Source organism: Acinetobacter sp. CY73, assembly GCF_059515865.1.
Map to the genome: position 1 here is coordinate 1 of NZ_JCAKMZ010000003.1, position 57671 is coordinate 57671.

The 57671-nt window shown below is 39.7% G+C and carries 54 protein-coding genes and 1 pseudogene; 17 read left to right on the top strand and 38 right to left on the bottom strand.

Translation table 11 applies throughout. The annotated features are described in order from the left end of the window. Together AC5YD2_RS02585 and AC5YD2_RS02590 are read right to left on the bottom strand one after the other, a co-directional pair. On the bottom strand, positions 1–1057 hold a 1057-nt coding region (locus tag AC5YD2_RS02585; RefSeq protein WP_496124815.1), incomplete at its 3' end, for an ISNCY family transposase. Between the two features lie 456 nt (positions 1058–1513). Next, on the bottom strand, positions 1514–1900 hold the full coding sequence (locus AC5YD2_RS02590; RefSeq protein ID WP_496124816.1) for a hypothetical protein: 387 nt from the start codon (positions 1898–1900) through the stop codon (positions 1514–1516). A 373-nt stretch (positions 1901–2273) separates the two neighbouring features. Between AC5YD2_RS02590 and AC5YD2_RS02595 the strand changes: the two are divergent. After that, positions 2274–2444, top strand: a pseudogene (locus AC5YD2_RS02595) (transposase); the annotation flags it as partial. Between the two features lie 214 nt (positions 2445–2658). Here the strand turns inward: AC5YD2_RS02595 and gspE are convergent. Further along, on the bottom strand, positions 2659–4146 hold the full coding sequence (gene gspE, locus AC5YD2_RS02600) for a type II secretion system ATPase GspE (RefSeq protein WP_496124817.1): 1488 nt from the start codon (positions 4144–4146) through the stop codon (positions 2659–2661). Between the two features lie 100 nt (positions 4147–4246). On the opposite strand from gspE, the gene AC5YD2_RS02605 reads away from it, so the two are divergent. Together AC5YD2_RS02605 and AC5YD2_RS02610 are read left to right on the top strand one after the other, a co-directional pair. Next, positions 4247–5065, top strand: coding sequence for a DUF432 domain-containing protein (locus AC5YD2_RS02605; protein ID WP_496124818.1), 819 nt, complete (start codon positions 4247–4249; stop codon positions 5063–5065). 9 nt (positions 5066–5074) lie between these two features. Continuing rightward, the gene (locus AC5YD2_RS02610; RefSeq protein ID WP_496124819.1) at positions 5075–5995 is read left to right on the top strand and encodes a mechanosensitive ion channel family protein; all 921 of its coding nucleotides are present in this window, start codon (positions 5075–5077) and stop codon (positions 5993–5995) included. A 141-nt stretch (positions 5996–6136) separates the two neighbouring features. On the opposite strand, the gene AC5YD2_RS02615 is transcribed toward AC5YD2_RS02610, so the two are convergent. Continuing rightward, the gene (locus tag AC5YD2_RS02615; RefSeq protein WP_496124945.1) at positions 6137–8908 is read right to left on the bottom strand and encodes a DUF2339 domain-containing protein; all 2772 of its coding nucleotides are present in this window, start codon (positions 8906–8908) and stop codon (positions 6137–6139) included. A 161-nt stretch (positions 8909–9069) separates the two neighbouring features. On the opposite strand from AC5YD2_RS02615, the gene polA reads away from it, so the two are divergent. After that, complete coding sequence (gene polA, locus AC5YD2_RS02620) at positions 9070–11835, top strand: DNA polymerase I (RefSeq protein WP_496124820.1); 2766 nt, start codon at positions 9070–9072, stop codon at positions 11833–11835. A 123-nt stretch (positions 11836–11958) separates the two neighbouring features. Here polA and AC5YD2_RS02625 read toward each other — a convergent pair whose 3' ends face one another. The 5 genes from AC5YD2_RS02625 to ppx form a co-directional block, all read right to left on the bottom strand. Next, positions 11959–12507, bottom strand: coding sequence for a YggT family protein (locus AC5YD2_RS02625; protein ID WP_496124821.1), 549 nt, complete (start codon positions 12505–12507; stop codon positions 11959–11961). Between the two features lie 25 nt (positions 12508–12532). Next, positions 12533–13363, bottom strand: coding sequence for a pyrroline-5-carboxylate reductase (proC, locus tag AC5YD2_RS02630; RefSeq protein ID WP_496124822.1), 831 nt, complete (start codon positions 13361–13363; stop codon positions 12533–12535). A gap of 25 nt (positions 13364–13388) precedes the next feature. Continuing rightward, complete coding sequence (gene tilS / locus AC5YD2_RS02635) at positions 13389–14741, bottom strand: tRNA lysidine(34) synthetase TilS (RefSeq protein ID WP_496124823.1); 1353 nt, start codon at positions 14739–14741, stop codon at positions 13389–13391. Beyond that, on the bottom strand, positions 14678–15502 hold the full coding sequence (locus AC5YD2_RS02640) for an acetyl-CoA carboxylase carboxyltransferase subunit alpha (RefSeq protein WP_496124824.1): 825 nt from the start codon (positions 15500–15502) through the stop codon (positions 14678–14680). Before AC5YD2_RS02640 ends, tilS begins: the two co-directional genes overlap by 64 nt. A 66-nt stretch (positions 15503–15568) precedes the next feature. After that, positions 15569–17092: an exopolyphosphatase gene (gene ppx, locus AC5YD2_RS02645; protein WP_496124825.1), complete on the bottom strand. Its 1524-nt coding sequence runs from the start codon at positions 17090–17092 to the stop codon at positions 15569–15571. Positions 17093–17360: 268 nt separating this feature from the next. On the opposite strand from ppx, the gene trxA reads away from it, so the two are divergent. The 3 genes from trxA (at position 17361) to AC5YD2_RS02660 (ending at position 19975) form a co-directional block, all read left to right on the top strand. Beyond that, the gene (gene trxA / locus AC5YD2_RS02650) at positions 17361–17687 is read left to right on the top strand and encodes a thioredoxin (RefSeq protein WP_496124826.1); all 327 of its coding nucleotides are present in this window, start codon (positions 17361–17363) and stop codon (positions 17685–17687) included. Positions 17688–18008: 321 nt separating this feature from the next. Next, entirely contained in the window at positions 18009–19277 is a 1269-nt protein-coding gene (gene rho, locus AC5YD2_RS02655; RefSeq protein WP_496124827.1) for a transcription termination factor Rho, read from the top strand. A gap of 413 nt (positions 19278–19690) precedes the next feature. Next, positions 19691–19975 carry a hypothetical protein gene (locus AC5YD2_RS02660; protein ID WP_496124828.1) on the top strand — a complete coding sequence of 95 codons (285 nt, stop codon included), beginning with the start codon at positions 19691–19693 and terminating at the stop codon, positions 19973–19975. A gap of 201 nt (positions 19976–20176) precedes the next feature. Here AC5YD2_RS02660 and AC5YD2_RS02665 read toward each other — a convergent pair whose 3' ends face one another. The 3 genes from AC5YD2_RS02665 to pheS all read right to left on the bottom strand — a co-directional run bounded on the left by AC5YD2_RS02665 (position 20177) and on the right by pheS (position 23953). Further along, positions 20177–20473, bottom strand: a complete 297-nt coding sequence (locus AC5YD2_RS02665) for an integration host factor subunit alpha (RefSeq protein ID WP_496124829.1) — start codon at positions 20471–20473, stop codon at positions 20177–20179. Beyond that, positions 20470–22851: a phenylalanine--tRNA ligase subunit beta gene (gene pheT / locus AC5YD2_RS02670; RefSeq protein ID WP_496124830.1), complete on the bottom strand. Its 2382-nt coding sequence runs from the start codon at positions 22849–22851 to the stop codon at positions 20470–20472. Before pheT ends, AC5YD2_RS02665 begins: the two co-directional genes overlap by 4 nt. 121 nt (positions 22852–22972) lie before the next feature. Beyond that, positions 22973–23953, bottom strand: coding sequence for a phenylalanine--tRNA ligase subunit alpha (gene pheS / locus AC5YD2_RS02675; protein WP_496124831.1), 981 nt, complete (start codon positions 23951–23953; stop codon positions 22973–22975). Positions 23954–24135: 182 nt separating this feature from the next. On the opposite strand from pheS, the gene AC5YD2_RS02680 reads away from it, so the two are divergent. Continuing rightward, positions 24136–25194, top strand: a complete 1059-nt coding sequence (locus tag AC5YD2_RS02680; protein WP_496124832.1) for a hypothetical protein — start codon at positions 24136–24138, stop codon at positions 25192–25194. A 19-nt stretch (positions 25195–25213) separates the two neighbouring features. Here AC5YD2_RS02680 and ybiA read toward each other — a convergent pair whose 3' ends face one another. From ybiA to AC5YD2_RS02705, 5 genes are all read right to left on the bottom strand, one after another. After that, entirely contained in the window at positions 25214–25762 is a 549-nt protein-coding gene (gene ybiA, locus AC5YD2_RS02685) for a riboflavin biosynthesis intermediates N-glycosidase (protein WP_496124946.1), read from the bottom strand. Between the two features lie 83 nt (positions 25763–25845). Then, positions 25846–26076, bottom strand: a complete 231-nt coding sequence (locus AC5YD2_RS02690) for a GNAT family N-acetyltransferase (RefSeq protein ID WP_496124947.1) — start codon at positions 26074–26076, stop codon at positions 25846–25848. Positions 26077–26096: 20 nt separating this feature from the next. Next, positions 26097–26270: a hypothetical protein gene (locus AC5YD2_RS02695; protein WP_496124833.1), complete on the bottom strand. Its 174-nt coding sequence runs from the start codon at positions 26268–26270 to the stop codon at positions 26097–26099. Beyond that, positions 26267–26803 carry an AAA family ATPase gene (locus AC5YD2_RS02700; protein WP_496124834.1) on the bottom strand — a complete coding sequence of 179 codons (537 nt, stop codon included), beginning with the start codon at positions 26801–26803 and terminating at the stop codon, positions 26267–26269. Before AC5YD2_RS02700 ends, AC5YD2_RS02695 begins: the two co-directional genes overlap by 4 nt. A gap of 49 nt (positions 26804–26852) precedes the next feature. Beyond that, a complete protein-coding gene (locus AC5YD2_RS02705; protein WP_496124835.1) occupies positions 26853–27227 on the bottom strand; it encodes a hypothetical protein in 375 nt (124 codons plus the stop codon). A 49-nt stretch (positions 27228–27276) separates the two neighbouring features. On the opposite strand from AC5YD2_RS02705, the gene AC5YD2_RS02710 reads away from it, so the two are divergent. Beyond that, positions 27277–28467, top strand: coding sequence for a hypothetical protein (locus AC5YD2_RS02710; RefSeq protein WP_496124836.1), 1191 nt, complete (start codon positions 27277–27279; stop codon positions 28465–28467). Positions 28468–28516: 49 nt separating this feature from the next. Here the strand turns inward: AC5YD2_RS02710 and rplT are convergent, their stop codons facing one another. Together rplT and rpmI are read right to left on the bottom strand one after the other, a co-directional pair. Next, the gene (rplT, locus tag AC5YD2_RS02715) at positions 28517–28876 is read right to left on the bottom strand and encodes a 50S ribosomal protein L20 (protein WP_151837196.1); all 360 of its coding nucleotides are present in this window, start codon (positions 28874–28876) and stop codon (positions 28517–28519) included. Positions 28877–28888: 12 nt separating this feature from the next. Then, positions 28889–29083 carry a 50S ribosomal protein L35 gene (rpmI, locus tag AC5YD2_RS02720; RefSeq protein WP_004278281.1) on the bottom strand — a complete coding sequence of 65 codons (195 nt, stop codon included), beginning with the start codon at positions 29081–29083 and terminating at the stop codon, positions 28889–28891. A gap of 308 nt (positions 29084–29391) precedes the next feature. Here rpmI and AC5YD2_RS02725 point away from each other — a divergent pair, with 308 nt between their 5' ends. Continuing rightward, the gene (locus tag AC5YD2_RS02725) at positions 29392–30123 is read left to right on the top strand and encodes a TonB family protein (RefSeq protein WP_496124837.1); all 732 of its coding nucleotides are present in this window, start codon (positions 29392–29394) and stop codon (positions 30121–30123) included. Positions 30124–30162: 39 nt separating this feature from the next. Here AC5YD2_RS02725 and AC5YD2_RS02730 read toward each other — a convergent pair whose 3' ends face one another. The 3 genes from AC5YD2_RS02730 to AC5YD2_RS02740 form a co-directional block, all read right to left on the bottom strand. After that, a complete protein-coding gene (locus tag AC5YD2_RS02730) occupies positions 30163–30591 on the bottom strand; it encodes a YqaA family protein (RefSeq protein WP_496124838.1) in 429 nt (142 codons plus the stop codon). After that, on the bottom strand, positions 30591–30875 hold the full coding sequence (locus AC5YD2_RS02735; protein ID WP_496124839.1) for a hypothetical protein: 285 nt from the start codon (positions 30873–30875) through the stop codon (positions 30591–30593). The genes AC5YD2_RS02730 and AC5YD2_RS02735 overlap by 1 nt, the downstream gene beginning before the upstream one ends. An 80-nt stretch (positions 30876–30955) precedes the next feature. Then, complete coding sequence (locus AC5YD2_RS02740; protein ID WP_496124840.1) at positions 30956–31579, bottom strand: glutathione S-transferase family protein; 624 nt, start codon at positions 31577–31579, stop codon at positions 30956–30958. A 319-nt stretch (positions 31580–31898) separates the two neighbouring features. Here AC5YD2_RS02740 and AC5YD2_RS02745 point away from each other — a divergent pair, with 319 nt between their 5' ends. Beyond that, the gene (locus AC5YD2_RS02745; protein WP_496124841.1) at positions 31899–32369 is read left to right on the top strand and encodes an Hsp20 family protein; all 471 of its coding nucleotides are present in this window, start codon (positions 31899–31901) and stop codon (positions 32367–32369) included. An 85-nt stretch (positions 32370–32454) separates the two neighbouring features. On the opposite strand, the gene infC is transcribed toward AC5YD2_RS02745, so the two are convergent. Then, on the bottom strand, positions 32455–33006 hold the full coding sequence (infC, locus tag AC5YD2_RS02750; protein WP_496124948.1) for a translation initiation factor IF-3: 552 nt from the start codon (positions 33004–33006) through the stop codon (positions 32455–32457). A gap of 5 nt (positions 33007–33011) precedes the next feature. Next, positions 33012–34934 carry a threonine--tRNA ligase gene (gene thrS, locus AC5YD2_RS02755; RefSeq protein WP_496124842.1) on the bottom strand — a complete coding sequence of 641 codons (1923 nt, stop codon included), beginning with the start codon at positions 34932–34934 and terminating at the stop codon, positions 33012–33014. Positions 34935–35174: 240 nt separating this feature from the next. Here thrS and AC5YD2_RS02760 point away from each other — a divergent pair, with 240 nt between their 5' ends. The 3 genes from AC5YD2_RS02760 to AC5YD2_RS02770 all read left to right on the top strand — a co-directional run bounded on the left by AC5YD2_RS02760 (position 35175) and on the right by AC5YD2_RS02770 (position 40039). Then, positions 35175–36242 (top strand): hypothetical protein, encoded by a 1068-nt coding sequence (locus AC5YD2_RS02760; RefSeq protein WP_496124843.1) that lies wholly within the window; start codon positions 35175–35177, stop codon positions 36240–36242. A gap of 301 nt (positions 36243–36543) precedes the next feature. After that, a complete protein-coding gene (locus tag AC5YD2_RS02765) occupies positions 36544–38163 on the top strand; it encodes a glutamate synthase-related protein (RefSeq protein ID WP_496124844.1) in 1620 nt (539 codons plus the stop codon). Between the two features lie 229 nt (positions 38164–38392). Next, positions 38393–40039 carry an acyl-CoA synthetase gene (locus tag AC5YD2_RS02770; protein WP_496124845.1) on the top strand — a complete coding sequence of 549 codons (1647 nt, stop codon included), beginning with the start codon at positions 38393–38395 and terminating at the stop codon, positions 40037–40039. 91 nt (positions 40040–40130) lie between these two features. On the opposite strand, the gene AC5YD2_RS02775 is transcribed toward AC5YD2_RS02770, so the two are convergent. The 10 genes from AC5YD2_RS02775 to mazG form a co-directional block, all read right to left on the bottom strand. Next, positions 40131–40673 (bottom strand): cysteine peptidase family C39 domain-containing protein, encoded by a 543-nt coding sequence (locus tag AC5YD2_RS02775; RefSeq protein ID WP_496124846.1) that lies wholly within the window; start codon positions 40671–40673, stop codon positions 40131–40133. A 215-nt stretch (positions 40674–40888) separates the two neighbouring features. Then, complete coding sequence (gene yjgA, locus AC5YD2_RS02780; RefSeq protein WP_496124847.1) at positions 40889–41425, bottom strand: ribosome biogenesis factor YjgA; 537 nt, start codon at positions 41423–41425, stop codon at positions 40889–40891. Between the two features lie 2 nt (positions 41426–41427). Next, entirely contained in the window at positions 41428–41697 is a 270-nt protein-coding gene (locus tag AC5YD2_RS02785) for an HPr family phosphocarrier protein (RefSeq protein WP_496124848.1), read from the bottom strand. Then, positions 41694–42545 carry an RNase adapter RapZ gene (gene rapZ, locus AC5YD2_RS02790; RefSeq protein ID WP_496124849.1) on the bottom strand — a complete coding sequence of 284 codons (852 nt, stop codon included), beginning with the start codon at positions 42543–42545 and terminating at the stop codon, positions 41694–41696. The genes AC5YD2_RS02785 and rapZ overlap by 4 nt, the downstream gene beginning before the upstream one ends. Positions 42546–42566: 21 nt before the next feature. Further along, entirely contained in the window at positions 42567–43415 is an 849-nt protein-coding gene (panC, locus tag AC5YD2_RS02795; protein WP_496124850.1) for a pantoate--beta-alanine ligase, read from the bottom strand. 33 nt (positions 43416–43448) lie between these two features. Next, positions 43449–44258, bottom strand: coding sequence for a 3-methyl-2-oxobutanoate hydroxymethyltransferase (gene panB, locus AC5YD2_RS02800; RefSeq protein WP_496124851.1), 810 nt, complete (start codon positions 44256–44258; stop codon positions 43449–43451). A 33-nt stretch (positions 44259–44291) separates the two neighbouring features. Then, complete coding sequence (folK, locus tag AC5YD2_RS02805) at positions 44292–44786, bottom strand: 2-amino-4-hydroxy-6-hydroxymethyldihydropteridine diphosphokinase (RefSeq protein WP_496124852.1); 495 nt, start codon at positions 44784–44786, stop codon at positions 44292–44294. After that, positions 44783–46261, bottom strand: a complete 1479-nt coding sequence (pcnB, locus tag AC5YD2_RS02810; protein ID WP_496124853.1) for a polynucleotide adenylyltransferase PcnB — start codon at positions 46259–46261, stop codon at positions 44783–44785. The genes folK and pcnB overlap by 4 nt, the downstream gene beginning before the upstream one ends. Before the next feature lie 153 nt (positions 46262–46414). Beyond that, positions 46415–46834, bottom strand: coding sequence for a ComEA family DNA-binding protein (locus tag AC5YD2_RS02815; RefSeq protein WP_496124854.1), 420 nt, complete (start codon positions 46832–46834; stop codon positions 46415–46417). Further along, entirely contained in the window at positions 46815–47639 is an 825-nt protein-coding gene (mazG, locus tag AC5YD2_RS02820) for a nucleoside triphosphate pyrophosphohydrolase (RefSeq protein WP_496124855.1), read from the bottom strand. Before mazG ends, AC5YD2_RS02815 begins: the two co-directional genes overlap by 20 nt. 120 nt (positions 47640–47759) lie before the next feature. Between mazG and AC5YD2_RS02825 the strand changes: the two genes are divergently transcribed. Both AC5YD2_RS02825 and AC5YD2_RS02830 read left to right on the top strand, forming a co-directional pair. Next, complete coding sequence (locus AC5YD2_RS02825; protein WP_496124856.1) at positions 47760–48536, top strand: SDR family oxidoreductase; 777 nt, start codon at positions 47760–47762, stop codon at positions 48534–48536. A gap of 78 nt (positions 48537–48614) precedes the next feature. Beyond that, entirely contained in the window at positions 48615–49055 is a 441-nt protein-coding gene (locus AC5YD2_RS02830; protein WP_496124857.1) for a hypothetical protein, read from the top strand. A 101-nt stretch (positions 49056–49156) separates the two neighbouring features. Here the strand turns inward: AC5YD2_RS02830 and AC5YD2_RS02835 are convergent, their stop codons facing one another. From AC5YD2_RS02835 to cysM, 4 genes are read right to left on the bottom strand one after another with little or no spacing between them, the layout of a single operon-like run. Further along, positions 49157–51463: a RelA/SpoT family protein gene (locus AC5YD2_RS02835; protein ID WP_496124858.1), complete on the bottom strand. Its 2307-nt coding sequence runs from the start codon at positions 51461–51463 to the stop codon at positions 49157–49159. Positions 51464–51508: 45 nt separating this feature from the next. Beyond that, positions 51509–52885: a 23S rRNA (uracil(1939)-C(5))-methyltransferase RlmD gene (rlmD, locus tag AC5YD2_RS02840; RefSeq protein WP_496124859.1), complete on the bottom strand. Its 1377-nt coding sequence runs from the start codon at positions 52883–52885 to the stop codon at positions 51509–51511. Positions 52886–52893: 8 nt separating this feature from the next. Next, positions 52894–53724 carry a 3'-5' exonuclease gene (locus AC5YD2_RS02845; RefSeq protein ID WP_496124860.1) on the bottom strand — a complete coding sequence of 277 codons (831 nt, stop codon included), beginning with the start codon at positions 53722–53724 and terminating at the stop codon, positions 52894–52896. Between the two features lie 27 nt (positions 53725–53751). Next, positions 53752–54672: a cysteine synthase CysM gene (gene cysM / locus AC5YD2_RS02850; RefSeq protein WP_496124861.1), complete on the bottom strand. Its 921-nt coding sequence runs from the start codon at positions 54670–54672 to the stop codon at positions 53752–53754. A 152-nt stretch (positions 54673–54824) separates the two neighbouring features. Between cysM and AC5YD2_RS02855 the strand changes: the two genes are divergently transcribed. After that, positions 54825–57623, top strand: coding sequence for a GacS-like sensor histidine kinase (locus AC5YD2_RS02855; RefSeq protein WP_496124862.1), 2799 nt, complete (start codon positions 54825–54827; stop codon positions 57621–57623). Positions 57624–57671: the final 48 nt, after the last annotated feature.

Here is a 57671-nt window from a genome sequence, read left to right on the forward strand (position 1 = left end):
TATATTGCCCAACTAATTTCTGGTTTAATTCAGTCGGTTCAAGCATATAAATACATTTGTCATAGGTCAGGGTTAGATTCTTGGTGACCTTACGCGGTTCCTGCCAGGTAAAAATATCATCCAGTTCAAGATCAGATTCGGTTAAGGGCCGATGTAAATTCTTTGAGTTTCTCGCACATTTGGCGAACCTCTGATTGAAATGCTCAATAAAGCAGGGTAGCCATGCATTGGCTTCAGCAATCGAACCGATGCCTTCTAGGCGCATCTCCTTGATCAAACGGTCCTGAAGGGTTCTATTCGCTCGTTCTACGCGGCCTTTGGCCTGTGGTGAGTTGGCGAAGATAATATCAATGTTTAACTCGTTCAGAATCCGCCCAAATTGCGTGATCTTGCTGTCTTGGCTCGATTTCTGATTGACTCGGAATACCGAGTGTTTATCGCTATAAAAGGCCAAGGGCTTCCCATATTGCTCAATGTAGGCTCGGGTTGAAAGCATGTAATCAAAGGTCGTTTCCGCTTCACAAAAGCGCAGATGCAACAGCTTTCCAGTGGCATCATCGATATAAACCAGCAAGCAGCATTTGGCGGCTCGGCCTTCAAACCAGTCATGATATGAGCCATCAATCTGAATCAGCTCACCCAAGCAATCCCGGTTATAGCGTGGCTGATATGGGCGTTTTAGACGTTTGGATCGCGGAATCCAGAGCTCATTTGCAGTCATCCAGCGCCGAAGCGTTTCTACAGGGATATTCAGGTCAAACATGCTGCTGAGCTTCTCATGCGCCAAGGTGGGTCCAAATCCGAGCAGATGTTCAGAAATAATGGAAAGGCACTTTGATTTTAATAACTCATCATGGCGATGATGACCCGGGTGACCACGACTGGCATGCGCCAGACCTGAAACACCGTCTTGATGGAGCTTCTGCAATAACCGGGTAATTTGACGAGTGGAAAGATTCAGGATTTCAGCAGCACGGACTTGGGTAATACGATGATCTCGAACCTCTTGCAGAACTGCAAGACGTTGAATTTCTTTATCAGACATAGTGATCAGCATCTATATTTTATATCCAGTCCATGATGATAAAAACCATCATAAACTAGACATTTTTATTGGTGAGAATATAGACAATTTAAATGGGTTCTAACACGAGAATTTCGCGTAACGCCCATTATGTTAAATCGAACTGGTTAATCGCAATATGTTTATTCCATTCGATCTGAAAATCATGTACCAATTTATCTAATTTTGTAGCCTTCAAATTATTAATTAATAATTGTTGTGCTTCAATGAATGCCTAATCCAAAACTTGGTTTACGACGAATTCAATCAAACAATCATGTTGAGCGCTTTAATGCCACATTAAGAAATCGCTTGGAAATCTTGACACGAAATACTTTAAGCTTTTTCAAGAATTTGCATCTATTTTTTATTGAAATATAATTAGGATATAAAAGATAGCTGGTAGCACTTCATATTTGACCACCAACTTTTAATTTATTAAAGAATACGCTAACTTATTATTCTAATAAATTTTTGAAAATTATAGGGGTTAATTGTTTCTATAGTTTGAGGAGTAAGCTTCTGGTGTGAAATCCACTGTTGCTCGTCCATTTGTTGAAAATGTTTAGAAGAAATGGTGTATAAATAACCTAACTTATTCCATTTAACTGTAGTTTTATAAAGATAAACATAAAATTTATTTTGCTCTTGTCTAATCTCAAATTTTGCATTGTCTGAGTGCCCAACATATGTGATTGCAAATAGTGAAGCTATGCTTTTTTCAGCAGAGGCATAAATACCGAATAAGTTATCTTCAGATTGAAATCCTACAGCTTGTTTTGGTTCTAGAACTTTTAATAAAAACCTAGAACCATGATATAGAAATTGTGGTTTCATTCTATTTAACCCGAATCGCGGATAAGGATTTTTCTTTAAAATCATAAGCTCAATGTAATTTTATGATTAGTTTTTAGTGTTATCAGACCAAAGAATAGACTTTTTTATGCTCAAAATGATGGATAAGTCTCAAGATTAATAATCTCATTTCTTTAAGCAGGATTCGGGTTATTTATTCTTTTTTAAGTTAATTAATCCTAACTCATAATGTGGCCATTTTTGTTTAGTTTTAATGTTATTTAATCCGAATCACAGATAAGAAACTAACTTGAAAAATAAGAGGATTAAAGCTATCAGTTAAATTACCATACCTAACTCATAGCTCTAGATCCATGTTTAGGACATTATTTTGCTTAATTAAGGCTAATACAAACAATATTTATGGATTGATTCAACAACTCTATCGGTCTGTAAAAATCAGCAGATTCAACGCCATAAATCCCTAACCAAAATTGTATCTCGTTGTAAAAGTTTGATGGGGTGGTTTTATGGCTGTAAGTTACATAGTGCGATGAATCAATGTGGTGAAATAGCTTGTTCAGCCTTTCATTTTTATTCTCTCAATAGTTTTTCTAAAATTAAAATAATACACCTTATGCGAAATGATATTTTTTATTTTATATAAATCATAGTTTTATCATATATCAAAAAGCCCAGATCTACCGATCTAGGCTTTTTTTGATTTTCAACATTACACGACTGATATCTAAGTACTGGTTCACGATTTTAACTAGACTCATTAAACAATAATTCTGTGATTAGTCCACTGCTTCATTTGTCACTCTTAAAACTTCCTCAAGCGTACTTTTACCTGCAAGCACCTTTCTCAAACCATCATCACGAATCGATGTACTTTGATTTCGAGCATAGGTTTCCAACTCATACTCAGCCGCATTGCCATGAATCAAACGGCGCATTTGATCGTCTACAGGCACAATTTCATAAATCGCAGTACGACCACTAAAACCTGTATGCGAACAATGCTCACAGCCTTTTGGACTTGGAAGCTTCAATTCTTCAGTTAACTCTAAATTTTTAAATAGCTCTTTTTCAAAGGCATCTGCTTCATGCCATGTATGGCAATGTGGGCATAGCGTTCGAACCAAGCGCTGTGCAATGACTCCGATCAAGGAGCTTGCCAACAAGAATGGCTCAATCCCCATATCTTTTAGACGAGTCACAGCACCAATCGCAGTATTGGTATGCAGTGTAGAAAGAACCAAGTGACCTGTGAGTGATGCTTGGACTGCAATTTCAGCCGTCTCCAAATCACGGATTTCCCCCACCATCACTACATCAGGATCCTGACGAAGCATGGCTTTTAAAGCACGTGCAAAAGTCATATCCACTTTATTATTAACCTGCGTCTGCCCAATACCTTCTAATTGATACTCAATCGGATCTTCAGCAGTCAGAATATTTTTAGAGCCATCATTTAAGTCAGACAAAGCAGCATAAAGCGTGGTGGTTTTACCTGAACCCGTAGGTCCCGTCACCAAAATAATGCCATGCGGTCGATGCACCAAATGGGTCAGACGTTCATAGTCATCTTTCATTAGACCCAAATGGGTCATATTTAAACGCCCCGCTTGTTTATCCAGTAAACGCATCACCACACGTTCACCATGTGAAGAAGGCAATGTCGATACACGCACATCGACTTCACGACCTGCAAGTCTTAAAGAAATACGGCCATCTTGAGGTACACGCTTCTCCGCAATATCCAGTTTTGCCATGACTTTAATACGTGACACAAGGAGGGGCGCAAGCTCACGACGAGGTTGCACAATTTCACGCAGTTGACCATCTACACGTAACCGCACTGAAAGTTTCTTTTCGAATGCTTCAATATGAATATCAGAAGCTCCCACACGGATTGCCTCAGACAATAAGGCATTGATCAAACGAACGATGGGTGCATCATCCTCTTGATCCATGAGATCTTCAGTTTCAGGCACTTGATCGGCAAGACTGAGCAAATCGGGATGATCTTCAAGTCCCGCAGCCACTTGCTGTGACTCGCCTGTCTCACCTGCATAACTTGAAGTCAACAATTGATTAAAATCTTGGTCAGAATTAAGCTGATGATGGGCAACTCGACCTACGAAACGTCGTGCTTCTTGAATCGCAGTTAAAGTCGTATCTTGACGGCGAACAATAAAAACTTGATCACCCTCATAACGTAACAAAACGCCATGCTTTTTTGCAAAACTATACGGAATTTGTAGTTGTTTAAGTACTTGCATTACAACTTATGATGATGATTTAGGTTAATTTGAGTGTACTCTAAGCACATCTTAGCGTGAACCAGTTTTTTGAAAGAATTTAAATAAAGGATGAGTGACTTTGTTTCAAAATGATCAATTCGAATCTGAAGTTACAGATTTTAAGTGGTGGGGCGAACAACAATTTGAACTGAATCAATCCAAGGCATGGAAATTCGGTTCTTTGTTGGTGAGAGTGACGCGCAGTTTACAAGAATGGCGCTTGGAATATTTTCGTCCTCAAGTTCAATACGACTATGAACAAACTTGGCACCGTATAGAGGATGTGAATTTTGCATTTCCACAGCCGGTTCATGTCGAACGCTATATGTTTCGAGAAACCAGTCCAAGTTTTCAACTGATTCCCAGACTAGCTGATCGCTCAGTGGTGATTCGCCCTGTAGATCCGATTTATATTCCTGCTGGACAACGCGGTACACTCTATATCAGTACACCACTGTGGATTTCAGGTTTTGCACAAGGTCAAAAAAATCCTTTATTTGATATTCCTGTCATTCAACCCAAAGATACTTGGTTTGGTCCAGATCATCGTAGTGGTGACATGTGTTATGCCACCTCTGTCGATGGACGTACCGAGTTGAAACAACTTCGCCCTCGTGCGTTTCGTGCGGTGACGCCGATTGATTTCCATAATGTCAGTAACCATCAGCTTCGTTTCGACCGTATGAATGTTCCAGTGCCTGCCCTTCCACTATTTTTTAGTGAAAGTACTACTCGACTATGGACATCACAAATTAAGGTTATCCATGAAGGAATGGACCGTCCAGCGCGTATTCGAATTGAAAATAAAACGCCTCCTTTGGCTGGAGAAGTGACTTATATCAATCAAGCGCGAGCACCGGGTGGTGTTTTATTTAATATGTTTGATTCATTCTTCTAAGGAGGCAACATGGCAGATAGTCTTACTAAAACCATTGCAGACAGCCTCAAAAGTATATTTACCAATATCAATACCGATCGCCTGACTGAAATTATCATTGCGATCGTCCTGTGTTTTATTGGTTTTTTGTTTGCTCGCGTGGTATCAAACACTTTCATCCGTACCATCGGTGCGAAGTTTAATGCCCATCAGCGCTTAGTCTGGCGTCGGGGTATTTTCTACTTTATTTTTCTCATTTTCGTGATGGCAAGCTTAAAAGAAGCCGGATTTAAACTCAGCGTCTTTCTCGGTGCTGCGGGTATTTTAACGGTTGCCTTAGGTTTTGCCTCGCAAACGTCTGCAACCAACTTAATCAGCGGTTTGTTCCTCATCGGTGAAGGCTCATTTGAGATTGGCGATACCATTCAAATTACTTTGATTCGTGGACATACCATTGAAGGTGAAGTGATTTCGATTGATTTATTGTCTGTGAAGCTTTTGACACAGGACAATGTCTATGTTCGATTGCCGAATGAACAGCTGATTCGAGCCCCTGTACACAACTTATCGAAGTTTCCTATACGGCGAATTCCGATTACGCTTGCAATCAACTTTCATGAAGACATCATTAAAGTACGTGAAGTTCTACTCAAAGTTGCGGCATCTTATCCATTGGTTCTTGCCGATCCGAAACCCGCAGTAACAGTAACTGCTTTTCGTGAATCCTCTATCGAATTGTTATTCGCAATTTGGTGTCAACAAGAGAACTTTTTAAAAGTTCGTGATGAAATGCAAGAACGTATTCGAAATGGTTTTGTGGAAAACCAAATCGAGATTCCTGTACCTAAAATGGGCTTTGTGGATCGTCCATCTCAGCAACTGTTGCAAGACGAGGAAATTGATCAATATGCCAATCAAAAAGAAATCGACCGTGAGCCGAAATTAAAATAAAGACCAATAAAAAGTACATCCAGTCTCTTCGTGATTAAGGAACTGGATGTACTCAATTAAATACTTTAAGTTCTTATCAACTCTTAATCCAAATGCTTTGGATGCTCTCATTCTTTGTCTTTATGACATCATCACATTAAACTAATTCGCTTCATGTTTGATGACTTGCTCACTTTCTGGAATCGGTGCGATATAAGCAATCATCAACATCACCAAGCCTGCCCCTAAGAATGATATGACTCGTGTTAGTGTTCCGATATGTGACAAATCAAACAGCACCAACTTCAAGGTCACAATAAATAAAATACTTCCACCTAAAATCCACACGGAACGGATTTTTTTTCGACTGGCTAGGCTCATGGTGATAAATGCGAGACTGACCCAAAGCAAAGTCAAACTCAGTTGTATCAGTGCATTTCCCCAAATGGTTAAATCGTTATAAGGCGTATCGAAATAGACATGCAATGCTCTTAACAGAATATAACTAATCAGCCACAGCACACTTAAAACCATCAATATCGCGACAATGCCTTGATCAAGACCTGATTTAAACTGAAGGGATAGCATCCACAAGAATCCAGCAAGCATAGCTAAGCTCACCACATCAAAAGGATTGATTACGACGAATAAATAGCCTTGAAATGCCTGCTGTGAGAAAAGTTGTGAACCAATAATCCAAATCATCATCAGCAATAAACTACTGCGCGTTTGCCAAAATATTTGCCAGTCTGAATCCGTCTTTTTGAAATAGCACCAAATACAAAATACCAATGGCAGAATCACGACACTGATAAAGGGCATGCTTGGAACGATCGTCAAACTTGCCAATGCGAAAGATGACAATACCCCTAGGCTGACCCACTCTTGTTCAGCCTTTAACCCCAACATAGATCCTAGCCCCGGCATGGGTCTTAACCATAGCCAAGCCATCATCAACCCGGCAAATGCGAAGCCTAGTTGATTGAATGTCGTTGTCCAAAGCACCACACCCTCTTGGCTATAACGAATCAGAATGCCAAATGCGAAGATAAACAACACCATCAGACCGAAGCATTTCGGTAGTCGCCAAGACCATGCGGCTTTCGCATTGAATAAACCTTCATTGATCAGCATGAAAATCGTTGTTCCAATGAGCAGGCTCATCACCCATTGATTCGAACTGTTGAGATAATCCATACATAAGATGAGCAGCATTGTTGTTGCAGCAATACTGATCAGACTAAAGAATGCTGTGGTCGCCATTGAAAGTTGGCTTTGAAAACTCGCTTTGACATTGGCAATGTACAGAACTGCAAAATAACAAAGCGTTAGAACCCCAAACATCAGTCGCGGAAATTCAGGCAATTCCACCCAATAATACAAACTGGTCAACCCTGCAACCATCAGCAAACCCATTGCAAGATAACGGCTAATCGAGGAATTACGATATAAAGCGAAGATAAAAATGAGTAAGCCTTCGATAGACCAACCAATGACACTCCATTCTTGTTTTAATAAAATCGGAGGAATCAATGCCAAGAAAATCAGCATCAAACTAAAATAACTTTGTGCAATCATACTGACGACATGACTGCGCTTTGCCAATAGATAAAGGAATCCATAACTTGTAGCAAAGCCTAAACTCATCCCTGCTTGCGTATAACTTTCCTGAAAGTAGATTAGATAAATAAAGCTAAAACCGACAATCGGTGCACTAAAAATTAAGGCAACATCGAGCACGGGTTTTAATTTAAATTGATCTAAATCCGTCTGAGCAATCAACTGACTAAATCGAAAACCTAACCACACAAAAATCGCAGTATGTATAAGCACTAAAATGGTCATGATCGCTCGGTCATGATCGCTCCCATTTAAAAATGCATAGCCACCTGCAATCAACACTGTCGCTAAAAAGGCAATCTGATTGAGTATTTTCCATGGTCTAAGCGTCGTTAAAATAGCAACCGCTATATTGATCATCACATAGTAGGCAACAAATTCAACCGCAGTTGCATCGCGAACAGGCAAAGTAAACGGTGCTAAATAAGCAATCAACATTGCCATCAACGCCAACTCAATACTTTGTTGTTTTAAACTGAGATACAAAGTCAGCATCATGATGATGGCATAACACAGTGCAGCGACAGTTAAAGTACTGATCACTTGATTATAATACGCAAAAAATAAGGTCAGAAATAATCCAGCTTGCCCCAAACCCTCTAAAGCTAACGAGAAACTACGATTCTTATTGTGTAGCACATACCCAATTGCGGTGACCGTAGCACTCATCAGGCCGACGATTCCTAGCTTCAATGCCAAGCTCAATTGCCAATGTTCAGTTGCAAACCGAAGTAAAAGAATGACACCAATCACCAGTACCAATATTGCAACTTTTAAGACTGGATTACCTTTAAAAATCCACTGACTCATTTGTTCAGTGAAACTGAGTTGCTCATGCTTGGTTAAAGAGTTGTTAAGATTCGATGCTGGATAAGGCAATTGGTGTGCATCTAAAGGGATATTAGAAGTTGGTTCTTGGGCTTTAGTTTGTTGCTGTTGGAGAGCCATTGACTGACGATAATGAATGACTTCTAAATTGGTTTCTAAACGCCTTAACCATCTTAAAAAGAAAAAAATCCACAGTGTCGCGCCAAGGGCGACCATCCAACTTAAATGAATAAATCCACCCACCAAAGCAATTATGGATGAAATATATAAGGGCACTTTAGAGGTATAAGCGACTTGATCATCATGTTGTTGTGCGATCACCTCTATGGGTTTCTGAATGGCATCCACGTACTGAATCACACTCATCACGAAAGCAATTAGACAGATATACGTTAAAGTTGGTACGGCTAAAAACCATGCCCCGACGGCACAAATGATCAGGACCATCAACCAAATCATTCTGACTTCGCTTTGCGCTTTAAACATATTATTTGTTTCTCTTTCCATGAACCGCGATCATACAACAGCTTATTTCTTTATATGCTTCAATTCATCAGATATTCGGTAAGTCCATGATTCATCTTGATACAACTTTGGGAACTAAAATCACGTACAATACCCCAGTTATTTGGATTAGGAACGTTTCGATGCCACCATTTGTCTTGGTCGATGGGTCATATTTTTTATTTCGTGCATACCATGCATTACCACCGCTAACCACTTCAACAGGGTTACAGACCAACGCGATTCGTGGTGCAATTTCTGCGATCCAAAAACTGATGCGTCGTGTCCAACCAACTCACATGGCGGTTATTTTTGACACACCAGAACCCACTTTTCGTCATGAGCTTTCACCGATTTATAAAGGTGATCGTCCAAGCATGCCAGATGAGCTGTCACAGCAAATTCCTTACTTGCACAATTTAATTCGTGCATTGGGTATTCCTTTACACGTGCTCCCAGGCGCCGAAGCCGACGATATTATTGGAACCTTAGCAAAACGTGCGGAAAAAGAAGGTTATCAAGTCTTGATCTCGACAGGAGATAAAGACATGGCACAGTTAGTGACTGACAAAGTGACTTTAGAAGACAGCTTTAAAGACAAACCAATGGATGTGAACGGCGTCTTTGAAAAATTCGGCGTCTGGCCAAACCAGATTATCGACTATCTTACCCTGATGGGTGATGCCTCTGATGGCATTATGGGGGTTCCAGGTGTCGGTGCAAAAACTGCTGCTAAACTGCTAAACGAATATGGTTCAATTGGCGGTATTTTAGAAAATGTCGACAAGATCAAAGGTAAAGTCGGTCAAAACATTAAAGACAGTGTTGAAGGCATTACCCTCGATCATCAATTGGCAAGTATTGTGTGTGACCTAGATTTAAATCTAACGTATGAAGATTTAAAACTGGCTGATCCAAATGTTGAGGAATTACGCCGTTTATATACTGAATTGGAGTTCCGTAATCAACTTCAGTCTTTAGACCACCCTAATAATCCAAATAATTCGACCTACAAGCAAACTTCTAAAAGTATTGAAAAGTCTGTCCCTGCAGTACCTATAACAGCACCTGAAGATCAAGCCACCTTAAGCAGTGTAGATGATCAATTAGGAAAAGCGACTTACCACACGATACTGAGCCAATCCGATTGGGAAACATTCTTCAAACGCTTAAGCACAGCAACACGTTTTGCATTTGATACTGAGACCACCAGTCTAGATTATCGGATTGCTGAAATGGTCGGATTTTCGGTTGCATTTGATGGCAATGATGCTTATTACGTACCACTCGCACACGATTACGAAGGTGCGCCTGAACAGCTCAATCGCGATTCGATTATCGCGCAGATCAAACCGATTTTAGAAAATCCTCAAGTTGAAAAAATTGGACATCATTTAAAGTACGATGCTCATATTTTAGAAAATCACGGCATTCATTTGCAGGGTTGGTATTTCGATACCATGTTGGCGTCTTATGTCCTGAATGCGGTTGCGACGCGTCATGGCATGGATGATGTGGCACGTGTTTACTTGAGTCATTTGACTACAACTTACGAGCAGGTTGCAGGTAAAGGTGCAAAACAAAAAACCTTTAATCAGATCGAGATTGAAACTGCTGCACACTACGCCGCTGAAGATGCGCATGTGACCTATCGCCTCTATGAAGTGCTGGATCGTAAGCTCAAAGAAACGCCACCATTAAGTGACATTTTACATAAGATCGAAGTCCCAACAGCATCGGTACTGACCTCTATGGAGGAAAATGGCATTGAGCTTGATTTACAGTTCCTAGATCAATTGGGTTGTGAGTTTGCAGATACCATTCAAAACTTAGAAAACCAAATTATTGAGATAGCGGGTCAACCGTTTAATGTCAGCTCACCCAAACAAGTCGGTGAAATTCTATTTGATAAATTAGGGTTAAAAGGGGGCAAAAAAACAGCTACAGGTCAGTACAGCACCAGTGAAAGTATTTTAGAAAAAATTGATCACCCGATTGCAGAACTGATTTTGGAATATCGTGGGCTGACCAAACTTAAAAGTACTTACACAGATGGTTTGTTAAAACAGGCCAATGATGGAACCAAACGCGTTCATACCAGCTACCATCAAGCTTTGACAGCAACGGGTCGCCTCTCATCTACCGATCCAAATCTACAAAACATTCCTATACGTGAAGAAATTGGTCGTCAAATTCGTAAAGCCTTTGTCGCACCTGAAGGTCGCGTATTACTAGCAGCCGATTATTCGCAAATCGAGCTACGTTTAATGGCACATTTCTCTCAAGATGATGCTTTGGTAGATGCTTTCAATAACGGACAAGATGTACATCGTCGCACTGCTGCGGAAGTATTGAATGTTGCACTGGAAGATGTGACCCATGATCAACGTCGTCAAGCCAAAGCGGTTAACTTTGGATTGCTCTACGGTATGTCTGAATTTGGCTTGATTCGTCAACTCGGTTTTACTCGTGAAGAATCACAAAATTACATTAAGCAGTATTTCCATCGCTACCCTGGCATCTATGAGTACATGCAACGTACTCGCCAAGTCGCTTTAGAACAAGGTTATGTGGAAACCATCACTGGACGCCGTTTATATACACCCGATATTGATGCACGTAATATGATGATTCGTAAAGCAGCTGAACGTGCTGCGATTAATGCACCACTTCAAGGCTCTGCGGCTGAAATCATTAAACTCGCGATGATTGAAGTTGATAAAATTCTGCCAAAAAATCAAGCAAAGCTGTTACTGCAAGTACACGATGAATTGGTGTTTGAGGTAGATGAAAGCATCGCAGATGAATTGGCAGTGAAAATTGCTGAAGCTATGCAAAATGTGGTGAAAATCTCAGTGCCTTTACTGGTTGAAGTGGGTCAAGGTAAAAACTGGGATGAAGCACATTAATCTTCCTTTTAGATTCCCTCTCCTTCTAAGAGATGAGAAGCACCGCTTCGCAAGGGAGAGCTCATAAAACTCTTGCTAATAAAAAAGGACTCTACTGAGTCCTTTTTTATTGCTTATCAAATTTTATCCGATTGATTTCAACATCATTTCAGCAATATACAGTGTAAAAAATGCCAAGATTGGAGAAAGATCGATCATCCCCATATTCGGCATAATTTTACGGAATGGTGCAAGCATTGGCTCAGCAAGTTCTTGTAAAACTTCAATGTATGGAGAACGAGATTGGGTAAACATCACGATCCAACTACAAATGATGTAACCGAATAACATGTATTTCAAAATACTCACTAACGAGAGCAACATCGACAACATGGTCGAAACAACAAAATAAAGCGTTGTTCCAGTCGGTTGAGCATTGAGATATTTAAAACCAAATACTTTTAAGAAATACAGTAAAATGACCAATACCAATGCAGCAAGATTGACACGTCCACCTGCAACAGTCGGTAAAATACGACCAAATACATCGACGATTTTTGTCGCTTTAGTGGTCGATTGAACCACTGGATTATATGGATTCACACCCGCCAATTGCATTAAGAAGCGAAAGAAAACCAATAAAATTGCAACATTAATGATAATGTCAAAAAATAGCGCAGAACTCGCACCCATACTTCAACTTTCCTAATAAAATTGGTTATTTAGCACTATCGCTTAAATCTTGAGCCAACTCTTGACTACGTTTTTGTGCAGCAGCCAAAGCTGTTTGAATATTTTGTGATATTTGCGCACGATCAAAAACTTCAAGCGCAGCTTGCGTCGTACCATTTGGCGAAGTCACATTTTTACGTAACTCAGCAGGTGTATTTGAACTGGTGATGGCCATTTGTGCAGCACCCAACGCTGTTTGTAAAGTCAAAGCAGTCGCCGTTTTTTCATCCAAGCCCATATTTTTGCCTGCGCGAATCATACTTTCCATCATATAGAAAAAGTATGCTGGACCTGAACCTGATACTGCTGTTACTGCATCAATTTGATCTTCACTTTTTACCCAAAGCGTCAAACCTGTTGCAGCCAATACCTGACTTGCCAATTCACGCTTAGCATCATCAACTACAGGATAAGCAAATAAGCCATGCGCGCCAGTTTGTACCAGAGCAGGCGTATTCGGCATGACACGAACCACCATTTCAGAACCCGTGAATTTAGAAAGGGTTTCAATTTCAGCACCAGCAACGATTGAAACGATCAATTTATCGTTGAATAAACCATTCAATGGTTTCAAAACATCTGCTAAAACTTGAGGCTTAACAGCAAGAACAACGATGTCTGCATCACGAATTGCATCGATATTATTGTCAGTCACATGAATATCTTTAGCTTGTAATAATTCACGCACATGTTCAACTGGATCAGACACAGTCACACGTGTAGCAGGTAAACCACGACTCAATAGACCGCCAATTAAGGCTTGAGCCATATTCCCACCACCAATGAAACAAATATTACAATTTAAAGCAGCACTCATGAATTACACTCGACCTAAAATCTTTTTATAACGAAGAGATTAACTTTGGTTGCCATCCGCCCACTTCACAATATTCGGATTGCGCCAACCAAAACCCTTTTGGCGTAAAAACACCAAGCATAACATTATCTATGCTTAATATTTGAATTGTATGACGAGTCCAAGGAAAAATTTGCGCTTCTTGAATGGCTTTTTTCAATGGCCATGCACCAACCCGACCATAGAGATGAATTTTTTCTCCACCCTGTCGTAACTTTAACTCTAGCTTTTGATTTAACAATGCAAAATTCAAACCTATTTCGGCAGTTTCAATGTAAAAATGACCACTTGCAGTTTGGATCGCTTGATTTAAGAAGCATTGAATCTTTTGATCAACTTTTAAAGCCTGTTGATCTGCCAAATATATTGCTTTGTCTAATCGATATAAAACCTGCTGGAAACGAACATAATAAAATTCATTCCAATGCAAAGCGGATTGAGCATCTTTTTTCGACTCAATCACTTCTTCCACTAAACGTTGAACCATTTCAAATGCAGGCCGATAAGTTGACTCCCCTCGCATCCATGAAGACAATAACTGACGTTGGCGTGCTTTGGAGAGCTGATTTAAAGCTTCTATTTTGAGATGTTGACTATCTCCACACTTTACTAAATCTTGTTCTAATACTTCATTTAGAATTTCATCAGCATCCTGCATCAGATAACTCGTTCGACTGACAGCTTGCTGCATTTTAGGAAAACGACTTTGCAAAATATGCCAAAGTTCTTGCCTACACCATGCACGGTCATAGTGAGTATCAAAATTGGTCGGATCATCAACATAGGGGATCTGGCTTTGCGCTACCCATTGGCAAATTTGCTCACGAGATAGATCAAGTATAGGACGCCAAATAGACAAATGATTGCGTTGATCTACGTGCTTCATCGCACTCAAGCCTTGCACTCCAGCGCCTGAAAGTAAACGCAGTAATACGGTTTCAGCTTGGTCTTGTTGATGATGCGCAAGTACTAAAACTTCATGCGATTGAATATGTTGCTGGTAAGCTTTATACCGAGATGTTCTGGCTTGATTTTCAACATTTCCCTCAGCGACAGTCACTTTTTGAATGATGTAAGGGATATCAAGCGCTTTACATTGCTCAGCTATAAATTTAGCCCACTCATCACTGATCGCTTGAAGCTGATGATTGACGTATATCGCTCTTATTTTTTTAGGAAATATTTCAGACATCAGATATAACAGCAGCATGGAATCCATGCCGCCGCTACATCCAATCAGGAAGGTGGTATCTTCACTAAATTGTGAACTTTGTTTTAAGAAGCGAGCCCTAAATTGTCGCTGCCAAACTTCATTAAACGTTGGTAACGTGCTTCGCATCGTTGGTTTGCATCCATTGGAAGAAGTTCATCAAGTGTTGCTTGTAATACATCTTTCAATTTTTCCATGACGTCATACGGATGTAAATGTGCACCTTCACCTTCATCAACCACATGTTCCACGATTCCCATCGCTTTTAACTTATCCGCAGTTAAAGCCAGTGCTTCACTTGCTTGTTCAGCCTTTTCAGCTGTTTTCCAGAGGATGGAAGCGCAACCTTCTGGAGAAATCACAGAATAGATACTGTGAGAGAGCATGATCACACGGTCAGCCACACCAATACCTAAGGCACCACCAGAACCCCCCTCACCCAACACAGTTGCAATGACAGGCACTTTTAAACTAGACAGTTGCGCTAAGCTTGTTGCAATCGCTTCAGCCTGACCACGTTCTTCCGCACCCACACCTGGATATGCACCCATCGTGTCAATGAACGTGAACACAGGTAGATTGAAACGTTCAGCCATATCCAATAAACGTTGTGATTTACGATAACCTTCAGGATTACTCATCCCAAAGTTATGTTGAAGTTTTTCACGAGTACTACGACCGCGATGCTGACCAACCACCATCACAGCTTGACCATTAAACCGTGCTAAACCACCAACCATTGCACCGTCATCACCATAGAGACGGTCACCATGCAAGGCATCAAATTCAGTAAAAATTTCACCGACATAGTCCAAAAATTGTGGACGTTCTGGATGACGTGCAATTTGAACCGTTTTCCATGCTTTAGACTGAGCAGCTTTATTTTTCATAAGTCGATGAATATCCCTAAATTAGCTTGATCAGCTAACCAATAAAATTCTGTTTTAGAGATGCGATTAGGCATCAATAAATTTTTCCGACTGAATATTTAAAACAATATCCCAGTTTTTAAATTGCACTTGCTCATCATGCAAGTCTGCAACCAACAAGGGCCACTGTTTCGAATCTCCGGAAACACTAAGTTGCCATTGTTGCTCATTCTCAATGGTCAATTCAATGGCAGGAAGCATCTCATCACTGCGACTATGATTCAGTAAAATTGCGAGACGAAGTAATAAACTTAAATGTACAAGCTTAATTCCACCGACTTTTTGCACATCCATTTTGGCTTCAGCGCGTAATTTACGACGGTGATGAGCGACCAAATGTGACAAAAAGTTCTGATCAATTTGAGAGAAACCGGGAATATCCGAGTGCTGTAGTAAGTAAGCACCATGACGATGATAACCCGAATGACTGATTGCCAATCCAATCTCATGTAAATAAGCAGCACGACGCAATAAATCACTGTCATCGCTATTCATTTTTAAAGCTTCAGCAACACGATCAAACAACTTCTGTGCAGTTTCGACCACACGCTCAGCCTGTTTTGGATCTGCTCCATAGCGACCCATCAAAGCATGCACACTGCGATCACGCACATCTTCGTGCTGGAAACGACCCAATAGGTCATACATTACGCCTTCACGTAACGCACCATCTGAATACACCAATTTATCAATATTCAGCAACTCAAATACGGCATAAAGAATGGCAATCCCCGCAGGCAAAACAGCACGACGGTCTTCTTTTAGACCATCAAATTCTATTTCTGCAACATGCTTATATTTAAGCAATCTATCTTTTAATTTTTCCAAACCTTCGCGTGTCAGATTTTCCTGATCATCACTCCAGCCCATATTAACTGCAATTTGACGACATGCCTTAATCGTTCCACTCGATCCAACAACCGTATCCCAACCAGCAGCTTTATAAGTATTGACCAAGCCTGACATTTCTTTACGCGCAGCAGTGAGTGCTTTATCAAATGCTTTTGGGCTAATTTCACCATCTGCAAAAAATGCTTTTGTAAACGCAACACAACCCATTTGAACAGATTCGGTATGGATCGGCTCAAATTCTTCACCAATGATTAATTCAGTTGAACCACCACCAATATCAACCACCAAACGACGACCTGAATTTGCCATCGTATGTGAAACGCCTAAATAAATGAGACGAGCTTCTTCACGCCCTGCAATAATTTCAATCGGCTTAGGTAAAATTTCAGCAGCTCTTTGAATAAATTCGTGACCATTCTTCGCCTGACGTAAAGCATTGGTTGCGACAATACGTAAACGATTACTTTGTACTGAGCTTAAACGTCCAACAAAACGTGCCAAACACGCCAGCCCACGTTGCTGTGCAGCTTCGGTTAAATTTTTATTTTCATCTAGCCCAGCAGCCAGTTGAACCTTTTCTGACATTGAAGCAACTTTCTTCACTTCACCATGATCAACACGTGCAATCGCCAAATGGAAGCTGTTCGACCCCATATCAATGGCAGCAAGTAATTCTTCATCAATCAAAAAATCTGACATTATTTTCGACAAGTTCAACCGGAATTGTTGCTTAGATTAATTCACGCGCTCATTTTTTTAAAGCCATTTATGATGACAAATCATGCAAATTGATTATTTTCACTATTCTGATCATGTTTAGAGCTCCGATTGTAAATATCGTGAGCTTCAATTGGACAATTGCACAATTTAGGATAAAAATGGATGCATTCCCCTACTTTGTTAAAGTGGTCTATGTAATACTTATATTCATAGATAGATCATCTTTAAAATATTTGGAGCAGATTCCATGTCAGCTAACATCGTAAATACAACTGATGCTAACTTTGAAGCAGATGTTTTAAACTCAGATACACCCGTACTTGTCGATTTTTGGGCAGGTTGGTGCGCGCCTTGTAAAGCGATTGCACCTGTGCTTGAAGTCCTTTCTAACGAATACGAAGGTAAAGTTAAAATCGTTAAAGTTGATGTGACTGCTTGCGAACAAACAGCTGTAAACTATAACATTCGCAACATTCCTGCACTATTAATGTTCAAAAATGGCGAAGTTGTGGCGACTCAAGTCGGTGCTGCACCAAAATCTAAATTAACTGCTTTCATCGAAGACAATATCTAAGCATTGATTAGATTTTAAATATTAAAGCGCTATAAATTTATAGCGCTTTTTTTCAAGCTTAAATTGACAAAAGTACCGCTCTGACTTATATTGCTAAATCAAGAAACCCTTGGGCAATTTATCCTCGTTTCTTACAAAGACACAAAACATAAGATCGCCGCTCGGCTCAAGAAATTGTTTATACATTTCTCCTCGAAAGAACTAACTAGATTTAGAGTTTGTTATTGTGCAAGTTCAATTGCGATTCTTTTCTTGCATTGCGGATATCTTTTGCTTCTATTTTTTCTGTATACCACACACCTTTATTCAATCTGACCATTTATGAATTTAACTGAACTCAAGAAAAAACCGATAGGCGAACTCATCAAAATTGCTGAGTTTATGGGCCTTGAAGGAATGGCGCGTAACCGCAAACAAGATATCATTTTTGCCATTTTGAAACGCCATGCTATGAATGGTGAAGAAATTTTTGGTGATGGTGTTCTTGAAATTCTTTCTGACGGTTTCGGCTTTTTACGCTCTGCTGCGGGTTCTTACCTTGCAGGTCCAGATGACATCTACATTAGCCCATCTCAAATTCGTCGTTTCAACCTGCGTACAGGTGATACGATTACAGGTACGATTCGCCCACCCAAAGAAGGTGAACGTTACTTTGCACTTCTGAAAGTGAATCAAATTAACTACGACACACCTGAAAACTCTCGCAACAAAATCTTATTTGAAAATCTCACACCACTATTCCCGACAGAACAACTGATCATGGAATTGGGGAATGGTTCTTCTGAAGATCTAACAGCGCGTGTTGTCGATCTCATTGCGCCAATTGGTAAAGGACAACGTTCAATTATTGTTGCTCCGCCAAAAGCGGGTAAAACAATGTTGCTCCAAAACATTGCGCAATCGATTGTTCGTAATAATCCTGAATGCTTCCTGATCGTTCTTCTGATTGATGAACGTCCTGAGGAAGTAACGGAAATGGAACGTACAGTGCGCGGTGAAGTCATTGCTTCAACATTCGATGAAGCACCTGCTCGTCATGTACAAGTGGCTGAAATGGTGATTGAGAAAGCCAAACGTTTAGTTGAGCATAAAAAAGATGTGGTTATCTTATTGGACTCAATCACGCGTTTAGCTCGTGCATACAACACGGTTATTCCATCTTCTGGAAAAGTATTAACAGGCGGTTTAGATGCACATGCACTTGAGCGTCCTAAACGTTTCTTTGGTGCTGCACGTAATATTGAAGAAGGTGGTTCACTGACCATTATTTCTACTGCATTGATTGAAACAGGCAGTAAAATGGATGAAGTGATCTACGAAGAATTCAAAGGTACAGGTAACCAAGAAATTACACTTGATCGCCGTATTGCTGAAAAGCGCGTATTCCCTGCTATGAATATTAAAAAGTCTGGTACACGTCGTGAAGAACGCTTAATGTCTGAAGACAACTTACGTAAAGTGTGGATTCTACGTAAGCTACTTCATCCTATGGATGAACTTGCCGCAGTGGAATTCTTGCTCGATCGTATGAAAGAAACCAAAACCAATGATGATTTCTTCGATCAAATGAAGCGTAAAGCCTCAAACTAATGATTTAATTTTATAGACTTAAGCCATCTTTTAAGATGGCTTTTTTATGCCCGTTGACAAAAGTTACATAAAATAACAATTGGCGGTTTTTTATGTAAACTTAGATGTAAACATGTGATTTATCTCATTTATTGCTAAAAAATCTGTTTGAATTTATAAGCTTACCTTCCCTTTACCAATATAAAATGTAAAATCAATTGTAAATACCTGTTAAAAAAACATCTTTTTTTTACCTATTTGAGCATTTTTTTTGAATCACCCAGTAGTATTTCAAAAAGCGCAGTGATAGCATGTGCGCATACCAGTTAGGCTGCTCCATGCGTTATTTACCTTACTAACGTCAGGAACAATAAAAGCACACAACAGACTAACCAGGTTTTTTATGTCTCTAATATTTTAATGAGAGTGATGCCATGTTATTCAAAAAAATCGCTATTGCTGCTGCCGTTGCTACTACTTTAGCTTTCGTTGGTTGTGCTAAAAAAACTGAAGAAGCTGCTGCTGACGCTACTGCTGCTGCATCTGAAGCTGTTGAAGCTGCATCTGAAGCTGTTGTAGCTGCTGACGCTGCTGCTGTTGAAGCTACTTCTGAAGTTGCTGTAGCTGCTGAAGCTGCTGCTGCTGATGCTACTGCTGCTGCATCTACTGCTGTAGAAGCTGCTGCTGATGCTACTGCTGCTGCATCTACTGCTCAATAATAATCGATTCGATTATTATTTGAAAAAAAGAGAACCTTTGGTTCTCTTTTTTTATATCTATATTTTTTATAGATGCATAGAAACGGTTTGCTGTTCCAAATTAGATAAATAAATAACCTAAAAAATATAAAATTACATTAAATAATAGTTATAAAAAAACCCCGAATAGTTAACCATTCGAGGCTCTACAATCAACTCTAATTATTCAACTTGCTCAGTTCCAACACGTTGTCTAAATTTCTGACCCGCACGGAATGTCACTACACGACGTGCTGAAATTGGAATTTCTTCCCCAGTTTTAGGATTTCGACCTGGACGTTGACGTTTGTCACGTAGCTCAAAATTACCAAAACCCGAAAGTTTAACGTGCTCACCCGCAATTAATGCCTGGCTAATTTCATCAAAAAACAACTCAACCATTTGCTTAGCTTCACGACGGTTTAAACTCGTCAGCTCGCTCAAATGATCAGCCATTTCTGCTTTTGTTAATGCTGTCATGAGGCCCTCAATGTCGCTTGGTAAGTGTCTTGCAACACTTGAATAATGTGATCCATACCGGATTTTATTTCAGCATCTTCAAGTGTTCGTGATGGATGCTGCCAAAGAATTGCAAACGCTAAAGAACGCTTACCCTCTTCAACACCTTGACCCGTATACACATCGAACAACCAAGTAGAGTCTAAAAGCTCGCCACCTGTTTTTTCGATAAGTTGCTGAATTTCACTAACATTAATCTTATCATTAATTAAAAGCGCAATATCACGTCTTACCGATGGAAATCGTGATAATTCTGTAAAATTAGATACATAAGTTTGCAAAACAATCGATTGATCAACTTCAACCACCCAAGTTGCAGCTAAATCAAGGCTTTCTTCAAGTGAAGGATGTAAACGACCTAAATAACCGACTGATTGACCATTTACTAAAATTTCAGCAGACTGTCCAGGATGTAACCAAGCACGCTCAGAACGGACATATTCAACATCCACACGTGCTGAAGCAAACAGCTCTTCAACTTCACCTTTCAGATCGAAGAAATCCATAGATTGTACTTTGCCGTGCCACGACTCTGTCGACTTCGCGCCTGTTGCAATCATCGCCAAAGTTGGGATTTGCTTCAAATCATGAATATTTGCAGCATCTTGATAATCAAAACGTAAGCCCAACTCAAAGAAACGTACACGACTTTGTTGACGGTTCACATTGTACTGAACGCAAGGAATCAAGCTAGAAAGCAATGTTGAACGCATCACCGCTAAATCACTTGAAATGGGGTTTGCCAATGCCAAAGGATTGATATCAGGGTTCAATTGCTTTTCAAGTTTTAAATCAGCGAAGCTAAAGCTAATTGCTTCTTGATAGCCCAAAGTAACCAGAGTTTGACGCAGTTGTGGCAATTCAAACTGATCTTGATGCTTCGCAAGTTTTACATCAATCACAGGTAAGCTGATTTGAATATTGTCGTAGCCATGGATACGTGCAACTTCTTCGATTAAGTCTTGGTAAATTGCCATATCGTAACGATGTGATGGAGGAACAACAGACCACTCACCCGTTGCTTTTACAATCACAGCACAACCTAAGCGCTGTAGTGCATCAGTAATAAAGTCTGATTCAACTGTATATCCCAAGAGTTGATCAACTTGAGCCTGATTTAATTCAATCGCTTCACGTGTTGGAAGTAGGGACTGATTTTCAGCAATGGTAATTGGACCAAAATCACCACCCGCAAGTTCAGAAATTAACTGTGATGCACGGTGCATCGCAATCAATGGCAATTCAAAATCGACACCACGTTCGTAACGCTGAGACGCATCGGTATGCAAACCAAACTTACGTGCACGACCTGCAACCGCAAGCGGCGCAAAGAATGCTGATTCTAAGAAAATCTCAGTCGTTTCATCTGTTACCGATGAAGATAACCCACCCATGATCCCTGCGATTGCCAATGCTTTTGCATCATCTGCAATCACCATTACATCTTCAGAAAGTTCAACTTCTTGCTCATTGAGTAGTGTTAATTTTTCAGCAACCGTTGCTTGACGAACGTGTAACGAACCTTCAAATTTTCCACCATCAAATGCATGAAGTGGTTGACCCAGTTCCATGAGTACATAGTTAGTAATATCAACCAAAATACTGTGCTGACGAATACCAGAACGCGCTAAAGCACGCTCCATCCATACTGGCGTAGGTGCTTTAGTATTGACGTTTTTGATCACACGACCTAAGTAACGTGGGCAACCTTCCGTTGAAACAACAACTTTTTTCTCATCCGAAATCGTTGCTGCAACTTCCTTGATTTCAGGTACAGTTACAGGCAATTGGTTGATCACACCAATTTCACGTGCAATACCACGGATGCTGAAACAGTCACCACGGTTTGGCGTGATACTGATGTCAATCACATTGTCATCAAGTTCTAAGTATTCACGGATATTTACGCCCACAGGTGCATCCGCAGGTAATTCTAATAAACCATCAATCTTATCTTCTAGATCGATTTCAGAAGCACCACACAGCATCCCTTGTGATTCAACACCACGAAGTTTGCCTTTCTTGATTTTGAAATCGCCCGGTAATACAGCACCGATTGTTGCCACAGGCGCTTTCATACCTGCACGTACATTTGGTGCACCGCAGACGATTTGAAGGGGCTCACCTGAACCGATATTCACAGTGGTTACACGTAAGCGGTCTGCATCTGGATGCTGTTCAACTGTTAATACTTCACCAACAACCACCCCCGTAAATGCTTTTGCAGCAGGTGCAAGCTCATCAACTTCTAGACCTAACATGGTCAATTGGTCAGACAAAGTATCGCTATCAATCGCTGGATTTACCCACGTACGTAGCCAATTTTCGCTAATTTTCATTAATAAAAACCTATAATTCAAATCTCTAGAATCCCCTCAGACTCTCATTCTTTTTTGAGTCCATCTCCTTTTTATAGGAGATGAGAAGCACGGCTTCGCAAGAGAGGATTAAATAAATGTTTTAAGCAAACTGGCGTAAGAAACGCACGTCATTTTGGTAGAACATACGAAGGTCATTGATGCCATAACGCAACATTGCAAAACGTTCTACACCCAAGCCAAATGCAAAGCCCTTATATTTCTCAGGATCAATGCCGGCAGCCTGAAGTACATTTGGATGCACCATACCGCAACCTAATACTTCTAACCACTTACCACGCTCATCCATAATATCCACTTCAGCACTTGGCTCCGTGAATGGGAAATAAGAAGGACGGAAACGTACGTTCAAATCTTTTTCGAAGAATTCATTCAGTAAGTTGATTAACAAGCCTTTTAATTCTGCAAAGCTAGTATTTTCAGCGACGTATAAACCTTCGATTTGATGGAACATCGGTGAATGCGTCTGATCTGAGTCACAACGATATACACGACCCGGACAGACAATACGAATAGGCGGTTGTTGAGTTTCCATGGTACGTACTTGAACACCTGAAGTATGCGTTCGAAGTAAATGGTTCGCATCAAAATAGAAGGTGTCATGCATTGCACGCGCTGGATGATGCCCCGGAATATTCAATGCTTCGAAGTTATGATAGTCATCTTCAACTTCTGGACCAGTGGCAACGGTAAAACCTGCTTTGGTAAAGAATTGACAAATACGCTCTTGAACTTGAGTCACAGGGTGAATACTTCCCACAGTCTGACCACGACCCGGTAAGGTAATATCAATTTGTTCGCTTGCCAATTTTTGTTCTAAGGCAACTTTTTGTAATGCGGTTTGACGCTCAGTTAAAGCTGCTGTAATCGCTTCACGTACAGCATGAATTTGAGCACCGAAAACTTTACGTTCTTCAGGGTCCATTTTACCCAGTGCTTTCGATTGTTCAGCAAGCTGGCTTTTCTTACCCGTAAACTGCACTCGTACTTGATCGAGTGTAGCAAGGTCTTGAGCTGCTGCAATGGCAGCGAGCGCTTCAGTGGTCAGGGCTTCCAGTGACATAGTAACTCTCAAAGCAACAATATAAGAAAAAATAATATAACTGCACATTCTAACAGTTTTTATGCAGTGGGATGAAGCCTACTCTTCAGTAAATCTACAAGAAAAAATAGATCGTGAATTTGATTAGTAATTTGATTTATAAAAAGGATAAGATAAACGCATTGTCACCAAGAAGATGAATAATGGCACTTGATCCAATTTGGAAGCAACAGCTCACCCTTGTTACCTATGGTAATGAGTTCCTCAGTCAAAAGTTGAACTTTAAGCAATGGGTAAATCATTCTATTTTCAATCAGCACTATTTTGCGTTCCGTGATCTAAATTCACAGCATTTACTGGCACAGCATTTTCAAGTCTGGCTCGAAGGCTTAAAACAACAAGGCGTGACCCAACTGAGCTTACACAATTCAAGCTTACTTTTAGATGAGAAAAATCCAAATCCAAATGTTGAGCTGTTGCCTTATGCTCATTTCATTGTGAGTCACGTTGGTAGTCATAAAACAGCTTGGATTTGTGGCAAAGAATTGGCGACTTGGTACATTGCAGATAATGATTATGAGATGCCTAGTGCTCAAAAGATTCCAATACGTATCGAAACCATGTGGCGTTATGAACTCAATGCAAGCCACGCTAAACGTGTAGATACCGATTTAGTACACCCCAATTGGGAAGATATTCATGTCTATACAGATAATGAACTCTTTGATCGCCCTCTTGCTCAAGGACTAATTCCACCTTTAGAACTTGGACAATCTTACTTTGGCTATCAGCAATCAACAGCACATCCAGATTCATCCTCTAAAAGCTTAGATTTGTCATTACTGCCTGATGCTTATAGTGCGAGTTATGCGCATGAAACATTGATTCGCTTAGAAACATTGGATCAAGCTTTAGAAAAAAAGTTAAAACAGCCTTTTAATGATCTTGGTGAGGCAATGACTTCTGAAGAAATTTTAAATATCCGCCATTTCCGCCAAAAATTAGAAGATTTAACTGCCAAATTTGTGACTAAGGTTGCGAACCATTATAAAACAGCCAGACTCACCCCGATTGCAGTCACTTCACCTTTGGATGAGTCTACTGAGGCAAGCAATCAAAAACGTTTCTTTCAAAATAAAACTATAAATTCAAATCAAGAAACAGTAACACCCCCAACGACCAAATCAGGTAAAACGGGTGTATTTACACTGATTATCATCACGGCAATGATTTGTATTTGTGCTTATTATTTTGGATTGTGATCATAGAACTATGAGAGCTCTATAGCTGCTTGCGTACCTCCATTAATGCAAAACCCAATAGATTTAAGCCTTTCCACATTAATGGTTGTTCTGCAGCTTGATCTTGCTCAGCTAGACCAATACCCCAAATTTTATCAAGCGGTGAGGCTTCTACCAAAATTTTATCCTTTGTCGTCAGTAAAAACTGTTGCAGTTTTTCATTTTGAGAAAATTTAGCAAGATTAGCTTGAACCACGATATCAAAACGATGTTGTAACCAAGTGTCATCTTGATAGTTTTTCACTAACCGTCCAAGCGCTTTTATTTTTTTAGGATTTCCGGTCAGAAGAATATTAGAAAATGTCTCATGGTCATCAAACAATTTGGCTTTTTGCGCCATCATATATTGCTCGGTATTTTTATAAAGTTGGCCATCCACCTCAAACGGTGCAGGAAACCACTGACTCAAGCAGCTTTTATCTACAATACTATTATTTTTGGGTGTATGTCCCCAAAAGCATATATATTTAAAGCGCTGGCCTTGTTGAACTTGTTTTTGTAATGCAACTAAATATTGAGTATCAGATATCATGTGAAATCCTTCATTTTTATTCTTTATATGTTCAATTGATAATGTAAAACCTTTAAACCATGACCAGATTTTGAAGCATCCTAGACTCCAACACACTTCGCACCAAGTTTTTCATAGAAGTAACGACTTGGGTTTAGATTAAAAACTTCGATATTCATTAAGCGGCATTGCTTTTGTTTCAACAACACCAAACCGTGTTGCATCATTTTTAAGCCTATACCTTTACCCTGTATTGCTTTCAGTAAGTAAATTGCACGAAGTTCTCCCACTTGTCCATTCACATCAAAGTAAAAATCAGCAAATCCAAGGATTTTTTAACTTCTTCATACACTTAAACCACTTGATGAGGATCTTGAAGCACTTCTTGCCAAATATTAATTTTTTCTGCTTCATTAAGCTGATCAAGAATGTTTTGATCTACAATTCCTGTATAGGTTTCTTTCCAACTGCTTACATGAACTGCTGCTATTTGAACAACATCCCTCAAATGCGCTTGCCGAATCATACATCTAATCCATTTAAAAATTGTTTGATCGCTGTTCTCGATCTTAAGCGGATAAAGTGAATATTGGAATATTCGGTATCACTCATCATTACTAGGTACTTATTCCGATTTTTAGCATGCGTTTTAATCATCCACCAAATAATAGAATCCCGTGTCAATATCATTCTAAAACTTTCTTTATTATCTGAATTTGGCCATAAATTTTGTTTTGAAATCACGCGCTGTAATGCTCTTTTTACTGAGCGATACAGATTCACGTGGAAAGGTAAATCTAACCAAATAATTGTGTCGGTGTCTTTCCACTTAACATGCTTTGTCCGAGTATAGTTCCCATCAATCACATATCCATCAGGGGCTTGATCGATTTTCTGTTGTAGCTTTTCAAAAAAGTCCTGATCAGATGACTCTCTCCAATCATCCAACCAAAACAAATCATCCAGCTCGATATAACTTAGACCTAATTTCTGAGCAAGTGCTTTAGAAAAGGTGCTTTTCCCAGATGCAGATGTTCCGACGACATTAATTCTTTTCACACTATCCTCCACACATTAGTCTTCTTTTTATTAAGTCGAACATATTACTTCAATCGTAAGATAAATCATCTTCATCAACATTGATAAAGTCAGGTTGTGGCATAACTTCAAATTGCACCGCTTGAACTGCATTCAGATTCATCATTTTGGTTTTTGCTACTCGATGCATACCATCCATCACTCGCCCTTCTGGACAGAGAATAATGGGATAACTTAAATCAGCTTCTTGTACCAATTGGAAATGATCTATTAACTCCTGCGTCGTTGGATAATGATTTGGAAACCAATAAGACTCCCTCAACTCTTGAATATCATTCAATTGAACTTGGATAACAGATAAATGTGAACTTTGATCAATTAAATGATCCACATCCCAAATATAGGTGTCTTCACCGACCTTTCTAAAATGATATTGTTTTCGCACTGAGATATAATTTCCTAAATTTTTATAATTTAAACTCGGATAATAATAAATGTATTTAGAACAAGCTTACCGTCAAATTGCATTTGTGAGTTATGGTAATGAATACTTAAATGGTGCCGTAGAAAGTGAAATTTTAGACCGACATCCTCTCCTTTTTAATCATTTTCCAATTTTACGTGATCTAGAATACGGCACTCTATTATGTGGTTCAGCATCACATCTACTTGAACATCTTAAATCTCTAGGAGCCACCAAAATCAGTCTTCACCTAAGTTCTGATTTACTCAGTGATCTTACGGACTCTAAGCTTTTCACATTTTTTAATAGTGAATCGAGTTTTTGCATTGCTGTGCATTTTCAAAACAATACCGTCAAAGTTTTAATCTTCAGTAAAGAGCGACCCAGCTTTCAAATTTATGATGATACTAATTATCCTGTTTATTCAAATTACGCTAACTATTACGACAATACAGAAGCTTACACTTTGCATGAACTATCAGAGAGTAGTATTCCAATCATACAAAAAGATATAGCATCCATAGATTGGCAGAGTTTTTTTAATTTCATACAGAATAATTTATACCCGAATGAAATCGCAAAACGATATGGAATCTATCCAATTCCTTTAGATAATAATAATTGCTATGAAGGAGATTTATTTAATAGCCAAAAAGAAGAGCAGTATCCATTATTGCCTTTTACCATACGTAAAAATTATGCCTCAAATTTAACTGAGAATACTGCCATTTTAGAAAAGTATTATGCCTCTGCTTCACATTGTAAAAATGAATACAATGATTACATTCAAATGAATGACGATGAAAAAAAACAGTTTGATATCGCAACTAGAAACTTAACCCAATTACATCCTATCATCATAAAAAATGCAGCGAATCACTATCAATACTCAGGGTTTCAAAATACAAACTATTTCTCTGGTCATGCTATCCCGTTAAATCATAATTACAACTCTAATTCTCATCTACAGATCGATCAAGCCACTAAAGGGTATGAAAGCATATCTCCTTACGATGAAACATTCTTATTAGCTGATTCCAACCTTCAGAAAGAAGAACCTAAAGTCTCTTTGAGTCTTTTTGGGGTATTAAAATTCTTTTGGTATTTAATATGGTGTTACTGCGCCATTTGGACACTGACTAATTTTGTCGTTCAATGGGGAAATATTGTAATTACAACATGTGCGCTAATTTATGCCATTTATAAAATATCAAAAAAGTGAGGTAATAAAAAAGACCGCTAAAAAGCGGTCTTTTTTAAGTCATAAAGACTTATGCAGCTAATGCGCTTTTCGCTTTTTCAGCGATAGCAGCAAATGCAACTGCATCATGCATAGCGATGTCAGCAAGAACGCGACGATCGATAATTACTTGAGCTTTTTTCAAACCAGCAATCATACGGCTGTATGACAAACCGTTTAAACGAGCACCAGCATTGATACGTGCAATCCACAAAGCGCGGAATTGACGTTTCTTTTGACGGCGGTCACGGTAAGCATATTGACCCGCTTTGATTACAGCTTGGAACGCTACGCGATATACGCGTGAACGAGCGCCATAGTAACCTTTAGCACGAGCAAGAATTTTTTTATGACGACGATGCGCCTGTACACCACGTTTTACACGAGCCATTTATAAATCTCCTTAGATGTATGGGCACATACGACGAACTGAAGCAACGTCACTCACGTGAACCATTACACAGCCGCGTAATTGACGAATACGCTTAGCAGATTTTTTGGTCAAAATGTGGCGTTTGAACGCTTGTTTACGCTTAAAACCGTTAGCAGTCGCTTTAAAGCGTTTAGCTGCACCACGGCGAGTTTTCATCTTAGGCATAACAACCTCTTTTGAACACCTGTTCGGAACGTCTGCACCATTGCAAAACGACCTGCAGGTAAGGGAGCGAATATTCTAAAGCATATTTGTTTAAAACAAAAGCACAAACCATCATTTCTGTCACGCATGCGAGTGAACATTTCTAAGTAATTTTTATCTTCTTTTTATTGATTTTTTGTTTGTTCATTAAATCTAGTAAACATAAACAATTATTGTATCCCCACTCACGCTCTTTTCTCTGTATGCGTTAAAATGCTTCTCAATTCAAAGCCATCTTCATCCAGCCGCACCTTACAAGACTTAAAACTATGAAATCACTTGCCTGCATTACGTTTACTTTATTATGTGCAACAACTATGGCGCATAGCCAAACAGCTGAAACCGTTGCCAAACTGGGCGTACAAACGGTGATGGCAGAACCAGCGCATTTAACTACACGTATTGAATGGGTCAAATTCCCTAAAGTTGATTTCCAAGATTCAGATCTTGCTGGGCGTGACCGTGTTGCTATAGTTCGAATCAAAGCCAGTGAATCAGGTAAAATCGTCGATGCTTCTATCAAAGAAAGTACAGGATTGGCGAAACTCGATCAGAAACTCTTGAACGCAGTATTTAAAGGCAAAACTAAACCTTATCAAAACCAAGGTCATGAATTATCCATTATCGGTTATCAAGTCTTTAAATTGAACTTGAGTAAAAATAATGAGTCAGCATGTAGCTATACATTTGAATCAAAAGTATGGAATAACCAACAAGGAGATCGAAGAGTTCCTTTTCAATATCTCACCCAACCCAAGTTAAAGATCAGTGCTGAAGACTTAAATGATCACACTCGTAAGATCAAATTTAGCTTCAAAGTTAATAAACATGGAGACGTGAAAAGTTCGAAGATTACCAAGGGCTCAGGCATTTATCGCCTAGATCAACAGGTACTGACTGCTGTGAATGGTGCGAAAGTGGATGTTCCTAGACAATACTGGATATATAAAAAATCCAAATTAAAGGATGAGATTGAGTTTAATCTTCAAAAGTGTGATTAAAATTGTTAAATTTCCTGTTCTAAGATAAGTAATAGAGCATTAAACAATTCCAATATATAAAAGGTAAATAAATAGATAACGTCCGATTTTTGCAATGGAGACAATCCATAAAAATCGGACGAAATTTTCTTTCATCAATCCTGCAATCAAAGTGATTGGGTCTCCAATAATAGGCACCCAACTCAACAGCAAAGACCAAAATCCATATTTATGGTAAATATTTTGCGCTTGATTCAATTTACCTTCGGAGACAGGAAACCATTTCTTATCTTTAAACTTCTCTATCTTTAGCCCAAGATACCAATTCACACAAGAACCTAAAATATTTCCAAGGCTTGCCACAGCAATCAGGATCAACGCCGAGTATTGAGCCTGAATAAGCAGCCCGACAAGAACAGCCTCCGACTGGAGAGGCAACAGTGTGGCAGCCCCCAAAGCACAAATAAATAGAAAGAATAAACTCAGCATTAAAGCCCTAATTTTTTCTTAGTAGATTTATATTCATAAATAGACCACACAATCCCAACGATCAAAAGCCCATAACGACTTAAATCATAACGCTGTGTCAAAGGGCGAATCACTTCTCGTAGGATAGATTGGTGTTTGGTTGCCAACTCTGTTACCACAGATTGAATATGAACTGCTTCAGTAATGAGCAACAATAAACACCCGACTAAGCCCAAAAGAATACCAGCATAGATGCGTGGATTAGTCTCAATCATCTTCGTAAGGTTTAAAATAAATGTTTTCATAAGGCGTTTACTCAATAAAAAACCACCATTGCGGTGGTTTAACTCTTCACTTTTATCTTATCACAACTCTTTTAACACTGTTATTTCACACTCATATTGGATAGTGCTTTATCCACCGCAGGGCGTTGCTTTAAGCGTTCAAAATATCCTTTAACATTTGGAAATTCATCAAGATTTATTCCCTGCCACTCATAGCGCATTAACCAAGGGAAAATGGCAATATCTGCAATTGAATAATCACCTGCGACATAATCTTGACCAATTAGCTGGCGATCGAGTACCCCATACAGTCTTTTAGTTTCAGCTTGATAACGCTCAATGGCATACGGAATTTTTTCAGGAGCAAACTGACTAAAATGATGATTTTGACCTAACATTGGTCCGAATCCCCCCATTTGCCACATCAACCATTGCTCTACTTCGACACGCTGTTGCTCATCCTGAGGATAGAACAGCCCAGTCTTACGACCTAAATATTGCAGGATAGCGCCAGACTCAAAGATGGAAATCGCTTCACCTCGAGGACCTTGCTGATCGACAATGGCTGGAATTTTATTATTGGGAGAAATTTTTAAAAAATCAGGTTGAAACTGGTCATTCTCTAAAATATTAATTGGATACACTTGATAATCCAAACCCATTTCTTCTAATGCAATCCTAATTTTAAGCCCATTGGGTGTTCCCCAATAATATAAATCGATCATTTGCCTTTTTTACTCCATTCACCATTTCGGTGCTCTGCTAGACAACATAATAGAACTCTGATGAAACAACAAGGACGTTTTATACACATATTATTAACCATATGCGCAAATGCACCAACTCTATCCTTATTTTTTCAAAAATTTTTAAAATTGATCACTTGAAATTTTTCACCCAGATCACATATTTATTTTGAGCAAGATTGAGCTGAGACTACATGCTTCATTTGTAGTGATTCACTCGTTTGCTTACTGTTGATGCTTAGCATGACAGGCTGATTTCTTATTTTTATGACTTTGCTAAATATAGAAGGTTCTAATCATGAGCAATTTAAACTTAAACCCACTTTTCCGTCGTAGTATTGGTTTTGATCGTTTGCATGACTTTTTCGATTATGCAATGCAAAGTGATACCCCGAATTATCCGCCATATAATATTGAAAAACACGGTGAAAATCGCTATCGAATTATTGTTGCCACAGCAGGTTTCAATCAAAGTGAATTAAACCTCAGCATTGAAAATCAATTACTCACGATTTCAGGAAAACCTGATGCATTGCAAAATGAGTCAACTGAGTATTTGCACAAAGGCATCGCACGTCGCTCTTTTAAGTTATCACTTCGTTTAGATGAGCATATTGAAGTGCAACAAGCTGATTATAAAAATGGTTTACTTATTATTGATTTAGAACGGATTATTCCTGAAGAAAAGTTACCGCGTGAAATTCCGATTGGTAAAAAGCTTCTTTTAGAATCTAAAGATCAAACTGAGAAAACAGTTCAATCAGATTAACTTCAACCTAAAAATATCAAACTCTATGTTTGAACATAAAAAAAGCCCTGCAATTGCAGGGCTTTTTTTATGTCATAAACGTATGTTATTTTTTCTTTTTCGGTCCAATTAACATACCCATTTGACGACCTTCCATTTTTGGTGATTGTTCAATCACACCAAATTCAGCTACATCTGCTTCAATTTTTTGCAATTGAGCTAAACCTAACTGTTGGTGAGCCATTTCACGACCACGGAAACGTAGAGTAATTTTAACTTTGTTACCCTCTTCTAAGAAACGAAGAATGGCACGCAGCTTGATGTTGTAATCACCAACGTCTGTACCAGGACGTAACTTGATTTCTTTCACCTGAACTTGATGCTGCTTTTTCTTCGCATCTTTTTGCTTTTGCTTCAGATCAAATAAATGTTTGTTAAAGTCCATGATTTTACAAACAGGTGGCTCTGCATTCGCTACGATCTCTACAAGATCAAGCTCAACTTCTTCCGCAGCACGCAATGCTTCAGCCAAAGAAACGATGCCCTTTTGCTCTCCTTCAGCACCAACGAGACGTACTTCTTTTGCACGGATCTCGTCATTTAATGCAGGACGATTGCTTTTAGCACCTTGTTGTTGGTTACGGTCAGGCTGTTTAATCTTTCTTACTCCACAATATACCGGCCGCGTTCGGCTACGGCTGCTTTCACTAAGTCAACGAAGGCATCAATTGACATAGTACCTAAATTTGTTCCAGAGCGAGTACGTACGTTTACTGTACCTTCCTCAACTTCACGGTCTCCAAGAACCAATAAGTAAGGAATACGCTCTAATGTACGCTCACGAATCTTAAAGCCGATCTTCTCATTTCTCAAGTCTGAAATCGCTCGAATGCCATTTTCTTGCAGTTTAGCGACCACTGACCCACATGCTTCTGCTTGAGAATCGGTAATATTCATGACGCATGCTTGGACTGGCGCCAACCATGGTGGCATAAAGCCTGCGTAATGTTCAATAAGTATACCAATAAAACGCTCGAAACTGCCAAGAATTGCACGATGCAACATCACAGGATGATCACGATCGTTATCTTCAGTGACAAAAGATGCATCTAAACGTACTGGCAAGTTAAAGTCACACTGTATTGTACCGCACTGCCAGATACGACCTAAACAATCTTTTAAAGAAAATTCAATTTTTGGACCGTAGAATGCACCTTCACCCGGTTGTAGATCCCATTCAAGCCCTGCAGCATCTAAAGCATCCGCCAAAGATTTTTCAGCGACATCCCAAAGTTTGTCATCACCCACACGTTTTTCAGGACGTGTAGACAATTTCATTTGAACGTCTTCAAAACCAAAGTCTTTATATACATCTAAAGTCAATTGAATGAAGTCTGCTACTTCTTGACCAATTTGTTCAGTGGTACAGAAAATGTGTGCATCATCTTGCGTAAAACCACGAACACGCATAATCCCGTGTAGAGAACCTGATGGTTCGTTACGATGACATGAACCGAATTCTGCCAAACGAATTGGAAGATCACGGTAAGACTTTAAACCTTGGTTGAACACTTGTACGTGACAAGGACAGTTCATGGGTTTAATGGCATAGTTACGGTTTTCAGAATGCGTGGTAAACATGCCATCAGCATAGTTTGCAGCATGACCTGACTTTTCCCAAAGGGTAAAATCAACCACCTGTGGTGTACGAATTTCTTGGTAGCCATTGTCTTGCTGGATTTTACGCATGTATTGTTCTAATACTTGGTAAATGGTCCAACCATTTGGATGCCAGAACACCATACCTGGTGCTTCTTCTTGCATATGGAACAAGTCTAAAGCTTTACCAATTTTACGATGGTCACGCTTTTCAGCTTCTTCAATACGTTTTACATAAGCAGCTAACTGTTTTTTGTCTGCCCAAGCTGTACCATAAATACGTTGAAGCTGTTCATTTTTCGCATCACCACGCCAGTATGCACCTGACATTTTGGTGAGTTTAAATGATTTTAAGAATTTAGTGTTTGGTACGTGTGGACCACGGCACATATCGACATATTCTTGATGATAGTACAGACCCATTTGAGTCTCGTTCGGCATATCATCAATCAAACGTAATTTATAATCTTCGCCACGTGCTTTGAACACTTCGATCACTTCAGCACGCGGTGTCATTTTTTTAATAACATCGTAATCTTCATCGATCAGCTTTTTCATGCGTGCTTCGATGGCTGCGAAATCGTCTAATGTAAATGGTTTTTCGCTGAAGATGTCGTAATAGAAACCTTCTTCGATCACAGGACCAATCACCATTTTTGCTTCAGGGAACAATTGCTTAACAGCATGACCCACTAAATGTGCGCAAGAGTGACGAATAATTTCGACACCTTCATCATCTTTAGGCGTGATGATTTGTAGTGTTGAATCTTCTGTAATGAGATCAGACGCATCAACAAGACGGTCATTTACACGACCTGCGACTGTATTTTTTGCTAGACCTGGTCCGATGCTGAGCGCAACGTCCATCACTGAAACCGCTTGATCAAATTGCTTTTGATCACCGTTTGGCAAAGTAATAATTGGCATAAAAAATCCTTAAGGAGTGATGCCCCGTACCATAGGGCATGTCACCGCGAGATTATGATCGAGGAAATCCTCAAAAGATAAAATCGGTGCAACCAAAATAATGTGCGAAAATTTTACACCCTTATTCATTTTTTATAAACCATTCACTAAAATTTAACAGTGATCTCATCCAAAATATGACAATATTCTCAAAACTATATTTTTTATAACAACGAACAACAACTTTTGATTGAGATCACAATGAATATTAAACCTAAATTTAGATTCAATGCATTGCTTACATCCTTAATAACAACTTCTCTATTATTGAGCGCATGCGGCGGTGGCGGGGATGACCTATCGTTTACAGATAACCTTGATCAAAACCAAGCAATTGAGTGTGTGAATGGCATACCGAAAAATTTAAAAACCAAGGGGCAAGGTATTCTTTCAGAAGAATTATTTGAACTTGAAAATGATCGTCAACAAAATGGTAAGCCAATTGTATTTTTCCTATCCAGCTTTCTAGATCAAGGTGTTTGGTATCAAAAAGTCAGTCAATTGATTCCCAATCAAGTCCCAAATAGTTTTAGCGAATTTGATTCTGCTTATCAAATTTCTCCAAACATACTGACCACTCAATTTAAACAGCAGGTGGGGTCTACAGGCTTTCCGCTTGGCTATGTATTATCGCAAAACAAGGAAGCGTTGCAAGTTGTTCCATTTAGCGATAGTTGTAATACTCAAACCGAACGTCAAATTGCGATGCATTTAAAATCAATCGACGTCAGCGGTAAAAAAATTGCAGATTTATTTGCTTACTACGAAAAAAACTCGAATCAAAATGAACGTTTAATTAATTCTGAACTTTATCAGATGATATCCTCCGATAGCGAACTCAATCCAAAGCTTTTGAAAAGCAATGCAATCTTCCCTGCCAATGCTAAAATTTATTACATCGATCAAGAGATTTATAATCAACCAATTATGGATTTCCATGACAAAAGCATTACTCAATATCGTAATTTAAATGAATATATCAGTGATAATAAACACCAACTTCCAAGTGGATTTAGCTGGAAATCGGATCAATTCTCAGGTCAAAACGTAGTCTACCCAGTGGACACTAAAACTGGAAAATATGCGTATTTGCAAAATGATGACATTTATCCAGCAGTTCAATACAACGGAAAGATTTATGCAGGTGAAGGTGTAATTCCAGGGAACTTTATTGAATACTCAAAAGATGATCCTGATGAAGCGATCGATATGTATACCACCTACTTCAATAAAGTTGCAGCTCAAGCTTTTGCGGATGCATTGAAATAATTTACTTGAAAAATTAGTTTCCTAAATAAGGCCACAAATATGTGGCTTTATTTTCATATCCCTCAATCCGTGCATTGTCCTAGATTTAGAAAACAGCTTATTGAGATTCTTGCTAAAACTAAATCCTTGTCATGGCATACTAAATACGCATTTTTTGATATTTTTAATTGAGATCATAATCTGATATCCATGAATGAATGGATACAACCCAAAATAACTTATCCTCTAAAAATAACATATTGATTCATCAACACTTTAGATCTATTTAATTTTACCCCCCCAAAATATATAGGCAGGTCACATGCAAGCACATCCGCTCATTTCATTTGATTCATTAGACGTTTTAAAACCGGCTTATGCACTCGCAGCCAATGTTGATCTGGTGGTTTTAAGATTAGCCGAGGATGACCCCGAACAAGTTGTGGTCATGTATGGGCGTTGTCAACATCGTGGCGCACTCATGTCTGATGCGCATATTCAAGGCGATAAACTTGTCTGCGGTTTACATGGCTCGCATTATAATTTCAAGACCGGAATCAACCCGCGCTATATCACCAAAAACTTACAGAAATTTAAAGCTTGGATTGAAAATGGTCAGGTTTATGTTGATCTTGAAGAAATTGCAGCATGGGAAGAAAAACATCCGCAAAATATAAAACGAGATCAGTATCAGGGCTTATATGCAGATTCACAGCCTGCACCTGAAGAGCCGCATAATCGATTCATTTTAGAACTGGCAAAACATGGCTTAAGCAAATTTGGACATCATGGTCCAACTGCGTCAATGGGCGTACCTTTTGATCAGCTTCCAAAATGGGAAGACATTCAACTGGTGACAGCTCAACTGTGGAAAATTCCCCTTTTAGATGATGCTCATGTCTCTACAGAAGTGATCATCGGCAAAAATGCAAAAAAGCCACTGAAATTAGATATTCCACTTTTTGTTTCTGACATGAGCTTTGGCGCATTGTCACAAGAAGCTAAAGTTGCATTAGCACAAGGCGCCGAACTTGCAGGCACAGGTATTTGTTCAGGTGAAGGCGGTATGCTGGATGATGAACAAGCATCAAACTCCAAATACTTCTATGAGCTGGCTTCAGGACGTTTCGGCTATGACATCGAAAAAGTAAAAAAATGTCAGGCTTTCCATTTTAAAGGGGGTCAAGCAGCGAAGACAGGAACAGGTGGTCACTTACCTGGACATAAAGTCGTTGGCAAAATTGCTGAAGTGCGCGGTTTACCTGAAGGTCAAGCGGCAATCTCCCCTGCGACATTCCCAGACTGGACTGAACTTGCTCAATATAAAGCTTTTGCAGACTATATCCGCGAAGAAACAGGTGGCATCCCGATTGGTTTCAAACTCTCAGCCCAGCATATTGAACGTGACATTGACGCAGCACTCAGTATCGGTGTGGATTATATTATTTTAGATGGCCGTGGTGGCGGTACAGGCGCGGCTCCAACGCTGTTCCGTGACAATATCTCAGTACCCACGATTCCAGCTTTAGCACGTGCACGTCGTCATTTAGATCGTTTGGGTCGCCGTGATATTAGTTTGGTGATCACCGGCGGTCTGCGTGTGCCAGCAGACTTCATCAAAGCCTTAGCTCTTGGTGCAGATGCGATTGCTGTCTCTAACTCAGCAATGCAAGCCATTGGCTGTTTAGGTATGCGTGCATGTCAAACCAATGACTGTCCTGTTGGTATTGCAACGCAACAAGATCATTTACGCCGTCGCTTAGAAATTGAAAAATCAGCACAACAATTGGCAAATTTCTTTAATGCTTCGACTGAACTGATGAAAGTCATGGCGCGTGCATGTGGTCATCATCACTTAAATCAATTTAACTTAAGTGATTTAACCACTTGGAAAAAAGAGATCAGCGAGTTAACTGGGATTGAATACGGCGGTATCCGTTAAAATCATCCTGATATACAAGACCTGCTAAAGTCTATTCATTTAAATGGGTAGGCTTTCCTTTAGACCCTACAATTATTTTTGATTTAAGTTGCCTGATTGATAATTGATACAAAATCCCACTAAAACACACCAGTGACGAAATAACACACGACTAAAGCATAAAGGACTTTTTGATAAAAAATTCTTATCTTGTAGCAAGGAAGAATAATTATACTTTTGGAGAAACACCATGGTCAGTGCTTATGATGAATTACCACGTACACCAGCGAATTTTGTTGCTTTATCCCCTTTGCGCTATTTAGAACGTGCTGCATACATCTACCCTGATCAAGCTGCCATTATTCATGGACAGCGTCGTATTACGTGGCGTGATAAATACAATCGCTGTCGCCAATTTGCGCATCAACTGCAAAATCTCGGCATTAAAAAGAACGATACTGTTTCCGTACTTCTTCCTAACGTTCCTGCGATGCTGGAAGCACACTTTGCTGTTCCCATGTCAGGTGCTGTTCTCAATACATTAAATACTCGCTTAGATGCCAAAACTTTAGCGTTTATGCTCGAACATGCAGAATCAAAAGTGCTGTTGGTCGATCCTGAATTTTCAGTACTTGCACAAGAAGCATTGGCACTCATTGACCAAGATATTTATGTGATTGATGTTGCTGATACTGAATATGAAAATCATGCCACGACTGCTTTGATCGGTCAGATAGAGTATGAAAAATGGCTCAAAGGTGGTGACAGTAACTTTGAATGGCATTTACCACAAGATGAATGGGATGCCATCAGTTTAAGCTATACCTCGGGTACAACAGGCAACCCGAAGGGCGTGGTTTATCATCATCGTGGGGCTTATATCAATGCAGCCAGCAATATCATTGCCTGCGGTATGACCCCTCGTGCGACTTATCTTTGGACGCTGCCACTGTTCCACTGTAATGGTTGGTGTTTTGGCTGGACAATGGCAGCCAATGGCGGCACCAACATCTGTTTACGCAAGGTTGACCCTGAGTTAATTTTCAAACTGATTGCTGAGCATAAAGTCGATTATTTCTGTGGTGCACCGATTGTCCTTTCCATGATGATCAATGCGCCAAAAGATAAACAAATCAAAATTGAGCATCGAGTAGAAGTCATGGTTGCAGGTGCTGCACCTCCAGCAGCAATCATTGAAGGCATGCGTAATCTCGGTGTGAATGTCACCCACGTTTATGGTTTAACCGAAACCTACGGCCCATCTGCGCTTTGTGCTTCTCAAGCGGGTTGGAGCGACCTTTCTATTCAGGAACAGGCTCAACTCCATTCGCGTCAAGGTGTACCTTATCCGCTACAAGACGGCATGAAAGTACTAGACCCTGACACCATGCAGCCTGTTCCCAACGATGGAACGACCATGGGCGAAATCATGTTCCGTGGAAACATCGTCATGAAAGGCTATTTGAAAAATAAACAAGCCACTGAAGAAGCCTTTGCAGGCGGATGGTTCCACACAGGTGACTTAGCGGTGAGTCAGCCTGATGGTTATGCAAAAATTACGGATCGCTCAAAAGATGTGATCATTTCAGGTGGTGAAAATATTTCATCCTTAGAAGTTGAAGAAGTCCTTTATCAACATCCAGCAGTGATGACAGCTGCCGTCGTTGCAAAACCTGATCCACGCTGGCAAGAAGTACCCTGTGCATTTATCGAACTCAAGCAAGGGGCTGAAGCAACCCCTGAAGAGATTATTGAGCATTGCAAACAACATCTCGCGCGCTTTAAAGTACCTAAAGATGTGGTTATTACTGAAATTCCAAAAACATCGACAGGAAAACTACAAAAATTCGTTCTGCGTGAATGGGCAAAAGAGCGCTCAGTCGGTGAATTCACCTAAGTGATCAAAATCTGATGAAAGGCTAATTTTCCTTAAAATAAAAAGCGACCGATTGGGTCGCTTTTTATTTTATCGTCTTGAAATTAATTTTTTAGGAATAAAATACGGATTCAGTTTCAAGATGTAATAAGGGTTTAATCACAATCGCTTGACGACAAATACCCTCAACTGCGCGTTGTTGCTCAAAAATATCAGCAGGCATGGCTTCAAAAGAATCAAAAAATTGAACTTCAAGCTCATCAATGTCATAGATCAGGGAATGGTTACCAATACCATCCAAGGTGTCGTAATACACGATTACCCAAGCACCTTGTTGTACTTCATTCAGAAGCTCAGAATAACCCAGTGCGGGTTGAACCTGAATATTCATCTTTTGTGCAGCTTGATATAGAGCAGGTTCATTTTCATGCTGATCCAAATCCTCATCGGTATGGAACAACACATTGAAGCCTAATCGTTTCAATCCCACTGCCAATCCAATGCCAAAGGTTCCAACCTCAGAATCATAGTTTAAAATTTCAAGTAGCTGACTAAATGCGATCTCTATTTCACAATGCTGTAATACCATCCACACTGCAAATACACCGCAGTTTGACTCCAGATTCTGTAACTCTTGGGGTATGACTATACTCATGTCAGGGCTCATATGGGCTGGTCATTATGATTGCTTCATTCATACCTTTAGCTCACTGAATAAAGATTCAACTTAGCTTCGATGCAAATCTAAATCAGTTGACTAAAAAATGCAGTGCAATTTTAAAAGGTTTGAAATGTAAAAAAGCGACCAAAGTCGCTGAATTACAGAGCTCAACATACTTAAAATTTAAGCATATCAGCAGATGAAATAGATTATGAATTTTCTGAAATCAGTGCAACTTGCTGTACATAATTGGTTAAATTCAATTTGGACTGTGCAACGGCTTCTTCGCCCAACTGCTGCTTAATATCACGTTGAATACGCAAAATATGTTGGCGAATAGGATGATGCTCAGCTGCATTATACATTTTCATGAATTCTTTAATCGCAGGATCACCTTGTGCAATCATACGATCAACCCAACGATGTAACTGCGCTGTCTTCTTTAAACCTTGTTGAGGGGTTAAATAAGACAAAATCACCGATTCATCCTCATTACGCAATAATTTACCAATGCGTAAAAATTGACGACGACGAGCCTCTCCCGATGTGATCAATTGGACATCTAGAATTGCTTCGATTAAGCGCTCTTCCACAGGAAGACTGAGGATTTTCTTTTTCGGCAACTCAGCGAGTTGCGCCCCTAAAGCAGCCATGCGTTGCACAGCTTTCTTTTGTTCGGTTTTACTTGCACGCCCTTCTAAAGAATCAAAATCATCTTCAGTAAAACGTTGCGATCGACGTGCCACGATTATTCAGCCTCGTAAAATTTTGCTGCGAATAATGCCTGAATCTCAGACAAAGCTTTTTCTTCGTCCGCTCCTTCAACCACTAAACGTAAAGTTGTACCTTTGCCTGCACCAAGCATCAGCAATGACATGATATTTTTGGCATCAACTAATTTATCGCCTTTACCAATTTGAATCGAACTACGAAACTTGGTAGTAACTTCGATGAGCTTGCCAGATGCACGCGCATGTAATCCTAATTTGTTAATAACGTCAATAGTTGTGTCAATCATGACCAGTGCTTCATTTCTCTATGCAAGACTTGAATAGACCATTTTGCCTCAAGAGCCTTTTTCAGTCTATCTACAATATATACAGAACGATGTTGACCGCCCGTACACCCAATAGAAATCGTAATATAATGACGATGCCCTTCCGCAAAGGCAGGCAGCCATTTATTTAAAAATTGATGTAAATCATTATACATCTCATTGGTTTGCTCAAATGAATCTAAGAAAAGTTGCACAGGCTCATCTAAACCTGAATATTTTCTGAGTTCATTGTCCCAATGTGGATTTGGCAAATGACGCACATCAAAAATAAAATCTGCGTCTAAAGGAATGCCATGCTTGTATCCAAATGATTGTAAAATCACGATCAGATTATCAACCTGACCCAATTTGGATAATAAAGTATCTTTTAAGTCATGAACACTTTTATCTGAAGTATCGATCTGAACAGTAGCTTTATGTTGAATGGGGCGAAGTAATGATTTTTCTTCTTGGATACACTCATTCAAGCTTTTAAAGCGACTAGCCAAAGGATGTGGACGGCGTGATGCGCTAAAACGTGCAATCAGCTCCTGATCCTTGGTGGTCAAATAGATAACATCAACAGCGCCATGTTTTTGCAACTGTTCAAAAACCTGATCAAACTCTTGCAAATCAGCTCGGGTGCTACGGACATCTACACCCAAAGCCAACTGTTCTAAATTATTTTCTTGATCCAACTTACCAACAATTTCAGGGAGTAAAGCCAAAGGCAAATTATCAATACAGTAATATCCAAGGTCTTCAAGTACCTGCAAAGCAGATGACTTACCTGATCCAGATTGTCCTGTAACAATAAGAATGCGCTTCATGAAATCTCCATAAAAAATGCGTTAAGCTTTGAAATTCACCTGTAAATTATCAATCAAACGTGTTTTACCAATTTTTGCTGCCACAAATAACACGACATTTTGATCAAAGTTTTCCACTGCTTGAAGCATCGGTGTACGCGCTTCAACATAATCAACAACGAAACCAGCAGTGGTTAATTCAGCTTTAATTTTAGCTAATACGTTATTGAGATTTTCGCCAGCACGAAGACTTGCTTCAGCCGCTTTTAGAGATTGATAAATCACAGGAGCAGTTTGACGATGCTCTTCTGATAAATAACCATTGCGTGAACTGAGTGCCAAACCATCTTCCGCACGTGTAATTGGCACACCAATCACTTCAATGGGCATGTTCAAGTCTTGAACCATTTGCTTAATCACGGCCAATTGCTGAAAATCTTTTTGCCCAAAGAAGGCGAAGTTTGGCTGAACAATATTAAATAACTTGGTGACAACCACAGCAACGCCATCAAAGTGCCCTGGACGCTGCGCACCACACAGATCATTGGTGATTTGGCTCACGCTGATATTGGTCAGGCGTGGCTTTCCTGTACCATACATTTGTTCAACTGAAGGCGCAAAAACGATGTCACAACCGACATCAGCCAGTAGATTACTGTCTTGCTCTAACGTGCGTGGATAACTGTCATAATCTTCATTGGGTCCAAATTGAATTGGATTGACGAAAATACTTACAACCACAACATCACAAAGCTTTCTTGCCTCACGTACAAGATTCAAATGACCCTGATGCAAGTTACCCATTGTAGGTACAAAACCGATCGTTTTACGCGTTTGACGAGCACTGCTTAATGATGCAGTTAATCCATGTATTGTTGTTTCAGTTTTCATTCTTTACAGCTCAACTTCTTCGCATTTGACGACTTAGAGTTCGACTTGAAATGTATGTTCTTTCGCAGGGAAAGACTGATCTTGTACCGCAACATGATACGCTTTAATCGCATCAAGAATCGCAGTTTCACCGGATTGTTCTTTCATAAAGTTACGGACGAAACGTGCGACTCGACCAAAATTTAGACCTAACATGTCTTGAACAACCAGCACTTGACCATCCGTATCCGCACCAGCACCAATACCAATCACGGGTACATGTGGGAACAGCTCCGTAATCTCTTTCCCCATTTGTGCAGGGACACATTCTAGTAAGAGCACAGCAGCACCCGCTTCTACTACCGCTTTACAATCCGCAATCAATTGATCCGCTGCATCGCGTGTTTTCGCTTGTAATTTATAACCACCAAAGACATGGACAGATTGAGGCGTTAGCCCCAGATGCACACACACAGGAATACCATTACGCGTCAGGGTTTGTACCGTTTCGCTCAGCCAAGCACCCCCTTCAATTTTGACCATTTGCGCGCCAGCTTGCATCACTGTTTTCGCATTGACTAATGCATCATTCAAAGTCGCGTAGCTCATGAACGGCAAATCCGTCATGATAAATGAATGCTGATTGGTACGACGTACTGCTGCGGTGTGGTACGCCATATCTGCAACATTAACGGGTAATGTCGAGTCATGACCTTGAATGGTCATACCCAAAGAATCACCAATTAAGATCGAATCAATTTCGGCAAGTTCCATTGCCTTTGCCATGCTTGCGTCATAACACGTTAGACATGAAAATCTGCGACCTTGCTGTTTGAATTGTCTTAAATCGCTTAGACTAATCATGACGATGTCCTCTAAAATTGTTCTTTCGAACATTTAAAATGAAATATTGACCCAAGTTGCATCTGCGAGCACAGTCAAATCACTCTGTTGCACGATGTCTAAATCTTTGATCGAATGATCGTTTACAACTAAATTTGGATCAAGATCTAACAGTGGAATCAAAACAAAATCACGTTCTAGTACGCCCACATGTGGAACGGTCAAACGTTCATTCTGTATCTGCTGTTGTCCATATATCAGTAAGTCTAAATCTAAAGTTCTCTCACCCCAATGACGTAGGCGTACCCGACCTGACTCTTGCTCAAATTGCTGTAGTTGATCAAGCAAATCGAGCGGCGCTAACTCAGTGGTCAATGCAACCACAGCATTATGATAATTGGGCTGATCCTGCGGTCCCATCGGAGAACTTTGATAAAGCTTGGAGGCTTTCACTGTCCCTAAGGTTGCAAGCTTATGGTAAGCCTCAGCCAAAATTTGCTGAGAATCCCCTAAATTACTACCTAAACCAATGTACGTAAGCTGACTCATTGTGTAGGACCAAAAACCACTTCTTTTAAATCACGTTGAACACGACGACGCTTTAATATCGGGTGATCTGCATGAATCGTACCCGGTGCAACAGCTACTTGTGACGCTGAACGTCCTTGACCATTACGATGATTCTCATACGGTTGATTTGCAGGTTTACGCGGACGACGCGTTCTAGACTCAGACTCTTTCACTAAAGGTTCGATACGAGCAGAAACAGTTTCTTCAGGTGGTTGCTCTGTCGTCACTGTTTTTCGACGACTCTTGGTACGTTGACGATTATATTGCGCAATTACGCGCTCTTTTTCATCACGTGACATGACCTGATAAGCATCCCACCAAGATCCCATGCCTTGTGTCGAATCATCACCCGATTTTTCGCGTAATAGCATAAAATCAAAACCAGCACGGAATCGTGCATGACTTGATAATGCTTCAATTTGCTGTGGTTTTGGATTCAATAAACGGGTTTGCATTTCCCAAACTTCACGAATAAATGTTTCCGCGAAGCGTGGGATAATGGTGCGCGTGGCTTGAAGTTTCAGGACGTCTAATCCCGCTTGAGCTCTAGCTTCAGCAGCAACCATGCCTTTACTTAAATTCGCAGCACAACGCTCTAAGAAAGGCTGCCATAACAACACTGCATAGAAAAATGCAGGGTTAATCGTTTTACCCACCTGAATACGTTGATCAGTATTTTTAGCTGCACGCTCGATAAATTGATTGGTTTTCGGGGGTAATTCGGCAAATAACTGCTTCCAAATACCAAATTCAATCAACATCGGTAGCACACGATGCAAATGCCCCATCGTAAATAATTTTTGTGACTCATCGTATAAACGGTGCGGAGAAACATCACGTAAAAGTTGAGTCAATTCTGGGGTGAAAACTTTAAGAATTTCAGGTGCAATTTTAAAATTTAATTTTGCAGCGAATCTTAAAGTACGCAACATACGCACTGGATCTTCTTCAAAACGTAATAACGGATCGCCCAATAAACGTAAGGTTCGAGATTGAATATCTTCTATTGCATTACAAAAATCCAGCACAATGCCTTTACGTGGTTGGTAATACATGGCATTGATCGAAAAATCACGGCGAACGAAATCTTGTTCAATCGTACCCCAGTTATTATCGCGTAAAATCATACCAGCGGCAGACGTCACGGCTTTTTTAGGGGGAGCACGGAATGTCGCCACTTCAATCAGTTCACGCCCAGAATAGACATGTGCTAATTCAAAGCGACGACCGATAATACGGCAACGACGTCCAAAGACTTCCTTAATTTGCGAAGGTGTTGCGTTGGTTACTGCATCAAAATCCTTAGGTTCAAGCCCAAGCATTAAATCACGCACCCCACCACCGACTATATAAGCGTCATAGCCAGCTTTAGTTAATGAATCGATGACATCTAAAATGTAAGAAGGTAATTGAGTGGTGGATAATCCACACTTTGACGCGTGCAAAGTTTGCAAAAGACGCTGTCTCCTACGTCAGGACGTAAAAATCATAATTGTGCTAATCATATATCTAACACAATCAAAGGGCAATTTGATTATCCCAATCTATCGTATATTCTTCAGTCACCAGCTAAAACATCTAAACTATAAATAACCCTACTTTTCAGGTTATAAGCTTAGCAGCGCCTTATTCTTTTCTAAAAGTTTAGGTCCTATCCCCTTCACATTTTTAAGTTCATCAATACTTTTAAAGCCCCCATTCTTTTGGCGATATTCAATAATCGCTAATGCTTTTTTCTCACCAACACCATGAAGCTGTTGTAGCTCTGATACGGGTGCAGAGTTTAACTTGACTTTTCCACCCGCTAAATGCTGTGTTGATTTTGAGGATGAGCCTTTACTCGAAGTCGTGGGTCTGGACAGATAGTGATTCGGTTGGCTTTTAGCCAGTTGAGCATCCTTCGCCTCTTGCTCGGCTTTCCACTGTAAATATTGGCGATCAAATTGCTGAGCATGCCCAAAGATAGGAATACTCAAAGCCACAATAAAAGAAAGTAGAGAAAATAACTTAAGTTGAAGGATTTTCATAAGATACCTGTACAAGACTATGTTTATTTTTAAGTTCAGCTTGTTGTTTTAAAAATTGTTTTGCCTGATCCCAAAGTTGATCCATTTCTTCTAAACTCATCTGTTCCAAGTTCTTATTTTGTCGGATCGCTTGGTCTTCGATATAGCTAAATCTGGATTTAAACTTGTGAATTGTACTTAACAACGCCATTTCACTGGACACATTGAGTTTACGACCAACATTGATTAAAGAAAATAAACAATCACCAAACTCATCCTGCATTTCATCGGAATTATTATTCAGTACAGCTTGACGTAGCTCACCTAACTCTTCTTCTAGTTTTTGATAAGCATCTTCGGCATGTTTAAAATCAAAACCAATTTTTGCCACATTTTTTTGAATTTGCTCAGCTTGTATCATCGCTGGACCATGCTTTATTTCATCCAATCGAGATTTCGGCTGATCTTTTTTTTCATCCGCTTTAATCAGCTTCCAAAGCTCAGCAACCTCATTTTCACTCAATTGATTAAACTCATCTGGTTGAAACACATGAGGATGTCTTCGAATGAGTTTCTCAGAAATACTTTCAACCACATCATTAAAATCAAATGCACCTTGCTCACTATACATTTGCGCTTGAAAAACCACCTGCAACAGTAAATCCCCCAATTCCTCCTTAATATGTTGTGCATCACCAGATCGCACCGCATCTTCAACTTCATACGCTTCTTCGATCGCATAACGCGTTAGACTCATTGGCGTTTGAGCTTGATCCCATGGACATTTTTCTCTTAATGTTTGCATGATGTTTAGTAGTTTTTCCATTAAAGAAACCTCTCATAAAACCTGTAGATACAATGCTTAAATCATTTGCTTAAAGCCAATGCTCGTTTTATGCTCAGAACAACAAGTCAAAACAACAATGCAATAAACAAGGACATTTAAATGACACAGAGTATTTTCATCAGTGGGTCAGCACAAGGTATCGGTGCAGCAGTTGCAAAATTATTTTATAAAAAAGGCTATAAAGTCGGTATTTATGACATCAATGCTGTTCAAGCGCAGAATTTAGCATCTGAATTAGGGGCAAATGCTAAAGCAGGATTACTCGATGTCGCCGATTATGAAAATTGGCAAAAATCATTACAAGAGTTCAGTGACTGGGCTGGCGAAATCAATATTCTGGTCAATAATGCAGGGATTCTGTATTCAGGTGCTTTCGAAGCTACGGACATTCAAGCGCATCATCGAACCATTAATATCAATGTGAATGGCGTACTTAATGGTTGTCATGCCGCATTTCCTTATCTTAAAAATGCTTCTTTTGCTCGAGTTATTAACCTTTCTTCAGCTTCAGCTATATATGGCCAAGCAGATTTAGTGTCTTATTCGGCAAGCAAGTTTGCGGTGCGTTCGATCACTGAAGGTTTAGATGTCGAATGGGAAAAATATGGAATCCGAGTTTTAGATGTCATGCCACTCTTTGTGCAAACAGCAATGGTAAAAGATATGGATGCAGGAACGATTCAAAATATGGGGGTTAATCTCACGCCGGATGATGTTGCAGAGCAAATCTTTAAAACTGTGATACTGAAAGATTCAATTTTTACTGCGACTCATCATACTGTTGGTCTCAAAGCCGAAGCCATGTTTCACCTCTCTCGCATGAGTCCTCAATTTATAAATAGATTGAGCAATTTATTTTTAAGTAAAAAGAAATGACAACTTCGTCACATTTATGTAATATTCTCTCGCCCTCCAGGGCTTTTAATAACAATGCGTTACTTATGAGAATATAAAATGAAAAAAATGATTACTTTGGCTCTTGCTACAGCGCTTACATCGACAGCATTTGCAAACTCTACGAGCGAGACACAGAGTTTAACAAAGCAACATACCACTGCTGAACTTAAGGCAATGGACTGCGCAACACTTGCTGTTGAAAAAGCGAATGCTAAGCGTAACCTAGAAGCTGCTGATAAAAACATTGCAACGGCAGCAACTCAAACTCCAGGTAAGTCTTTGAGCAAATGGGCTGGTATGGCTGGTAGTGCACTGTCTACATTTGGTGGTAACTCTGAAAAAGCGACTAAAATGGGGCAAGTTGCGAACAGCGTAGCGGGTGAGAAAGATACTTCTGAAGCGGGTAATGTTCAATTACAACAGCAAATCAAAGCAGCATCGCAAGCTAACGTTGACAATATTGGTATCTACCAAGGTTCTAAGAAATGCAAGATCTAAGTCTTAATTAATATTTTGACTTTCATCAGTATTTAAAAAGCCTGCAATTGCAGGCTTTTTAAATTTCAAATGATTCTTCGACTTTAAAACAAAAATTTGAATTAATTACCCTGAACTAAACGTCTCGCACTGATAATGCCAGGTTGCTGCTCCAGACGAGCCAACAAACGCGATAATTGGGCTAAGCCTTTAACCTCAATCAATAATTTCATATTCGCGATACCATCCATTTCAGAAATGGTATTCACCTGACGAATATTAATTTGATCTGAGAAAATCACCTGCGTTAAATCTTTAAGCAAACCACGTCGATCATAAGCCTCAACCACGATTTGCACACTTTGACCACGTGTGGGTTGCATTTCCCAATCCGCCTCAACAGCACGTTCAGGCTCATGTGAGATCATGCGCACATAATCGGCGCATGCAACTTTATGGATACTCACACCACGATTCAATGTGATATACCCTGCGATTGACTCACCATGCACAGGCTGACAACATTGTGCAATATGCAATTCAACATTATCTAGACCATCAATTAAAATCCCATGTGCAGACAAAGTATGGCTTGCACGTGGATTTAAAGTCGGCTTCAACACCAGTTCAGGTTCATCCTGATCCAAGTGCATATGACGATTCACTTGATTCATCAGTGCGTGCAAACTAATATCGCCACTCACCAATGAAACTAAAATATCCTCACCTGTTTTGACATTAAAATGATTACAGTAATCATTCAGGTCAATACTCTTTGGGTGAATCGCAAGACGTGAAAGCTCTTTTGCAAGCAATTCACGCCCCACTTCAAGATTCTTACTACGATCTTGTTGTCTAAACCAATGACGTAATTTATCTCTTGCTCGCGCAGTTTTAATATAACCTAAAGAGTTTACTAACCAATCACGATTTGGTTCACGATCTTTCTTGGTTAAAATTTCAACCTGCTCACCTGTTTTCAATGTATAGGTCAGTGGAACATAGCGTTGGTTCACTCGTGCGGCATAGCACTTATTCCCAACTTCAGTATGTACGTGATAAGCAAAATCTAGAACCGTCGAATTACGTGGCAATTCTTTGATATCACCATCGCGACTAAAGACATAAATTTTCTCAAAGTCTTCAAAATCTTGAAGCTGATCAAAATTCTCTGTGTCATCCTCATTGGGATGACCACTTGACTCATTACGCTCTTGATAATGTTCGAGCACTGAACGCAAAGAATGTAAGCGATGATTAAAGGAGTAATCGGTTGCTTTCGAGCCTTCTTTATAATTGAAATGCGAACACACCCCAAGCTCGGCTTCATTATGCATTTCATGCGTACGAATCTGAATTTCTAAAGATTTATTTTCCGCAATCACCGCTGTATGCAATGAACGATAGCCATTGGCTTTAGGATTAGTAATGTAGTCATCAAATTGATGTGGAATATGGCGCCAAATCTGATGAACAATACCGAGTGTGTGATAACACTCAGGCACTTGTTTGACCAATACACGTAAAGCGCGAATATCGTAAAGCTGATCAAAACTTAAATTCTTGCTTTTCATTTTTCGATAAATCGAATAAATATGCTTCACTCGACCAGAGATTTCAGCTTCAATACCGTGATCTAAAAGCTCATTCTTGAGACGATCAACCACAAACTGAATATATTGTTCACGCTCTAAACGCTTTTCATTGAGCAATGATGCAATTTCTTTATAACGTTCTGGTGCAAGATAACGGAAGGCTAAATCTTCGAGCTCCCACTTTAACTGCGCAATCCCTAGACGATGCGCTAAAGGTGAATAAATCGTTAGAATTTCACGTGCTACTCGTTCTTGACGTTCACGTGATGCATCAGCCAACTCACGAAGTGCCAAAGTACGTTCAGCCAACTTAATCAATACAACACGAACATCTTCAGTGACAGAGATCAGCATCTTATAGATACCGGTCAAATGCTCACGTTGGTTGTTATTAAAGTGATCCTCTAAACGCTTATTTTTCTCAATCAATTCAGAAAGTTTACCCATCGCCAAAGTTCCTTTGACGAGGTTATACACATTTTCACCAAATGATTTTTTAATTTCTTCAAGCGAGGTAATGCCTTCACGGACACTACGATAAAGCATTGCCGCCGAAAGCGTATCTTCGTCTACATGTAAATGCGCAAGAATATCCGCCATTCCCAGGCCTGTGGCAAAGGTATTGGTCTTATGATTTAGCGTCGACTCAAGTTCCTTTTGTAGTACCGACTGAGCTACTTTTTCTAGTTGTTTAAGTTCTATACCGTCCAAAATAACACGCGCACGGTCTAGCCAAGTTGCTAGTCCCAATTGCGCTTCAGCGGCATGTTCTACAGACGTTTCCTCAGACAACTCAGTGAGTCGTCCAGGCAACTGTTCACGTACTGTGACCATACCCTTCTCCTATCAATCTACTCTTCATTATTCTCAATCAAATACTTAACTTTTTTCAAATAAAGCAATAGATTCAACATGTCCCGTGTGGGTAAACATATCCATTACACCTGTTTTTTTAAGTTCATATCCATATTGAACCAAAATACCAGCGTCTCTTGCTAATGTAGCAGGATTACAAGAAACATAAACTATTCTTTTTGCACCAAAATTAGGTACATAGTTCATAATTTCTTCTGCCCCAGCACGAGGCGGATCAATTAACAGTGCATCAAAGCCTTGATTTGCCCAAGAATGTTGCGAAAAGTCTTGTGTTAAATCTTGCGAGTAAAATTTAACATTGGTGATGCCGTTTTTCAGTGCATTTTCTGTACCGCGACTCACCATCTCTTCACTCCCTTCCACCCCTACAACAAGCCCTTCGCTACCCACTTTACGCGCCAATGGTAGAGAAAAATTACCTAAACCACAGAACAAGTCGAGCACTCTTTCACCTGACTTTAACTGTAGCAATTCACATGCCATCTTTATCATTTGGGCATTGACTGTTGGATTAACTTGGGTAAAATCTGTTGGCTTAAACGAAAATTTAATATCAAATTCATGTAATTGATAATGCAAACGCATTTCCGCTTGAGCATCATCTATACGATGTAAGCTCTCTATTCCTTTCGGCTGCAAATACAATTGCCACTGTTTATCTAACGCAAATTTCTTTAATCGGTTGACATCATCTTGATTCAATTTATTGATATGACGGACCAATAGAGCAGTATCCTCATCTCCCTTGGCTAATTCTATATGACCAATGTCGGATTTGCCTTTTAGACTTTCGAGTAATGCGCGTAGCTCAGGAAGTGCTTGATCTAGCCCTTGATTTAATATTTTACACGTTTGAATATCAGTGAGTCGGTTACTTTGCGCTTCTCGAAAACCCATCAGTAATTTATTTTTGTTGGGAATATAACGAATGCCAATACGGGCTTTATGACGATAATCGGATCGTAATGAAAGAATGGGCGCTAACCACTCCCGTGGTTGAATTCCTGCAAAATGTTCTAAATGTGATTTGAGCACGTCTTGCTTTACGCGAATTTGCTCGTCGGTGTGAATGTGTTGCATGCTACATCCACCACACGATCCAAAATGTGGGCAGATTGGATCGACACGATATGGACTGGGTTCACTCACCAATTGCACACAATCTGCTTCTTCTAATTTTTTGGCTTGATGCGTAATTTGAGCTTCGACAGTTTCTCCAGGTAAAGCATAACGGATAAATACTTTCTTACCTTGCTTGTCCTTTGGATGATCTGTCCCTTCCGTATAGTGTGCGATCCCTCGCCCCTCATGTGAGATTCTCTCAACTTGAAAAGTATAACGTGGAAGTTGAGATGGGCGAGATGGAGCTCTATGTTTCAAAGGATTACCTAATGCTGATGAGTAGACTGAGTCAGAAAATCTGATGATGTAAAATCAGTTTGAAGTGAATTGGTCTTCCACATGTGCAAAAATTCTTCTTGCTGTGGTTTACCCTGTAAATAATGAATCGTGGCTTGAATCCATAAACGATGATCTTCAGCAGACATTTGCCCTTTGAGTAGAAGATAGCGTAAATAGACCAACCAAGTATTGAGCACGTCGCCTTCACAATAACTGGTCATTTCTAACCATTGTTGATGACGCACATACTCTGGAATTAAATAGCCAGATGGTCCGCGTTTACCCGGAAAGCCAAGTAAATGTGCAATATCATCTAACTTTTGAAAATGACGACCGTTAAACATCGCCATAATATCCATCAGATCAATATGACGATGGTGATAACGGTTCTGATAGTTATTATAACGCTTTTGCGTATCAATTTCGCCTTGATCGAACAGACTTGGCGCAGATAAGCCATGGTACATTGCTCGGAATAAAATCACAGGTAAATCAAATTGTGATCCATTCCAACTGACTAATGTCGGATTACGCTTATCAAAGATCGATAGAAATTTTTTCAAGATTTCAGCTTCAGTTAAATTTTCTCTGCTAAAAGAAAATAGCTTCATCGCCCCATTTTCATCAATCCATAGCCCTGAAATACACACAATTTCATGCAAAGGCAAACGCTGAAAATCCGAACCTGAATCTTGACGGCGCAGTTTCGTTAAAGCACTTTCAAGATCAGCATCGGGTAAATCTAAGCCGTATAAATGCGCCCCCGATTTTAAATCAGTTAAGGTTTCTATATCGAACACTAAAACTGGAAGACGCATATATACTCTCTTTTTTAATATTTTCGATTAATCTTCATCAACAACTGAGAATAACCCTGTTGATAGATAACGGTCACCACGATCACACACAATACACACAATCACGGCATCGGGGTTCTGTTCAGCAATCTTAATCGATGCCCACACTGCACCACCCGAAGACGTTCCTGCACTAATGCCTTCTTGACGTGCAAGACGACGTGCCGTTTTTTCGGCTTCGATTTGTGGAATATCCATGATCTGATCAACACGTTTGGCATCAAAAATCGTTGGAAGATATTCTTGAGGCCAACGGCGAATTCCCGCAATATTTGAACCTTCTGAAGGCTGCAAACCAATAATTTGAATCTCTGGATTTTGTTCTTTTAAATATTTTGAAATCCCCATGATCGTGCCCGTGGTTCCCATCGAGCTCACGAAATGAGTAATTTTACCACCTGTTTGATTCCAAATCTCTGGACCTGTCGTCAGGTAATGTGCCTCAACATTATCCGGATTTCCAAATTGGTTTAAGACTAAACCTAAGCCGTCTTTCTCCATTTGTAGCGCCATATCACGCGCTTGTTCCATATTTTCAGCATCAATCAGCTCAGCGCCATATGCACGCATGGCATCTTTCCGCTCTTGGCTTGAACTTGCAGGCATAATGAGTTTCATGTTGTAGCCACGCATTGCAGCCACCATAGCTAAAGCAATACCTGTATTTCCACTCGTCGCTTCAATCAACGTATCACCCGGTTTAATTTGTCCACGCTTTTCAGCTTGCATGATCATATTATATGCAGGACGATCCTTCACGGAACCTGCTGGGTTGTTGCCTTCCAATTTAGCCAATACGGTTGCTTGAGTATGATTGGCAAGACGTTGTAACCTTACAAGCGGTGTTCTTCCGACATAATGGTCTAACAAAAATTCGTCTGCTAAGAAATCAGGTTGTGTATTACTCATTATTCATACCTAGATCGAGGTTCGGCTATTGTATGAAAAAATCAATCTAACTGCATTAACTTCACAGGCTTTTTATCGAAAGTGATTAAAGCGCAAGCATTTTTAATAAAGCATGCTAATATTCTTTGCATGGGGAATGAGCCGCTTAATACATGTCGAATTTCAACAACAAACTCTTCAAACGCCTTAAACTTAACCATGCTTATGGTCAGCTCATTGCACTGATTTTTGTACCGATTGCGATACTTGCCAGTGTCGGTTCTGCTTTGGTTTTATCTGAAACCAGCAACTCAGCTAAATCTGAACAAAAGTTCGCAGCCAATGCCATATTAAGCCGCTACAAATATACGGCAGAGCAAGTCGTTGTAATCTTAGAATCATCTCCTTCTCAGCAACAACATGATCGTGCAAAAAGTATTTTGCAAAATATGTTCAATGAAAAATACTTATTGAGCGTTGCAATTGTCGATCAACAACAAAAAAACTACTTAGGTTTAGGCTATCAAAATCAACGAACTTGGCCTAAACCACCGACTAAAGGCAGTTTTTTCGGTCCAATCAGATCAGATCACAGTAATCTCTATGGACTTCAACTGAATGGTACACATCCTGACAAAAAATGGTTAGTGATCGAACTGGACAATCAGCCGCTTGCGATCTCTCAATATCGCGTGTTTGTCGTGCTCATCACAACAGGTTTGTTGACCTTACTGTTGTTACTGCTGTGCCTGAATTTTTATTCAAGACGTTGGATTGCCCCTATGTATGAAATTCGCATGCAATTACAACGATTAAATGCCGATACGCTTGATCAACACATGGTCATTAACAGTACAGGGGAGCTTCGTCTTTTACAAAGAGATATTGCCAACGTTGTTAAACGATTACATTTCAGTTTCTTGGAACTCAAAGAACATACTGAGCAAACTGAAGATGATTTACGTCGTACACTCGACACCCTTGAAGTCCAAAACATCACCTATAAACAAGCACGTGACCAAGCAATTTCATCGAATCAAGCCAAATCGGTCTTCTTAGCCAACATCAGTCATGAGTTAAGAACACCTCTGAATAGTATTGATGGCTTTATTCATTTGTTGTTACGCCAAGACAACTTGAGTAATGATCAAAGTCTGTATTTGCAAACCATTCGTAAATCTTCTGCGCATTTGTTAGCACTGATTAACGATGTGCTTGATTTCAGTAAGATTGATGCTGGAAAGCTTGAACTCGATAAAGCGTCTTTTGATTTAGAAGAAGCGATCTTTGATGTGATGGATATGCTGTCACCTTTGGCCGCGCAAAAGCATATTAATATGGCTTTTTATTTTGCTGATAATGTACCGCAACACGTCATTGGTGATGCTTTACGTTTTAAACAGATTCTAACCAATCTGATTTCCAATGCCATTAAATTCACCCCTGACGGCGAAATCATTGTTCGTGCACGAATGGAACATGATGATATTGGACATTGTCATCTGCATTTCAGTGTACAAGACAGTGGGATTGGCTTAAGTGGTACAGATCGTAAACGCTTATTTGAATCCTTTTCACAAGGTGATGCCTCGGTTACCCGTCAGTTTGGCGGTACGGGTTTAGGTTTAGCCATTTCAAAGCAGTTGGTCAGCTTAATGCATGGGCAAATTGGCTTTGAGGATAATCAGGAACGTGCGCCTACAGAAAAAGGATCAACCTTTTGGTTTACAGCACAGTTTGAGGTGGATGAAGAAGAGATCATTCATCCACAATACCCTGAATTGAAAGTCATTTCTTATTTGGCACACCCTGCGACTGCCAATGTATTACGTCATTATCTTGAAAATTATCAAGTTGAGCATATTGAATCCGCATCTATTTTAGATCTCTTTAGCCGTCTAAACGCTTCAAATATTGATATCGACAATACATGGCTGATTGTCGACCACAGTGGTGATACACAAGCATTATTACGTGAAATCCGTGGTCGCTATCAAGGACATATTGCCATCTATGGCTATCAAATGTCGCTCGACTTAAATATGCTCAATGAATATAAAGCACGCCCTTTATATCAACCTTTAAGTCGTTCTTCGCTGATTCAACTTTTAGACAATAAGCCTATCTTTGAAGCTGAAAAACATGATGATTTCAAAGCCCTTGATCTTAATATTTTAGCTGTCGATGATCATTTACCCAACCTGATCGTACTTGAAGCACTTTTAGGCGATATCAATGTCAAAACAACCAAGGCTCAAAGTGGGCAAGAGGCTTTACAGATCATTCAAGAACGCATTCAACAAGGTGCTGAACCATTTGATTTGATCTTTATGGACATTCAAATGCCAGTGATGTCTGGGATTGATACTACACGTGCGATTCGTTCATTAGAATCCACCATTGAAGGCATGAAAATGCCGATTATTGCTCTCACTGCTCATGCCCTCGCCGATGAAAAAGAAAAATTACTCAAAGTCGGCATGGATGACTATGTGACCAAGCCAATTCAGATGGATCAAATTATTCAAATTTTGACCCATTGGACCAGTGATAATTTTGTAAAACCCTTAAAGTCACAAGAAAAATCGAGTCGCTTAGATACGCTTGATCCTAATATTTTAGATTGGAAACAATGTATTCAACTGGCAGCAAATAAAGAAGATTTAGCGCAAGACCTATTGAAAATGTTGGTCGACAGCTTCCCGACGGAGCTGAATGAAATTGAGCAATTGATTGAGATGGAGGACTATCCTCAACTTGAGCATGTACTGCATCGTTTATACGGAGCAACACGTTATGTAGGCACGCCTCAACTCCAAGTGATTACAGGTGAATTTGAGCAATTTGTTTCTACGTTGAGAAAAGAGAGACGTAAAGCCGATGAAAAATTCATTGCTGAAACGCTACAACGTTTGGAAAAAATGAAACATGCGATTCATGATGTTGAAATGGCCTATCAACAAATTTTTTAAAGTTTTTAGATTCGATGGTTAAAAGTTTGAATAGTTTTAATTTGAATC

Excerpts from the sequence above, each read along its gene's own strand:
- AC5YD2_RS02590 (WP_496124816.1), bottom strand. The coding sequence starts at position 1,900 with ATGAAACCACAATTTCTATATCATGGTTCTAGGTTTTTATTAAAAGTT.
- gspE (WP_496124817.1), bottom strand. The coding sequence starts at position 4,146 with ATGCAAGTACTTAAACAACTACAAATTCCGTATAGTTTTGCAAAAAAG.
- AC5YD2_RS02610 (WP_496124819.1), top strand. The coding sequence starts at position 5,075 with ATGGCAGATAGTCTTACTAAAACCATTGCAGACAGCCTCAAAAGTATA.
- AC5YD2_RS02615 (WP_496124945.1), bottom strand. The coding sequence starts at position 8,908 with ATGTTTAAAGCGCAAAGCGAAGTCAGAATGATTTGGTTGATGGTCCTG.
- polA (WP_496124820.1), top strand. The coding sequence starts at position 9,070 with ATGCCACCATTTGTCTTGGTCGATGGGTCATATTTTTTATTTCGTGCA.
- AC5YD2_RS02625 (WP_496124821.1), bottom strand. The coding sequence starts at position 12,507 with ATGGGTGCGAGTTCTGCGCTATTTTTTGACATTATCATTAATGTTGCA.
- proC (WP_496124822.1), bottom strand. The coding sequence starts at position 13,363 with ATGAGTGCTGCTTTAAATTGTAATATTTGTTTCATTGGTGGTGGGAAT.
- tilS (WP_496124823.1), bottom strand. The coding sequence starts at position 14,741 with ATGCGAAGCACGTTACCAACGTTTAATGAAGTTTGGCAGCGACAATTT.
- AC5YD2_RS02640 (WP_496124824.1), bottom strand. The coding sequence starts at position 15,502 with ATGAAAAATAAAGCTGCTCAGTCTAAAGCATGGAAAACGGTTCAAATT.
- ppx (WP_496124825.1), bottom strand. The coding sequence starts at position 17,092 with ATGTCAGATTTTTTGATTGATGAAGAATTACTTGCTGCCATTGATATG.
- trxA (WP_496124826.1), top strand. The coding sequence starts at position 17,361 with ATGTCAGCTAACATCGTAAATACAACTGATGCTAACTTTGAAGCAGAT.
- rho (WP_496124827.1), top strand. The coding sequence starts at position 18,009 with ATGAATTTAACTGAACTCAAGAAAAAACCGATAGGCGAACTCATCAAA.
- AC5YD2_RS02660 (WP_496124828.1), top strand. The coding sequence starts at position 19,691 with ATGTTATTCAAAAAAATCGCTATTGCTGCTGCCGTTGCTACTACTTTA.
- AC5YD2_RS02665 (WP_496124829.1), bottom strand. The coding sequence starts at position 20,473 with ATGACAGCATTAACAAAAGCAGAAATGGCTGATCATTTGAGCGAGCTG.
- pheT (WP_496124830.1), bottom strand. The coding sequence starts at position 22,851 with ATGAAAATTAGCGAAAATTGGCTACGTACGTGGGTAAATCCAGCGATT.
- pheS (WP_496124831.1), bottom strand. The coding sequence starts at position 23,953 with ATGTCACTGGAAGCCCTGACCACTGAAGCGCTCGCTGCCATTGCAGCA.
- AC5YD2_RS02680 (WP_496124832.1), top strand. The coding sequence starts at position 24,136 with ATGGCACTTGATCCAATTTGGAAGCAACAGCTCACCCTTGTTACCTAT.
- AC5YD2_RS02695 (WP_496124833.1), bottom strand. The coding sequence starts at position 26,270 with ATGATTCGGCAAGCGCATTTGAGGGATGTTGTTCAAATAGCAGCAGTT.
- AC5YD2_RS02710 (WP_496124836.1), top strand. The coding sequence starts at position 27,277 with ATGTATTTAGAACAAGCTTACCGTCAAATTGCATTTGTGAGTTATGGT.
- rplT (WP_151837196.1), bottom strand. The coding sequence starts at position 28,876 with ATGGCTCGTGTAAAACGTGGTGTACAGGCGCATCGTCGTCATAAAAAA.
- rpmI (WP_004278281.1), bottom strand. The coding sequence starts at position 29,083 with ATGCCTAAGATGAAAACTCGCCGTGGTGCAGCTAAACGCTTTAAAGCG.
- AC5YD2_RS02725 (WP_496124837.1), top strand. The coding sequence starts at position 29,392 with ATGAAATCACTTGCCTGCATTACGTTTACTTTATTATGTGCAACAACT.
- AC5YD2_RS02730 (WP_496124838.1), bottom strand. The coding sequence starts at position 30,591 with ATGCTGAGTTTATTCTTTCTATTTATTTGTGCTTTGGGGGCTGCCACA.
- AC5YD2_RS02735 (WP_496124839.1), bottom strand. The coding sequence starts at position 30,875 with ATGAAAACATTTATTTTAAACCTTACGAAGATGATTGAGACTAATCCA.
- AC5YD2_RS02740 (WP_496124840.1), bottom strand. The coding sequence starts at position 31,579 with ATGATCGATTTATATTATTGGGGAACACCCAATGGGCTTAAAATTAGG.
- AC5YD2_RS02745 (WP_496124841.1), top strand. The coding sequence starts at position 31,899 with ATGAGCAATTTAAACTTAAACCCACTTTTCCGTCGTAGTATTGGTTTT.
- thrS (WP_496124842.1), bottom strand. The coding sequence starts at position 34,934 with ATGCCAATTATTACTTTGCCAAACGGTGATCAAAAGCAATTTGATCAA.
- AC5YD2_RS02760 (WP_496124843.1), top strand. The coding sequence starts at position 35,175 with ATGAATATTAAACCTAAATTTAGATTCAATGCATTGCTTACATCCTTA.
- AC5YD2_RS02765 (WP_496124844.1), top strand. The coding sequence starts at position 36,544 with ATGCAAGCACATCCGCTCATTTCATTTGATTCATTAGACGTTTTAAAA.
- AC5YD2_RS02770 (WP_496124845.1), top strand. The coding sequence starts at position 38,393 with ATGGTCAGTGCTTATGATGAATTACCACGTACACCAGCGAATTTTGTT.
- AC5YD2_RS02775 (WP_496124846.1), bottom strand. The coding sequence starts at position 40,673 with ATGAGTATAGTCATACCCCAAGAGTTACAGAATCTGGAGTCAAACTGC.
- AC5YD2_RS02785 (WP_496124848.1), bottom strand. The coding sequence starts at position 41,697 with ATGATTGACACAACTATTGACGTTATTAACAAATTAGGATTACATGCG.
- rapZ (WP_496124849.1), bottom strand. The coding sequence starts at position 42,545 with ATGAAGCGCATTCTTATTGTTACAGGACAATCTGGATCAGGTAAGTCA.
- panC (WP_496124850.1), bottom strand. The coding sequence starts at position 43,415 with ATGAAAACTGAAACAACAATACATGGATTAACTGCATCATTAAGCAGT.
- panB (WP_496124851.1), bottom strand. The coding sequence starts at position 44,258 with ATGATTAGTCTAAGCGATTTAAGACAATTCAAACAGCAAGGTCGCAGA.
- folK (WP_496124852.1), bottom strand. The coding sequence starts at position 44,786 with ATGAGTCAGCTTACGTACATTGGTTTAGGTAGTAATTTAGGGGATTCT.
- AC5YD2_RS02815 (WP_496124854.1), bottom strand. The coding sequence starts at position 46,834 with ATGAAAATCCTTCAACTTAAGTTATTTTCTCTACTTTCTTTTATTGTG.
- mazG (WP_496124855.1), bottom strand. The coding sequence starts at position 47,639 with ATGGAAAAACTACTAAACATCATGCAAACATTAAGAGAAAAATGTCCA.
- AC5YD2_RS02825 (WP_496124856.1), top strand. The coding sequence starts at position 47,760 with ATGACACAGAGTATTTTCATCAGTGGGTCAGCACAAGGTATCGGTGCA.
- AC5YD2_RS02830 (WP_496124857.1), top strand. The coding sequence starts at position 48,615 with ATGAAAAAAATGATTACTTTGGCTCTTGCTACAGCGCTTACATCGACA.
- AC5YD2_RS02835 (WP_496124858.1), bottom strand. The coding sequence starts at position 51,463 with ATGGTCACAGTACGTGAACAGTTGCCTGGACGACTCACTGAGTTGTCT.
- AC5YD2_RS02845 (WP_496124860.1), bottom strand. The coding sequence starts at position 53,724 with ATGCGTCTTCCAGTTTTAGTGTTCGATATAGAAACCTTAACTGATTTA.
- cysM (WP_496124861.1), bottom strand. The coding sequence starts at position 54,672 with ATGAGTAATACACAACCTGATTTCTTAGCAGACGAATTTTTGTTAGAC.
- AC5YD2_RS02855 (WP_496124862.1), top strand. The coding sequence starts at position 54,825 with ATGTCGAATTTCAACAACAAACTCTTCAAACGCCTTAAACTTAACCAT.